Annotated in this window: 38 protein-coding genes, 1 pseudogene and 1 riboswitch; of the genes and pseudogenes, 15 read left to right on the plus strand and 24 right to left on the minus strand. The window is 69.2% G+C overall.

Annotated elements, in window-relative coordinates; translation table 11 throughout:
- Nucleotides 1-51: 51 nt before the first annotated feature.
- The 6 genes from K9U40_RS06470 to K9U40_RS06495 all read left to right on the plus strand — a co-directional run bounded on the left by K9U40_RS06470 (nucleotide 52) and on the right by K9U40_RS06495 (nucleotide 7591).
- Nucleotides 52-1281: an SAM-dependent methyltransferase gene (locus tag K9U40_RS06470; protein WP_282889390.1), complete on the plus strand. Its 1230-nt coding sequence runs from the start codon at nucleotides 52-54 to the stop codon at nucleotides 1279-1281.
- A 208-nt stretch (nucleotides 1282-1489) separates the two neighbouring features.
- Nucleotides 1490-3322 carry a methylmalonyl-CoA mutase subunit beta gene (locus K9U40_RS06475; protein ID WP_282889391.1) on the plus strand — a complete coding sequence of 611 codons (1833 nt, stop codon included), beginning with the start codon at nucleotides 1490-1492 and terminating at the stop codon, nucleotides 3320-3322.
- Between the two features lie 22 nt (nucleotides 3323-3344).
- Complete coding sequence (locus K9U40_RS06480) at nucleotides 3345-3716, plus strand: hypothetical protein (protein ID WP_282889392.1); 372 nt, start codon at nucleotides 3345-3347, stop codon at nucleotides 3714-3716.
- Nucleotides 3717-3761: 45 nt separating this feature from the next.
- On the plus strand, nucleotides 3762-5918 hold the full coding sequence (gene scpA / locus K9U40_RS06485; protein WP_282889393.1) for a methylmalonyl-CoA mutase: 2157 nt from the start codon (nucleotides 3762-3764) through the stop codon (nucleotides 5916-5918).
- 2 nt (nucleotides 5919-5920) lie between these two features.
- On the plus strand, nucleotides 5921-6853 hold the full coding sequence (locus K9U40_RS06490) for an MBL fold metallo-hydrolase (protein ID WP_282889394.1): 933 nt from the start codon (nucleotides 5921-5923) through the stop codon (nucleotides 6851-6853).
- 189 nt (nucleotides 6854-7042) lie between these two features.
- The gene (locus K9U40_RS06495) at nucleotides 7043-7591 is read left to right on the plus strand and encodes an alpha/beta hydrolase (protein WP_282889395.1); all 549 of its coding nucleotides are present in this window, start codon (nucleotides 7043-7045) and stop codon (nucleotides 7589-7591) included.
- 20 nt (nucleotides 7592-7611) lie between these two features.
- Here K9U40_RS06495 and dxs read toward each other — a convergent pair whose 3' ends face one another.
- The 4 genes from dxs to K9U40_RS06515 all read right to left on the minus strand — a co-directional run bounded on the left by dxs (nucleotide 7612) and on the right by K9U40_RS06515 (nucleotide 12071).
- Nucleotides 7612-9543, minus strand: a complete 1932-nt coding sequence (dxs, locus tag K9U40_RS06500; RefSeq protein ID WP_282889396.1) for a 1-deoxy-D-xylulose-5-phosphate synthase — start codon at nucleotides 9541-9543, stop codon at nucleotides 7612-7614.
- Between the two features lie 135 nt (nucleotides 9544-9678).
- Nucleotides 9679-10563, minus strand: a complete 885-nt coding sequence (locus tag K9U40_RS06505) for a glycosyltransferase family 2 protein (RefSeq protein ID WP_282889397.1) — start codon at nucleotides 10561-10563, stop codon at nucleotides 9679-9681.
- 93 nt (nucleotides 10564-10656) lie between these two features.
- The gene (locus tag K9U40_RS06510) at nucleotides 10657-11868 is read right to left on the minus strand and encodes a glycosyltransferase family 9 protein (protein WP_282889398.1); all 1212 of its coding nucleotides are present in this window, start codon (nucleotides 11866-11868) and stop codon (nucleotides 10657-10659) included.
- Nucleotides 11865-12071: a hypothetical protein gene (locus K9U40_RS06515; protein WP_282889399.1), complete on the minus strand. Its 207-nt coding sequence runs from the start codon at nucleotides 12069-12071 to the stop codon at nucleotides 11865-11867. The genes K9U40_RS06510 and K9U40_RS06515 overlap by 4 nt, the downstream gene beginning before the upstream one ends.
- 240 nt (nucleotides 12072-12311) lie before the next feature.
- Here K9U40_RS06515 and K9U40_RS06520 point away from each other — a divergent pair, with 240 nt between their 5' ends.
- Both K9U40_RS06520 and K9U40_RS06525 read left to right on the plus strand, forming a co-directional pair.
- Nucleotides 12312-13619, plus strand: coding sequence for a hypothetical protein (locus K9U40_RS06520; RefSeq protein ID WP_282889400.1), 1308 nt, complete (start codon nucleotides 12312-12314; stop codon nucleotides 13617-13619).
- Nucleotides 13616-14206, plus strand: coding sequence for a protein-S-isoprenylcysteine O-methyltransferase (locus tag K9U40_RS06525; protein WP_282889401.1), 591 nt, complete (start codon nucleotides 13616-13618; stop codon nucleotides 14204-14206). Before K9U40_RS06520 ends, K9U40_RS06525 begins: the two co-directional genes overlap by 4 nt.
- A gap of 120 nt (nucleotides 14207-14326) precedes the next feature.
- Here K9U40_RS06525 and K9U40_RS06530 read toward each other — a convergent pair whose 3' ends face one another.
- From K9U40_RS06530 to K9U40_RS06580, 11 genes and pseudogenes are all read right to left on the minus strand, one after another.
- Nucleotides 14327-14614, minus strand: a complete 288-nt coding sequence (locus K9U40_RS06530; RefSeq protein WP_282889402.1) for a YciI family protein — start codon at nucleotides 14612-14614, stop codon at nucleotides 14327-14329.
- 124 nt (nucleotides 14615-14738) lie between these two features.
- A complete protein-coding gene (locus tag K9U40_RS06535) occupies nucleotides 14739-15713 on the minus strand; it encodes a sugar ABC transporter substrate-binding protein (RefSeq protein WP_414114995.1) in 975 nt (324 codons plus the stop codon).
- A gap of 41 nt (nucleotides 15714-15754) precedes the next feature.
- A complete protein-coding gene (locus K9U40_RS06540; protein ID WP_282889404.1) occupies nucleotides 15755-16729 on the minus strand; it encodes an ABC transporter permease in 975 nt (324 codons plus the stop codon).
- Nucleotides 16726-17679, minus strand: coding sequence for an ABC transporter permease (locus K9U40_RS06545; RefSeq protein ID WP_282889405.1), 954 nt, complete (start codon nucleotides 17677-17679; stop codon nucleotides 16726-16728). Before K9U40_RS06545 ends, K9U40_RS06540 begins: the two co-directional genes overlap by 4 nt.
- Nucleotides 17672-19210: a sugar ABC transporter ATP-binding protein gene (locus K9U40_RS06550; protein ID WP_282889406.1), complete on the minus strand. Its 1539-nt coding sequence runs from the start codon at nucleotides 19208-19210 to the stop codon at nucleotides 17672-17674. The genes K9U40_RS06545 and K9U40_RS06550 overlap by 8 nt, the downstream gene beginning before the upstream one ends.
- Before the next feature lie 8 nt (nucleotides 19211-19218).
- Nucleotides 19219-20610 (minus strand): FAD-linked oxidase C-terminal domain-containing protein, encoded by a 1392-nt coding sequence (locus K9U40_RS06555; protein ID WP_282889428.1) that lies wholly within the window; start codon nucleotides 20608-20610, stop codon nucleotides 19219-19221.
- 184 nt (nucleotides 20611-20794) lie between these two features.
- Entirely contained in the window at nucleotides 20795-21694 is a 900-nt protein-coding gene (locus K9U40_RS06560; RefSeq protein WP_282889407.1) for an intradiol ring-cleavage dioxygenase, read from the minus strand.
- Complete coding sequence (locus K9U40_RS06565) at nucleotides 21691-22608, minus strand: NAD(P)-dependent oxidoreductase (RefSeq protein WP_282889408.1); 918 nt, start codon at nucleotides 22606-22608, stop codon at nucleotides 21691-21693. The genes K9U40_RS06560 and K9U40_RS06565 overlap by 4 nt, the downstream gene beginning before the upstream one ends.
- Nucleotides 22609-22621: 13 nt before the next feature.
- Nucleotides 22622-24031, minus strand: coding sequence for an amidohydrolase family protein (locus K9U40_RS06570; protein WP_282889409.1), 1410 nt, complete (start codon nucleotides 24029-24031; stop codon nucleotides 22622-22624).
- A 3-nt stretch (nucleotides 24032-24034) separates the two neighbouring features.
- Nucleotides 24035-25123 carry a maleylacetate reductase gene (locus K9U40_RS06575; protein ID WP_282889410.1) on the minus strand — a complete coding sequence of 363 codons (1089 nt, stop codon included), beginning with the start codon at nucleotides 25121-25123 and terminating at the stop codon, nucleotides 24035-24037.
- Nucleotides 25124-25305: 182 nt separating this feature from the next.
- Nucleotides 25306-25605: pseudogene (locus K9U40_RS06580) on the minus strand (Dabb family protein); the annotation flags it as partial.
- Between the two features lie 107 nt (nucleotides 25606-25712).
- On the opposite strand from K9U40_RS06580, the gene K9U40_RS06585 reads away from it, so the two are divergent.
- On the plus strand, nucleotides 25713-26627 hold the full coding sequence (locus K9U40_RS06585) for a LysR family transcriptional regulator (RefSeq protein WP_282889412.1): 915 nt from the start codon (nucleotides 25713-25715) through the stop codon (nucleotides 26625-26627).
- 48 nt (nucleotides 26628-26675) lie between these two features.
- Here K9U40_RS06585 and K9U40_RS06590 read toward each other — a convergent pair whose 3' ends face one another.
- Nucleotides 26676-26981 (minus strand): exodeoxyribonuclease VII small subunit, encoded by a 306-nt coding sequence (locus K9U40_RS06590; RefSeq protein WP_282889413.1) that lies wholly within the window; start codon nucleotides 26979-26981, stop codon nucleotides 26676-26678.
- Nucleotides 26982-27256: 275 nt separating this feature from the next.
- Here K9U40_RS06590 and K9U40_RS06595 point away from each other — a divergent pair, with 275 nt between their 5' ends.
- Together K9U40_RS06595 and hisG are read left to right on the plus strand one after the other, a co-directional pair.
- Nucleotides 27257-28435, plus strand: a complete 1179-nt coding sequence (locus K9U40_RS06595; RefSeq protein WP_282889414.1) for an ATP phosphoribosyltransferase regulatory subunit — start codon at nucleotides 27257-27259, stop codon at nucleotides 28433-28435.
- Nucleotides 28432-29406 carry an ATP phosphoribosyltransferase gene (gene hisG / locus K9U40_RS06600; protein WP_282889415.1) on the plus strand — a complete coding sequence of 325 codons (975 nt, stop codon included), beginning with the start codon at nucleotides 28432-28434 and terminating at the stop codon, nucleotides 29404-29406. Before K9U40_RS06595 ends, hisG begins: the two co-directional genes overlap by 4 nt.
- A gap of 45 nt (nucleotides 29407-29451) precedes the next feature.
- Here the strand turns inward: hisG and K9U40_RS06605 are convergent, their stop codons facing one another.
- The gene (locus tag K9U40_RS06605) at nucleotides 29452-29739 is read right to left on the minus strand and encodes a hypothetical protein (RefSeq protein WP_282889416.1); all 288 of its coding nucleotides are present in this window, start codon (nucleotides 29737-29739) and stop codon (nucleotides 29452-29454) included.
- A 385-nt stretch (nucleotides 29740-30124) separates the two neighbouring features.
- Here K9U40_RS06605 and pepN point away from each other — a divergent pair, with 385 nt between their 5' ends.
- Nucleotides 30125-32755, plus strand: coding sequence for an aminopeptidase N (pepN, locus tag K9U40_RS06610; RefSeq protein ID WP_282889417.1), 2631 nt, complete (start codon nucleotides 30125-30127; stop codon nucleotides 32753-32755).
- A 54-nt stretch (nucleotides 32756-32809) separates the two neighbouring features.
- Here the strand turns inward: pepN and K9U40_RS06615 are convergent, their stop codons facing one another.
- From K9U40_RS06615 to thiC, 5 genes are all read right to left on the minus strand, one after another.
- Nucleotides 32810-35779: a bifunctional [glutamine synthetase] adenylyltransferase/[glutamine synthetase]-adenylyl-L-tyrosine phosphorylase gene (locus K9U40_RS06615; RefSeq protein WP_282889418.1), complete on the minus strand. Its 2970-nt coding sequence runs from the start codon at nucleotides 35777-35779 to the stop codon at nucleotides 32810-32812.
- Nucleotides 35780-35932: 153 nt separating this feature from the next.
- Entirely contained in the window at nucleotides 35933-37321 is a 1389-nt protein-coding gene (locus K9U40_RS06620; protein ID WP_282889419.1) for an ATP-binding protein, read from the minus strand.
- A gap of 52 nt (nucleotides 37322-37373) precedes the next feature.
- A complete protein-coding gene (locus tag K9U40_RS06625) occupies nucleotides 37374-38090 on the minus strand; it encodes a winged helix-turn-helix domain-containing protein (RefSeq protein WP_282889420.1) in 717 nt (238 codons plus the stop codon).
- 237 nt (nucleotides 38091-38327) lie between these two features.
- Complete coding sequence (locus K9U40_RS06630; RefSeq protein WP_282889421.1) at nucleotides 38328-39902, minus strand: Do family serine endopeptidase; 1575 nt, start codon at nucleotides 39900-39902, stop codon at nucleotides 38328-38330.
- A gap of 196 nt (nucleotides 39903-40098) precedes the next feature.
- Nucleotides 40099-41967 carry a phosphomethylpyrimidine synthase ThiC gene (gene thiC / locus K9U40_RS06635; RefSeq protein WP_282889422.1) on the minus strand — a complete coding sequence of 623 codons (1869 nt, stop codon included), beginning with the start codon at nucleotides 41965-41967 and terminating at the stop codon, nucleotides 40099-40101.
- Nucleotides 41968-42049: 82 nt separating this feature from the next.
- Nucleotides 42050-42183, minus strand: a riboswitch (TPP riboswitch).
- A 171-nt stretch (nucleotides 42184-42354) separates the two neighbouring features.
- On the opposite strand from thiC, the gene K9U40_RS06640 reads away from it, so the two are divergent.
- The 3 genes from K9U40_RS06640 to K9U40_RS06650 all read left to right on the plus strand — a co-directional run bounded on the left by K9U40_RS06640 (nucleotide 42355) and on the right by K9U40_RS06650 (nucleotide 45443).
- A complete protein-coding gene (locus tag K9U40_RS06640) occupies nucleotides 42355-43149 on the plus strand; it encodes a thymidylate synthase (protein ID WP_282889423.1) in 795 nt (264 codons plus the stop codon).
- 181 nt (nucleotides 43150-43330) lie between these two features.
- Nucleotides 43331-44416, plus strand: a complete 1086-nt coding sequence (locus tag K9U40_RS06645; RefSeq protein ID WP_282889424.1) for a tellurite resistance TerB family protein — start codon at nucleotides 43331-43333, stop codon at nucleotides 44414-44416.
- A gap of 160 nt (nucleotides 44417-44576) precedes the next feature.
- Nucleotides 44577-45443, plus strand: coding sequence for a sulfite oxidase heme-binding subunit YedZ (locus K9U40_RS06650; protein WP_282889425.1), 867 nt, complete (start codon nucleotides 44577-44579; stop codon nucleotides 45441-45443).
- A gap of 64 nt (nucleotides 45444-45507) precedes the next feature.
- Here K9U40_RS06650 and K9U40_RS06655 read toward each other — a convergent pair whose 3' ends face one another.
- Both K9U40_RS06655 and K9U40_RS06660 read right to left on the minus strand, forming a co-directional pair.
- Entirely contained in the window at nucleotides 45508-46014 is a 507-nt protein-coding gene (locus K9U40_RS06655) for an acetone carboxylase subunit gamma (RefSeq protein ID WP_282889426.1), read from the minus strand.
- An 81-nt stretch (nucleotides 46015-46095) separates the two neighbouring features.
- Complete coding sequence (locus K9U40_RS06660; RefSeq protein ID WP_282889427.1) at nucleotides 46096-48426, minus strand: hydantoinase B/oxoprolinase family protein; 2331 nt, start codon at nucleotides 48424-48426, stop codon at nucleotides 46096-46098.
- Nucleotides 48427-48586 lie beyond the last annotated feature (160 nt).

Consider the following 48586-nt stretch of genomic DNA (forward strand, 5'->3'; position numbering starts at 1 on the left):
CTCCCCGTCCCTCCCCCGCAAGCGGGAGAGGGAGATCGTCGGAGCCCTTTGATGCGCCTCCTCTCCCACCTCCTGAGCCGCTTCGTGGAGAAGGGCCAGCTCACGGTCCTCACCGTGGACGGCCAGCGCCACGTCTTTGGCTCGGGGGTGGACGGGCCATCCGTCACCGTGCGCATGCATGACAGGAAGCTGGAGCGCGACCTGTTCTTCAATCCGGAGCTGGTGGCGGCGGAAGCCTATATGGACGGCCGCCTCTCCTTCGAGGACGGGGCCGGCGCGTTCGAGCTGCTGTCCCTGTTCTCGGTGAACCGCAAGGGGCTGGGCAGCCACCCGGTGCAGCAGGCGCTGCGCAAGGCGTGGCGCTCGGTGCGGCGGTTCCAGCAGGCCAACCCGGTCAACAAGGCGAAGGAGAACGTCTCCTCCCACTACGACCACCCGGCCGCCTTCTACCGGCTGTGGCTGGACGAGACCATGGCCTATAGCTGCGCCTACTTCCGCGATCCGGAAGAGCCGCTGGCGGAGGCGCAGCGCAACAAGTTCCGCCATATCGCCGCCAAGCTGAAGATCTCCCCCGGCATGCGGGTGGCGGAGATCGGCTCGGGCTGGGGCGGGCTTGCCATCTACATGGCGAAAGAATGCGGGGCGCAGGTCACCGCCATCAATGTCTCCCCGGAGCAGCTCGCCGAAAGCCGGCGGCTCGCGGAGGCGGCGGGCGTGGCCGGCTCCATCGACTTCCGCGAGGTGGATTATCGCAACTTGCAGGGCAAGTTCGACCGCGTGGTCTCTATCGGCATGATGGAGCATGTGGGCGTCTCGCACTTCGACGATTACTTCACCACCATCCGCAACCTCCTGGATGAGGGCGGTTTCGCGCTGGTGCACGCCATCGGCCGCATGTCGCCGCCCGGCACCACGGCGCCCTTCATCCGCAAGTATATCTTCCCCGGCGGCTATGTGCCGGCGCTGTCAGAAGTGTTCGCCTCCACCGAGCGCACCCATTTGTGGGTGGATGACTGCGAGGTACTGCGCCTGCACTATTACTGGACCATCCGCGCGTGGCGGCGAAACTTCATGGCGCGGCGCGCCGAGGTGGACGCCATGATGGGCGAGCGCTTCGGCCGCATGTGGGAATTCTACCTCGCCGCCGTTGAGCTGGGCTTCCTGCACGGCTCCAACATGGTGTTCCAGCTGCTGCTCTCCGAGAAGCGCGACGACGTGCCGGTGCTGCGCGACTACATGTTCGACGCCGAGCGCGCGCTCGCGGCGCGGGAGGGGCGGTGATGGCAGGCTTTCCACGGCGTGCCGAATGGTTCCAAGCCGCCGTCATGCCCGGCCTCGTGCCGGGCTTCCACGCCTATCCGCTCGCGAACCGCTCGATGCCTTGCACCCGGTCGCAGCCCGTGGATGGCCCGGAACTCAGGTGTTCCCGAGTTCCGCCCTTGGACACGGAAGCCACGCTCTCCACTCATTTCCTCCCGGAGGTCCCCTCATGACCGCCCTGCCCTTCGCGACCGACCTTGCCCCCGTCACCCGCGAGGACTGGCTGAAGCTGGTCGAGGGCGTGCTGAAGGGCGCGCCCTATGACAAGCGCCTCGTCACCCGCACCTATGAGGGCCTCGCCCTCGACGCCCTGCCGGCCCGCAAGCCGAACGCCCCCATCGTGGCGGGGCGGCCGGCCGGCGCGCCGTGGATCATCAGCGCGCGGGTGGACCAGCCGGACCTCGCCGCCGCCCACGCGCAGGCCCTGGAGGATCTGGACGGCGGCGCCTCGGGCCTCGCCCTGGTCTATGCCTCGTCGCCCTCGGCCTACGGCTTCGGCCTGCCGGACGGCGCCGACCTGAAGGTGGTGCTCAAGGACGTGCTGCTCGACCTCATCGAGACGCGCATCGAGAGCGGCGCCTTCCAGGGCCGGGGCGAAGACCTCGCCTTCGCCGATCACGCCGAGGCCACGGGCTTCGACCCCAAGGGCCTCGCCGTCTCCTTCGGCCTGAACCCGCTGGGCGACTTCGCCGCCGCCGGCACCCTCCCCATGGCATGGCCGCTGCTGGCCAAGCGCTTCGCCGAGACCTCCGCCATCCTCGCGGCGCGGGGCTTTGCCGGCCCGTTCGCGCGGGCGGACGGCGGCGTGTTCCATGCCGCCGGCGCCTCCGACGCGCAGGAGCTGGCGGCCGTGCTGGCCACCGCCGTAGCCTATCTCAAGGCCTATGGGGAGGCGGGCATCACCCTCTCGCAGGCGGCGGCGCGGATCGAGGTCGCCCTCGTGGCGGACCTGAACCAGACCGCCACCATCGCCAAGTTCCGCGCCATCCGCCTTTTGTGGGGCGCGGTGCTGCGCGAATGCGGCCTGCCGGAGACGGCGCTGAAGGTGCACGCCACCACCGCCTGGCGCTCCCTGACCCGACGCGATCCTTACGTGAACCTGCTGCGCACCACCATCGCGGCGTTCGCGGCCGGCGTCGGCGGGGCGGACAGCCTCACCGTGCTGCCCTTCACCCAGGCCCTGGGCCTGCCCGACGCCTTCGCCCGGCGCCTCGCCCGCAACACCCAGGTGATGCTGCTGGAGGAATCCAACGTCCACCGCGTCGCCGATCCCGGCGCGGGCGCCGGCGCGGTGGAGGCCCACACGGACGGGCTCGCCGAGAAGGCCTGGGACCTGTTCCGCACCATCGAGAAGCGCGGCGGCATGGCCGACGTGCTGGAGGATCGCTGGCTGAAGGCCGAGATCGCCGAGGTGAAGGCCAAGCGAGACAAGGATGTCGCCACCCGTAAGGCCCCCATCACCGGCACCTCGGAATTTCCCATCCTGGTGCAGGAGGCCCCCGAGGTGCTGGCGCCCCTGCCGGCCACGTTCGAGCCCGTGGCCGACGGCGCGCTGACGCCCCACCGCATCGCCGAGCCATTCGAGGCCCTGCGCGACAAGGCCGAAGCCGCCGCGAAGGCGCCGGCCGTCTTCCTCGCCACGCTCGGCCCCGTCGCCGCATTCACGGCGCGGGCCACCTTCGCCAAGAACTTCTTCGAGGCCGGCGGCATCGCCGCCCCCGTGCCGGACGGCTTCGCCGACCGTGACGCGCTGGTGGCGGCCTTCACGGCCGCAGGCACGCCCTTCGCCTGCCTGGTCTCCTCGGACGAGGTGTATAATGCAGAAGGTACAGCCACGGCCGAGGCGCTGAAAGCCGCGGGCGCCAGCGCCATCTGGCTCGCCGGCAAGCCGGCGGAGCTGGAAGCCGCGCTCAAGGCGGCCGGTGTCTCCGGCTTCCTTTTCGCCGGCTGCGACGCGCTGGAGACGCTGGCTGCCGCGCAGGCGGCGGCGGGACTGGACTGAACAGCAGGACGGGAGGCGAGCCATGTGGCACAAGATTGCGGGCCTCACCGCCCTTGCGCGCCTCACGGCGGCGATGGCAGTTACCCCCGCCCGCGCCGACACCGCCAAGCGCTCCGACGGGTACTGGGTGGTGCGCACCTCCGCCGAGGCAGGGAAGTGCAACAAGAATTTCAACTTCAAGCTTGCAGTGAAGAATGGCAAAGTCACCTGTGCGGGCTATTGGCCAGTGAAGGCGAGTGGTGGCATCAGCAAGCTTGGCCTGGTGCGGATGACCTTGGTCCATGGGCAACGCAAAGTCACCGCCACCGGGCTCGCCGAGGGCGACCAGGCATCGGACGACTGGTCCTCGCCCCTCCCGAATTGCACCGGCTCCTGGTTTGCCAGACGCGCCTGAGCCTTTCCGCCAAAGCCACCGCCGCCGATTTCGAGGGAACAGAAGATGAGCCGGATCCCCAACTTCGCCGACATCGACTGGCGCGCGCCTGAGCTGGTCGCCCCCTCCGCCGCGGCCGCCCCCTGGACCACGCCCGAGGGCATCCCGGTGAAGCCGCTCTACGGCCCGGCCGACATTGAGGGCCTCTCCTACATCGACACCTATCCCGGCATCGCGCCGTTCCTGCGCGGGCCCTATGCGCCCATGTACGCCACCCAGCCCTGGACCATCCGGCAATATGCCGGCTTCTCCACGGCCGAGGATTCCAACGCCTTCTACCGCCGCAACCTCGCCGCCGGCCAGAAGGGCCTGTCGGTTGCCTTCGACCTCGCCACCCATCGCGGCTATGACTCAGACCATCCCCGCGTCGCCGGCGACGTGGGCATGGCGGGGGTGGCCATCGACTCCATCTACGACATGCGCACCCTGTTCTCGGGCATCCCGCTCGACCAGATGAGCGTATCCATGACCATGAACGGCGCCGTGCTGCCGGTCCTGGCGCTCTATGTGGTGGCGGCGGAAGAACAGGGCGTGGCGCCGGCCAAGCTCTCCGGCACCATCCAGAACGATATTCTCAAAGAATTCATGGTGCGGAACACCTATATCTATCCGCCCGCCCCCTCCATGCGCATCATCTCGGACATCTTCGCCTACACGTCGAAGGAGATGCCGCGCTTCAACTCCATTTCCATTTCCGGCTACCACATGCAGGAGGCCGGCGCGACGCAGGACCTCGAACTCGCCTACACGCTGGCGGACGGCGTGGAATATGGCCGCGCCGGCGCCGCCGCGGGGCTTCCCATCGACGTGTTCGCGCCGCGCCTCAGCTTCTTCTGGGCCATCGGCATGAATTTCTTCATGGAGGTGGCGAAGCTCCGCGCCGCCCGCCTCCTGTGGACGCGCCTGATGACCGACCTCGGCGCCAAGAACCCCAAGTCCCTGCCCCTGCGCACCCATTCGCAGACCTCCGGCTGGTCGCTCACCGCGCAGGACGTGTTCAACAACGTCATGCGCACCGCCATCGAGGCCATGGCCGCGACCCAGGGCCAGACCCAGTCGCTGCACACCAATGCGCTGGACGAGGCGCTGGCCCTGCCCACGGACTTCTCCGCCCGCATCGCCCGCAACACCCAGATCCTGCTGCAGCAGGAGAGCGGCACCACCCGGCAGATCGACCTGTGGGGCGGCTCCTTCTTCGTGGAGAAGCTCACGGCGGATCTTGCCGCCAAGGCGTGGGCGCACATCCAGGAGGTGGAGGCGCTGGGCGGCATGGCCAAGGCCATCGAGGCCGGCATTCCCAAGCTGCGCATCGAGGAGGCCGCCGCCACCACCCAGGCCCGCATCGACGGTGGCGCGCAGACCGTGGTGGGCGTGAACAAGTTCAAGCCCGAGCGCGACCGCATGATCGACGTGCTGAAGGTGGAGAACGCCACCGTGCGCGCCGCCCAGATCGACAAGCTCAACCGCCTGCGCGCGGAGCGGAACCCCACCGAGGTGGCCGCCAAGCTGGAGGCGCTGACCAATGGTGCGGCCGGCAACGGCAACCTCCTGGCGCTGGCCATCGACGCAGCCCGGGCCAAGGCCACGGTGGGCGAGATTTCCGACGCGCTGGAGAAGGTGTTCGGCCGCCACCGCGCCGAGATCCGCGCCATCTCCGGCGTCTACAAGCGCGAGGCGACCGCCATGACGGACAAGGTGGGCAAGCTGCAGAAGCTGGTGGAAGCGTTCGAGCATGCGGAAGGCCGCCGGCCGCGCATCCTCGTCGCCAAGGTGGGCCAGGACGGCCACGACCGCGGCCAGAAGGTGATCGCCTCCGCCTTCGCCGACCTCGGCTTCGACGTGGACATCGGCCCGCTCTTCGCCACCCCCGAGGAAGCCGCCCGGCAGGCGGTGGAGAACGACGTGCACGTGGTGGGCATCTCCTCGCTGGCCGCCGGCCACCTCACCCTCGTGCCGGCGCTGAAGGCGGCGCTGGAGGCGGAGGGCCGGGGCGACATCATGGTGGTGGTGGGCGGCGTGGTGCCGCCGCAGGATTACGACGCCCTGAAGGCCGCCGGCGCCGAGGCCATCTTCCCGCCCGGCACGGTCATCGCCGATGCGGCGAAGGAGTTGCTCGCCACCCTCTCCCACCGCCTCGGCCACACCCTCGAAGCGGCGGAGTGAGCATGGCCGGCGGGCTGGCGCCGCTGGGCTCCACCCTGCGGGTGCTGGAGCCGGCGCCTCACGTGCTCGCCTTCTATGACGGGCGCGTGCCGGGGGAGCGGCTGCACGGTGCCCACGAGAACTGGCTGGACGACGGCGCCTATGCGCTGGGCATCGCCTCCTATGCGGTGCTGGATGGCGACGAGGCGCTGGTCTACGACACCCATATCTCACTGGCGCATGCCCGCATCATCCGGGAGACGCTGGAACGGCGGGGCGCCCGGCGCATCCGTGTGGTGCTGAGCCACTGGCATGACGACCATGTGGCCGGCAACGCCGTGTTCGCCGACTGCGAGATCATCGCCAACCGGGAAACCGCCGCCTTGCTCGCGCTCCACAGGGAGCGGCTGGAGGCGGGCGATCCGCCCATCCGCCCCCTGATCCTGCCGAATGTCCTGTTCGAGGAACGGCTTGAGCTGACCGTCGGTTCGGTTCCGGTGGCGCTTTTCCACATGGATATCCACAGCCGGGACGGCACGGTGGCCCTGCTGCCGGATGGGCTGCTCCTGGCCGGCGACACGCTGGAAGACCCCATCACCTATGTGGACGAGCCCGACCGTCTTGCCGCCCACCTCGCCGGGCTGGAGCGGCTGGCGGCACTGGAGGCGACGCGCATCCTGCCCAACCACGGCGCGCCGGAGGTGATCGCCGCCGGCGGCTACGGGCCGGCGCTCATTACAGCCACCCGGCTTTATGTGGAGCAGCTGCTGCGCCTGAAGGCAGAGCCGGCGCTGGCAGGGCCCGATCTGCGGACGTTCGCCAAGGAGGCCTTCGCGACGGGGGCGGTGACCTATTTCGAGCCCTATGAGGCGGTGCACCGGCGCAATGTGGATGCGGTGGCCGACGCTACCGAGGCTGCGCCCCCTGGCCATCACGCGCCGGAACGAGCGAGATAGCGTCTGCACTCGCATGAATTGCAGTTTGACCCTACCATGGGAGGGTCGATCGGAATGGGGGGTCGACCGATGGGCTTCCGGGGGCTTACTGTGCGCAACTCCAGCGGGCTTCAGCGAAGCCACAATTATCACCGCGTCCGTCTCCTTGCCTTCGGGCTGGCCGTAGGCGTCGGCGTTCCGGGAGCGGCCTTGGACCGCGCGGCAGCGCAGGCGGGAAAACCGCGCGCGACGGCCATCCTCGTCCCTGGCGCCGGCGGCGCCGTCCCTTCCGACTTCCTGATCCGCAACCGCGCCGCGCTCGAACAGCGCGGCATCGCGACCATCCTAGCGCAGGGCAATGTCGGGGCTGCGGTGGCGTCGGCCAGCCGGCCGGTGGTGGTTGTGGGCATGAGCCGAGGCACCCTGGCGGCGGCGGCAGGGAGCAGCCGCGCGAACGGGCTCGTCCTCGTGTCGGGGCCCCTGATGCCCGGACCGGCGCCGAACTCGGTCAAGGCGGTGGCAGGCTCGCCGTCGGCCTTGCCGACCACGCTGATCGTGCACAACCCCAACGACGCCTGCGCCAGCACGCCCGCGTCTGGGGTCGCGCCGTTTCAAGCCTGGAGCGGGAAAGCCCAGATTGCCTGGGTCAGTTCAGGACCAGGGCAGGGCAATCCGTGCGGCCCGTTCGCAGCCCATGGTTTTGCAGGCAATGACGACACTGCCGTTTCGGCCATCGCGAGCTTCATCCTCTCGCGATAGCCGGGGCCGCGCCCCTCCCCTCACCCCGCCTTGTGCAGGCTGACGCCGACCTTCGCCTTCCCCACCAGCCCCTCCACCTTCGCCACGATGGCGTCGGCGTCGAGGCCAGCCTCGGCCAGCTGGCGGGCCTGCGTCTCTTGGTCGATATAGATGTCGGGCAGGACCATGGCGCGCACCTTCACCGTGCCGCGGTCAAGCAGGCCCTCGTCGGTGAGAAGCTGGAGCACATGGCTGCCGAAGCCACCCACGGAGCCCTCCTCCACGGTCACCAGCGCGCCATGGCCGGCGGCGAGCTTCAGCACCAGATCCCGGTCGAGGGGCTTGGCGAAGCGGGCATCGGCCACGGTGAGGGTGAAGCCGGCCGCCTCCAGCCGCTCGGCGGCGTCAATGCAGGCGGCCAGCCGCGTGCCGAGGGAGAGGAGGGCGATGTCGCCCTCCCCGGTTCCGCGCACGATGCGGCCCTTGCCGATGGGCAGAGCCTCGCCCCGGTCGGGCCGCTCCACGCCCACGCCCTCGCCACGCGGGAAACGCACGGCGGTGGGGCCGTCGTCATAGGCGACCATGGTGGCCATCATGTGCACCAGCTCCGCCTCGTCGGCGGGGGCCATCACGGTCATGCCCGGCAGGCAGGCGAGGAAGGCGATGTCGAAGGCGCCCGCATGGGTCGCCCCGTCCGCCCCCACGAGGCCGGCGCGGTCGATGACGAAGCGCACGGGCAGGCCCTGCAGCGCCACGTCGTGCACCACCTGGTCGTAGGCCCGCTGGAGGAAGGTGGAATAGAGCGCGCAGAACGGCTTGAAGCCCTCCGCCGCGAGCCCGCCCGCGAACGTCACCGCGTGCTGCTCGGCGATGCCCACGTCAAAGGTGCGCTCGGGATGGACCTGCCCAAACAGGTCGAGCCCGGTGCCGGAGGGCATGGCTGCGGTGATGGCCACCACCTTGGGGTCGCGCCGGGCCTGCGAAATGAGGCTCTCGGCGAACACGCGGGTGTAGGACGGCGCGTTGGACTTCGCCTTCACCTGGGCGCCCGTCACCACGTCGAACTTGACCACGCCGTGATACTTGTCGGCGCTGGCCTCGGCGGGGGCGTAGCCCTTGCCCTTCTGCGTCACCACATGGACGAGGATGGGTCCGCTCTTGGCGTCCCGCACATTCTTGAGCACCGGCAGGAGGTGATCGAGATTGTGCCCGTCGATGGGGCCGACATAGTAGAAGCCCAGCTCCTCGAACAGGGTGCCCCCGGTCCAGAAGCCGCGGGCGAACTCCTCGGCCCGCGCGGCGCCGCGCTCCACGAACTTGGGCAGGTGGCCGGCGATCTGCTTGCCGATCTCGCGGAGCGAGCGGTAGGTCTGCCCCGAAATGAGCCGCGCCAGATAGGCCGACATGGCCCCCGTGGGCGGGGCGATGGACATGTCGTTGTCGTTGAGGATGACGATGAGCCGGCTATCCATGGCGCCGGCATTGTTCATGGCCTCATAGGCCATGCCGGCGGACATGGCGCCGTCGCCGATCACGCACACCACGTTGCGCTCTTCCCCCGAGAGGTCCCGCGCCACCGCCATGCCGAGGCCGGCGGAGATGGAGGTGGACGAGTGCGCCGCCCCGAACGGGTCGTATTCGCTCTCCGACCGCCGCGTGAAGCCCGAGAGGCCGCCGCCCTGGCGCAGGGTGCGGATGCGGTCACGCCGGCCGGTGAGGATCTTGTGGGGGTAGCACTGGTGGCCGACATCCCAGATCAGGCGGTCGTGGGGGGTGTTGAACACATGGTGGAGGGCCACCGTCAGCTCGACCACGCCGAGGCCGGCGCCCAGATGCCCGCCGGTCACGGAGACGGCATCAATGGTCTCCGCGCGCAGTTCAGCGGCGAGCTGGGCCAGCTTATCCTGGGGGAGGCGCCGCACGTCGGCGGCATCGCGGATGGTATCGAGCAGCGGGGTCTTCAGCAAAGTCACGGACAACTCCGTCCGGAACGAACCGGGAAAACGAGCCTTACACACGCGCGCGGCGGCATGCAACGGACAAGGCCGCGGGGAATGGGAACCGGGCCGGTCGCCCATGCCACAGGACCGCGGTCTCCCGCCTGTCCCTCATACGTGCGCCGGCGGCGTTCGGCGCACTTCATCGAAACATCCCGCCAATTTTCCGGCGCGGATGGCGAAGCGGTGCGGATCGAGGCACGCCAGCGCCAACGCGCAGCCCCCGGCCAGCTTGGCGATCTGCGCGAAGGTCGCGCGGGAGCGGCCGTATTTTTCAAGCACGTAGCGCTCCGATTGCATCTTGGCGCGGTTGACCCGGAAGGTCTGCTTGAGCGACGGCGCGCTGGAGCGCCCGCCCGCATGGGTCACCCGCGCCGCCGTCACCACGATGATGGGAATGCGCCGGGCGATGGCGCGCAGCGAGAGGTCGTCATCCTCGTGATAGAGGAAGATGGCCTCGTCGAAACCGCCGAGGGCGAAGAAGGCGTCCCACCCCATCATGAAGGCGGCGCCGTGGACGAAGCGGGTGCAGTAATCCCCCGCGATCTCCTCGGGCGACAGGCGCAGCCGGCGCGGCACCCTTTCCAGGATGGAGCCTTCCTTGCGCATCAGCCGGCCATTCTCGCCCATGATGGACGGCATCAGGATGGCCGGGTCGCCATAGCGGCCGGCGGCGGCGAGGAGCGCCGGCAGCGTATCGGCGTCCAGGACGGCGTCGGGATTGAGGAACAGGACGTAAGGGGTGGCCGCCCGCCGGGCGCCGGCATTGCAGGCGGTGCCGAAGCCCGCATTGGCCGGCATTTCGAGGACGTCCACCGGCCGCGACAGGCCGCCCCGCCATGAGGTGCCCTCGGGGCTTGCATTGTCCACGATGACCACCGGGCAGGCCGTCGGCACGCTCGCGACCGCCCGGCCGATCACCGCACCGCTGTTATACGTGACGAACACCACCGTGACGGCGGACAATGGGAAGCCGGTGGAGAGATCGGCGGACACGGGACCCTCGCTGGAGCCCGCGCCCATCGGATCGGCACACGCGGTCTCTTTCCTGAACGGCGGGCGATCGGCGCCCGCTTGGCTTTCCTGCCTTCAGGAGGCCGCGAACACAAGCTCCGGCTGCGGGGCCGCGCCAAGGCGCCTCAACTCGGGATGACGGGCAACGCCGGACATGGCGGAGAGCACCGCCTCGGGGTCGATCACGCTCATGCACCGGCGCTGATAGGGGCACTGGGTCTCGATCGACAGCCCGCACGGCGCGCAGCCGGCACCAGCGTGCAGCACCACCGTCGCCGGCCCCACGGGGGCCCAGACTCGGACATCGGCAAAGCCGGAGAAGAGGGCGACGGTGGGCACGCCCAGCGATGCCGCAAGGTGGGTGGTGCCGGTATCCACCCCGACGAAGGCGGCGGCGGCGTTCATCACCGCCGGGAGGTCGGCGAGCTCCACCTTGCCCACCAGATCGCGCAGCCGGCCGGGCGGAAGCGCCATGGCGATGCGCGCCGTCGTTTCCGCCTCCTCGCCGCGCCCGATGACGGCGATGTCGAGGCTGGTGCGTTCCACCATGGCGCGGGCGAGGCCGATCCAGCCCTCGGCCGTCCAGCCCTTGATGCCGAGCCGCGTTCCCGGCGCGAGGATGACGCAATCCTGCGTCTCCGCCACCGCAAGCGCGTCGGTCGCGAACGGCGCCGTCTCGCCTTGCATGTCGCGGGCATGCGCCAGCGCTTCCACCAGCAGCACCAGCCGGGTGGAGGAATGGGTCATGGCCGGCCACGGCTTGCGGCGCATGCACCGCTCCATCTCGGGCAGCGCGATGTCGAGGGGAAACGGGTTGGCCGGGTCGGCAAAGCCGGCACGGAATTTCGCGTCGAGGCCCCAGAGCAGCGCCCGGGCCTCGTCCTCCTGCCGCAGGTCGATGACGATGTCGTGGGGCGGCACGCCCAGTGCGCTCAGTTCGCTCACGTCGTCCGCATTGGCGAAACGTGGCGCCTGCATGCGGGCGCCGAAGAAATCGAAGCTGTAGACCGAAGCGAACAGGCCCGTGGAGCGGGCCAGCTCCACCACGAAGGGTGCGCACAGAAGGGAGATGGTCGAGGTGGGAAACGCCGCCCGCAACCGCTCCACGGCGGGCAACGCGGTGATGAAGTCGCCGATATGGTCGAGCTTCACCACAAGGATGGATGGCGATGGCCCCAGCGCCCGCAAGGCTTGGGACGGACTGGTCCAGACCTGCGCCACCGGCACGCCCAAAGGCGCGACGCTGGGTGTTCGCTTGCGTCGGCGGAAGAGGTCACGCAGCTTCATGATGGCAGGTCCGGCGTGAACATCGCAGATTGAGGCCAGCAAAGCGAAGCCGTCTTCGCCGACAATGCCAGCGCCCGGCCAATATGGCATTCTGCTGCGGTGTGCAAATGCCGTAACGCAACCAGACTGGTCTCCCGCATCCCGCCCATCGGTTCAACACCAAAGGCGCGTGCCAGTCGAACTGCGGGCAACACGGTCAGCATCACTGTCGCTTATTGAAGTCAAGCATCGACTTCCACTCCCGGCTGTTTCAACCTTGGCGCGCTTCCTTTTGGGAAGGATGGTGTCTCGGTTTGAAAGTCCTCTGCTGCGACCGGACACGCCCTGGAACCCTCTCCCGCAAGCGGCAGGGGAGTGGCGCCGGTGCCGCGTTTCAAACCGAGGCACGACCGGAGATCGGCAGCACTGGCCATCCTTCGGGGTTTTCGCTAGAAGGCGCCCCCATGCGGAAGGTGCCAGCAACGCGCGTCGGGCGGCGCCACGTTCTCTTCGTGGCCGGCTACGATCCGATGGCGGTGGAGGGCCACCATCGCATCTTCCTGCGCGAGCTGAAGCGCTTCGGCGCGGTGTGGCGGGCGGCGACAGCCTGCCGCGATGCCGCTCCGGTGCCGACCCCCACCGGCGCGCTCTGGCGGTGCGAGGCCCAAGGGCCGGGGTGGCATACCAACACCGCCTTCGAGATCCTGGCCTGGGACGACCTCGCCCGCGCCGACATGCAGCGGCCCGCATCGTCCCACCTCCGCGGCTCGCTGCGCGCGGTCCTCGACATGGTGACGAGCGGCACCATCGCCGCCTATTTCCGCTCCAGCCGGCGCTACGGCTTCTTCTTCCTCTTCACCTACCTGCTGCTGCTCGCCTTCTGGGGGGCTGCGGTGGCGGTGGGCTTCGGCGTCGCGCATCTGCTCGCGCCCCACTTGGGCGCGGTCGCGGCAGGGCTCGGCGGCGCAGCGGCGGCCCTCGCCGGCGGCCTGCTGCTGATGCGCTGGCCGGGGCGACGCTTCCGCCTGCGGCAATCCCTCGACCTTGCGGAATTCTCGGTGGACTTCGCCCATGGCCGCCACCCCGAAGTGGATGCCCGCGTCATGGCCTTCGCCGGGCGGCTGCGCGCCGTGGAGGCCGAAGCCGCGCGCGAGGGCGTGGAGGAGATCATCATCGCCGGGCACAGCCTCGGCGCCATGCATGCGGTCTCGACGGTGGCGGCGGCGCTCGATCAGGACCCGGCGTTCGGCACCCGGGTTCCGGTGCGCATCCTCACCCTCGGCAGCACCACGGCCAAGTTCGCGCTGCATCCTGCCGGCGCGCGGCTGCGGGCGGCGGCGCAGCGGGTGGCCGGCGCGCCGCAGGTCGGCTGGGTGGAGGTGCAGTCGCGGGACGACATCGTCTCCTTCTACAAGGTCAATCCGGTGACCCTCGACCGCGCCACTTTCGCCGAGCCGCAGCTGGCGGTGGGAGATTTCTCCCAGCGCCCGCTGCTGCGGCACGTGCCGGTACGCGACATGGTCTCCCGGCCGACCTACCGGCGCTTCTTCCTCGATGTCATGCGCCGCCACTGCCAGTGCTTCCTGGCAAGCGACATCCGCGCGCCCCACGATTTCTACGCCTATGTGTGCGGCCCGTTCGCGTTCGACGTGCTGGCCGCGCACATGGACGCCCTGTGTGCCTATATGGCGCCCGACGGCACCCCCCTGCCCGCCTCGCTCGACCCGGGCGGGCGTCTCATGCCCCATCCTGACCAAGCGAGCCCTGAATGAGCCTCGTCACCTTCGCCAAGATCGCCTGGGCGGTCGGCGTCGTCTCCTGGTACGTGCTGCGCATCCCCTTCGAGCGGAGGGCGAAGCGCCAGCAGGTGGCCGATGCGCGACATCGCACCGCCCGCGACATGACGCTGCTCACCATCTCCACCCTCGGCCTCGGGGTGCTGCCGGCCATCTACGCCATCACCTCCTTCCCGCGCTTTGCCTCCTACGCGCCGGTGCCGGCGCAGGTGGTGGCGGGAGTTCTGGTGTTCGTCGCGGCGCTGTGGCTGTTCTGGCGCACCCATCGCCAGCTCGGGCGCAACTGGTCGGTGACGCTGGAGATCAAGGACAAGCACAAGCTCATCACCTCCGGCGTCTATGAGCGGGTGCGCCACCCCATGTATTCCGCCTTCTTCCTGTGGGCGCTGGCGCAGGCGCTGCTGTTGCCCAATCTGATCGCCGGTCCGGCGGGCCTGGTGGGCTTCGGCACGCTGTTCTTCTTCCGGGTGGGGCGCGAGGAGAGGATGATGCGCGAGGCCTTCGGCGCCGAATACGAAGCCTATGAGAAGCGCACCAAGCGCGTCATTCCCGGCCTCTACTGAGGCGACGGAACGGAGCGCGAAAGGCGCACCGGCAGCGATTGGGTCCCGCGCCGTTCACCCCGCGTCCCCCGAGAAGGGCAGACACCTGTACCATTCCAGGTATTGGAAGGAGTGGGCCGCTCAGCCCTGCCGGCGGAGGAAGCCGGTGATGGTCACCCGCGCCCAGATGTCCGCCTTGTGGAACGGATCGGCGGCGTTGAAGCGCTCCGCCGCATCCCGGTCCGGCGCCTCGACGAGGAACAGGCTGCCGATCATGGTGGCGCCGTCATCGCTCACCAGCGGCCCGGACATGACGATGCGCACGCCGAAGGCCGAGGTATCGGCGAGAAACGCCTTGTGTGCCTCGTAATGGGCAAGGCGCGTGTCGAGCGCGCCCTCCCGGTCCACGGCGTGGATTGCAAAAAGCATGGGTGATGCTCCATCGGTGGCAAGGCGGGGCGGCTCCGCGACAGGCCGCGGCGCCGCCCCTTTTTGTTCCGCTCAGCCCCCTGAGATCAAGTGATCCTGACGGGCGCGGTCGGTCGCCGCGGGATCAGTTGGTCTTGGTGGACATGGCCGCGGCATCCGCCCAGGACGGGCAGGAGCGGCTTTCGAGCGGCACGTCGTAGGGCTGGTAGTTGGCGGCGTTGACCACGGTGGGCTTCAGCACCACCTCGCCGACGATGGGCTGGCCACGCAGGGCGCGGATGGCCACCATGGTGCCGATACAACCCTGCACGAAGCCGTTGTAGTCGCCGGAAGCCAGCAGCTTGCCGGCCTTGATGGCGTCCACCGCCTCCTTGGTGCCGTTGATGCCGATCACCCTGGCCTTGCGGTTGGCCCCGTCTAGGGCCTCGATGGCGCCGATGGCCATGGCGTCGTTGGCGGCCAGCACCCCATCGATCTGCGGGTGCGACTGCATCAAATTCTCCATCACCTGGAGCCCCTGCAGGCGCTGGTAATTGCCGGGCTGGCTGGCCAGCAGCTTCACGTCCTTGAATTCCTTGATGGCGTCGTTGAAGCCGCGCACCCGGTCGATGCTGGTCAGCGAGCCCTTGACGCCTTCGAGGATGACGACATTGCCCTTGCCGCCCATGGCCTTGAGCATGAAGCGGCCAGTCTCCAGGCCGAGGCTGTAGTCGTCGGCACCCACGAAGGCGAGGAACTTGCCGCCGGCGCTGCGGTCGGTGACGTTCACCACCGGGATCCCGGCGTCGTTGATCTGCTCCACGCCGGGCACCATGGCCTTGTAGTCCACCGGCACGAACACGATGGCGCTCGGCTTCTTCACGATCACGTCCTCGATCTGGCTCAGCTGCTCGGGGATCGAGTCCGGCTTGGTGGGAATATAGTGCACCACCTTCGCACCCATGGCCTTCGCCGCCGCCTCGGTGCCGACGCGGACGGTCTGGAAGTAGGGATTGGTCTGGTTCTTGGTGAAGACCGCGATGGTCTCGCCGTCAGCGAGCGCCGCCGAGGCGAGGAGGGTGACGGGCAGCGCCAGGACGGCGCGCTTGAGCTTCGACATCGACATTGGGGTTTCCTCCGGTTTTTTTGGTTGGCCTGCGGTCAGGTGCGCCGGCGGCCGCGCATGTCGAGCCACACGGCGAAGACGACGATCACACCCGTGACCAGGGGCTGCCAGCTCGCATTCACCGCGAGCAGGTTCATGCCGTTGAGAACGAGCGTGAGGATCAGGGCGCCGACGAAGGTGCCGAACACGCTGCCCACCCCGCCGAACAGGGAGGCGCCGCCGATGAGCACCGCCGCGATGGCGGGCAGCGTCATGGCCTCGCCGATATCGCCTTCCGCCGAGTTGAGGCGGGCCAGGAAGACGATGGAGGCGACCCCCGCCATGGCGCCGGAGAAGGCGTAGACCAGGATCAGCCGGCGATCGACGGGAATGCCGGTGAGCCGCGCCGCCACCGGATTGGCGCCGATGGCGTAGATCTGCTGCCCCCACACCGTGCGCTGGGCGAAGATGGTACCGGCGAGCAGGAACCCGATCATCAGGTAGACCGGGATCGGGATGCCGAGGAAATAGCCCGATCCGATCTGCCGGAAGCCCGGCGGGAAGCCGTGGATGGTCTCGCCCGCCATGTAATAATAGGTGATGCCGTGCAGCACCCAGAGCATGCCGTAGGTGGCGATGAAGGAGGGGATCCTCAGCTTCGCCACCATCAGGCCGTTGCAGATGCCCACGGCGCAGCCGGCCCCGAGGCCAGCAAGGGTGCCCAGCACCGGCGATCCCGTGACCTTGATCACCGTCGCCGCCAGGCACGCCGACAGGCCGATGTTCGCGCCCACCGAAAGGTCGAGCCCGCCGGTGAGGATCACCAGGGTGAGGCCCGCGGCGAGGAAGAACAGGAGGCTCGCCTGCCGGAGCACGTTGAGGATGTTGTTTGTGGTGAGGAAGGCATCCGTCATCACGCTGAGCGCGACGCACAGCAGTCCTGCGGCCAGCAGCCGGTAGAGCAGTTGCTCGACATCCTTCGACAGGTGGAAGCGGGGCGCGCTGGAGGAGATATCGCCGGCGATGCTCATGACTTGTGGCTCCTCATGCCGTCGAGGAAGAGGGCGAAGATGACGAGGGCGCCGATGCAGGCCACCTGCACCGACGAGGGGACGGCCATGAGATTCAGGCCGTTGCGCAGCACGCCCACGGTGATCACGCCGAGAAGGGTGCCGAAGATCCAGCCCTTGCCCTTCTCGAAGGAGGTGCCGCCCAGCGCCACCGCGGCGATGGCGTCGAACTCCATGCCGATGGCGGCGGTGGGATGGCCGGCATTCATGCGGGCGGTCATCAGCAGGGCCGCGACCCCGGCCATGGCCCCGCCCAGCATGTAGACGGCGACGAGCAGGCGGCGCCATTTCACGCCGGCCAGCGTCAGCGCGTCCCGGTTGCCGCCCAGCGCGCACACATAGGTGCCGAAGCGGGTGTGGTAGAGCAGCACGTGGAACAGGGCGTAGAAGCCGGCGCCGATGAGGATCGGCATGGGAAGGCCCGCCACCTCGCCGGAATAGACCTGCCGCACGAAGCGCGGAATGCCCACCACGCTCTGCCCGTCGCTGACGATCAGGGCGAGCCCCTGCGCCGCCCCGAGGGTGCCCAGGGTGGCGACGAAGGGCGGGATGGACAGCACCGACACCAGCCACCCGTTCACCAGCCCGAAGGCGAGGCCGACGCCCAGCGCGCCGGCAAGGCCGAGCGCCAGCGACTTTGTGGAGACCACGATCAGCGCCAGCACCAGCGAGGCGAGGGTGAGCACCGCGCCCATGGAGAGGTCGAGCCCCTCGGTCATGATGATCAGCGTCATCGGCAAGGCGAGGAGCAGCAGGATCACCGACTGCACCAGGATGTTGGAGAGGTTTCCGGCGGAGAGGAAGCCAGGGCTCGCCACCGAGAACAGCGCCGCCAGGAGGCCGAGGGCCACGGCGACGCCCGGCACCGCCGGGAGGCGCGGGGCGGGGGAGGAAAGGGTCTGGTCACTCATGGTGCATCCCCATTCGGACGATGTTCTCTTCGGAAAGGTCGGCGCGGGACAGTTCGCCGACGATGCGCTTGCCGCGCATGACGTAGGCGCGGTCGCAGACATGGACGATCTCCGCCTGCTCGGAGGAGATCATCAGCACCGCGGCACCCTCGGCCACGAGCTGGTCGATGAGGGCGAAGATCTCGGACTTGGCACCCACGTCTATGCCGCGCGTGGGCTCGTCGAAGATGAACAGGCGGGTGCCCGCGGCCAGCCACTTGCCGATCACCACCTTCTGCTGGTTGCCGCCGGAGAGCACGGCAACGCTCTGGTTCGGCGAAGGGGTGGCGATCCGCATCCGCGCGATCAGCTCCTCGGCGGTGCGGCGGGCACGGCCGGGCGAGAACAGCATGTTGGGGAACAGCCTGGGCAGGCCGGCAACGGCGAGGTTCTCGCCCACGGTGCGGATCAGGGCGAGGCCCTCGCTCTTGCGGCTTTCCGGGATGAGGCCGACGCCCGCGACGGCGGCGGCGTCCGGCCCGCCGGTCTGGCGCCGGCCGAAGATGCGCACCTCGCCGGCCGTCACCTCGTCGGCGCCGAAGATGGCGCGGGCCACCTCGGTGCGGCCCGACCCCACCAGCCCGCACAGGCCGACGATCTCGCCGGCGCGCACCTTGAGGTCGATGTCGCGGATGCCGTTCCGGGCGCTCATGCCCGTCACCTCCAGCACCACCGCGCCGGGCTCGGTGGCGAAGCGGCGCGGATAGGTCATGTCCACATTGCGGCCGACCATCATGCGCACCAGCTCGTCGGGCGAGGTCTCGCCGGGCAGGGCGCGGCCCACCAGCCTGCCGTCGCGCAGCACGGTGATGCGGTCGCCCAGCGCGAACACCTCCGCCATGCGGTGGGAGATGTAGACGATGGCCACGCCCTTGGCCTGAAGCTGGCGCATCACCTCGAACAGGCGCTCGGTCTCGCGGTCCGAGAGCGCGGCGGTGGGCTCGTCCATGACCAGGATGCGCGCCTCCTGGGACAGGGCCTTGGCGATCTCCACCATCTGCTGCTGGGCGACGCCGAGGCTGTGCACCTTGGTGCGCGGGTCCATGTCGAGCCCGACGAGGTCGAGCACGGCCTTCGCCTCGCGATAGAGGCGGCGGCGATCCACGAGGCCGGGGATCTTCGAGGCGAACTCCCGGCCGAGAAAGATGTTCTGGGCGATGTCCAGATGGGGGACGAGGGAGAATTCCTGGAAGATCACCGCGATGCCGAGGCGGCGCGCATCGGCCGGGGAGCGGATCTCCACCCGCTTGCCCTCGTGGACATATTCGCCCTGGTCCGCCTGGTAGGCCCCGCACAGGATCTTCATGAGCGAGGACTTGCCGGCGCCGTTCTCGCCGAGGAGCATGTGCACCTCGCCGGGCCAGACCGCGAACGACACGTCGTCCAGCGCCTTCACGCCGGGAAAGCTCTTCGAAATGCCCTTCAGCTCGAGGAGCGGCGCGCCCGAAGCGGGAAAGGGCGCCGCCAGTTCGAGGCGAGGCGTTCGCTCCATGACCGCCCTCATGGCTGTTCTCCGTCGCTGGATGGGGTGGGCCGGAAGATCTTGCCGGGGTTCATGAGCCCCAGGGGGTCGAGGGCACCCTTGACGGCGCGCATCACGTCCACCGCCTCGCCCAGCTCCAGGGCGAGGAAGTCCATCTTGCCGAGGCCGATGCCGTGCTCGCCGGTGCAGGTACCGTCGAGGGCCAGCGCCCGGAGCACCAGCCGATCGTTGAATGCCCTGGCGCGGGCCATTTCCTCGGGGCTCTCCGGATCCAGCAGAACCAGGAGATGGAAGTTGCCGTCGCCCACATGCCCCACCACCGGGGCGATCAGGCCGGTTTCGGCGATGTCCGCAGCGGTGGCGACGAGGCATTCGGCGAGGCGCGAGATCGGCACGCACACGTCGGTGATCAGAGCCCGCGCGCCGGGCCTCAGCGCGAGGCCGGCATAAAGCGTGTTGTCGCGGGCGTGCCACAGCCGGCTGCGCTCCTCCGTCGTCGTCGCCCACTGGAAGCCGAGGCCGCCGAATTCCCCGGCGAGCGCCTGCGCGGTCTCCGCCTGCTCGGCGGCATAGGCCCTGGAGCCGTGGAACTCGAAGAACAGATGCGGCATCTCCGGCAGGTCGAGCCTGGCATGCAGGTTGATGCCCTGGATCATCACCGCGTCGAGCAGCTCGATGCGCGCCACCGGCACGCCCGACTGGATGATCGCGATGGCCGTATCCACCGCCGCCTTGAGGTCCGGGAAGGCACACACGGCCGAGGAGATGGCGTCGGGCTGCGGATGCAGCTTCAGCGTCACCTCGGTGATGACGCCGAGGGTTCCTTCGGCGCCCACGAACAGGCGGGTGAGGTCGTAGCCGGCGGCGGACTTGCGCGCCCGCCGCGCGGTGCGGATGACGCGCCCGTCGGCGAGCACCACCTCGAGGGCGAGGACATTGTCCTTCATCGTCCCGTAGCGCACCGCCATGGTGCCCGAGGCGCGGGTGGAGGTCATGCCGCCGATGGAGGCGTCGGCGCCGGGGTCGATGGGGAAGAACAGGCCCGTATCCCGCAGCTGCGCGTTGAGCTGCTTGCGGGTGATGCCGGGCTGGACCCGCACGTCCATGTCCTCGGCATTGACGGCGAGCACGCGGTCCATGCGGCCCATGTCGAGGCAGACGCCGCCATGCGGCGCGGCGGTGTTGCCTTCGAGCGAGGTGCCCGCGCCGAACGGCACCAGGGGCAGGCGCAGGTCCCGGCACAGGGCGACGATGGCGGCCACCTCCTGCGTCGTCTCCGGGAAGACGACCAGATCCGGGGGCCGGGCGGCATGGTAGGCCTCGCTGCGGCCGTGGTCGGCGCGCACGCCGGCGGCGCCGGTGGCACGCGCGCCGACGATGTCGCAAAGCCGGGCCAGCACCCGCTCCATTGGGACTCGATCGACTGGCAGGTCGGCTCCGGGCACTCGGGCGCCGGGCACTTGAACGCTGGGCACCTGATCGATGCTCACGTGGTCGATTGCCGTTTGGGCAGACATGGTTTCCTCCCTCCGCGATCGGCCCGTTTGCCGGGCTCTCCGCGTGCGGTGACCTTGGCGACGTACTCGGTCCGGTTCAGGCCGCCCGCGAAGCCGTTTCCGAAACGGGGCTGAGGCGGAAGTCGTAGTTCAGGTGGCACCAGTCGCGGTCCACGGTCCGTCCGTCCGGCGCGGCGCCGGCGGGGTGCTCCACGAAGTCGCGAATGAGGGATTCCTTCACGCCGAAGACGGCGTCGGAATCGAGGTATGCGTCGCCGGCGGCGAAGACGTGGGTGACCAGGCGCTCGAAGCCCGGCGCCTCGATCATGAAGTGCACGTGGGCCGGTCGCCAGGGATGGCGTCCCTGCGCCTCCAGCATCCTGCCCACCGGCCCGTCATGGGGGATCGGATAGGCGGCAGGCTTGATGGACCAGAAGTGGAAGCGCCCCGCAGCATCGGTGCGCAGGCGCGCCCGCGCCACGAGACCGGCATGGCGGCCGGGCTGGTCGCCCGGATGCTGGACATCGTAATAGCCGTCCTCGTCGGAGTGCCACACATCCACGATGGCGTCGGCGAGCGGCGTGCCATCCGGCCGGCTCACCGAGCCCGACACGAACATGGGCTGGCCCGACAGCGCGCCGGAGATCCGGCCGCCGCACGGCACCTCCGGCGGTCCTTCCACATAGAAGGGTCCGAGCACGGTGCTCTCGGTGACCTCGCGCTGATGGTCATGGGTGATGGCGTCCACCAGCATGGAGACGCCGAGCGTGTCCGACAGCAGGATGAACTCCTGCCGGGTATCCGAGCACATGTGCCCGGTGTCGGTGAGGAAGGCGATGCCCCGCGCCCATTCCTCCTGGGTGGGGCGCACCTCGCGGATGAAATCATGGAGGTGGCGCACCAGCGCCGCGCTGATGTCCCGGACGCGCGGGTCGGGCGCGTTGGCGATCCGCTCGAGAACGGCCTCGGTGATGGTGAACTGGTCGAAGTTTCTCATGCGAGCCTCCCTTCGTTCTTGTCGAGATCCGGCTCGCCGAGCCCGGCGAGCCATTCGGCGAGGCGCACCGTGGAGATGAAGTCGGCCTCGCCTTCGCCGCGCCCGATGAGGGCGCCGTAGATCTCCCGCGTGAGCGTGGCGAGGGGCATCGCCATCTCGGTGGCGTGGCCGGCATCGACGATGAGGTCGAGGTCCTTGGCCATCTGCCGGCAGGAGAAGGTGGAGATGAAATCGCGCGTGGACAGGCTCGCCGCCTTGTAGTGGACCATGGGCGAGCCAACCGCGCTGTCCCTCAGCACGTCGAGGATGTCGGCCCAGCGCAGATTTCCCTTGCGGGCCAGCACGATGCTCTCGCCCATCATGGCGGCCGAGACCGCGATCATGAGATTGACGGCGAGCTTGGCGTAGCGCGCCTCCTCCTGCGTCCCGAGATATTTCTGGGCGCGGGTGAAATCCTGTGCCACCGGCAGCACCGCGTCGAAGGCGGCGCGCGGGCCGGAGACGAAGCAGGTGAGGTTGCCGGTATGGGCGATGGCCGCATTGCCCGAGACCGGGGCCCTCAGATAGGCGATGCCGCGCTGGCGGGCAGCCTCGGCCACCTGCGCCGAGATGCCGGGGCTGACGGTGGAGGTTTCCACCAGGATGGCGCCCTGCCGCATGGCCGACAGCAGCGGCCCGTCGAGGGCGGCCGCCCGCAGCGCCCTGTCGTCGGGCAGCGAGGTGAAGACGATGTCGCGACCGGCCGCGTCGGCAAGCGTCGCCGCCGGGGTCACGCCACCACCGGCGGCCGAAGCGATGCGTTCCTGGTCGCGATCATAGCCGGCGATGTCGCGTCCGGCCGCCGCGATGCGTGTGGAGATGGGAAGCCCCATCTTGCCGAGCCCGATCCATCCGAGGGTCTGCGTTGCGGTCATGTCGTCGTCTCCCTCACGCCGCCGACCTGGTGAGGCCGAGTTCCTCCACGATGCGCGCACCCGAGCGGGCGAGCGCGGCAAGCTGGCCGTCGAGCCCGGGTGCATCGAGCTTTCCGTCTTTCTTGGCGAAGCGTCCGGCGATCATCACCGCCTCCACATCGCCCCGGCCGGCCTGCATCACCACGGTGGCGACCGGGTCGTGCACCGGCTGGAGATGCAGCGCCCGCGCGTCGATCACCGCGATGTCGGCCTGCTTGCCGGGGGCGAGCGAACCGATGCGGTCATCGAGCCCCAGCATCCGCGCGCCCTCGATGGTGATCCACGACAAGGCCTGCCGCACCCGGACCGTGGAGGTGGACGGAATGGCGCCGGTCTCGCGCCGGCTCTGCGCATTGTCGAGGGCGCGCTGCATGCCGAGCGCGATGCGCGCGACGCCCATCATGTCCCCCGCGAGCACGGATTCCAGATCGACGCCGAGGGAGGGCGCCGCCCCCCGCTGCAGCAGGCGGCCGGTGACGGGGAAGCCGTGGCCCTGGGTCATCTCGTTCTCGGGCGTCACCGAGAAGGACACGCCGAGATCGACGAGACGCTCGAACAGCGCGTCGCCCAGATCATTGCCGTGCACCACGTTGATACCCGGGCCGACGAGAGCCTCCGCGATGAGTGTCTCCCATCCGCCCGGCGTCTTCGCCACGCCCCCGCCCTGGTGCATGGAGGCGACGAGGCCGAACTCGCGCGCCAGCCGGAAGTCGGCCCGCGCCACCTCCAGCGTGGAATAATGCGGGCCGAGGATGGCGAGGCCGAGGGTCATCAGCCCATCCGCGCCACCAAAGCGGCCGCGCCGCAGGCGCTCCACCTCCGCGCGGGGATGCGGCACCTCGGAAAAATGCGGCTCGCCGGGCTTGGGGTCCGGCTTGGGCGAGCCGTGGAAGAAGGCGGCGCGGATGCCGCTTTCCGCCAGCGCATCCACCGCCGCGTCGGTGTGGGCGGGGGTGGGATTGTTGTGGCACCAGTCCACGAGGGTGGTGGTGCCGGCATCGATCTGGCCGAGCGCGCCGACGAGGGTCGCGATGTGGATGTCCTCGGGCCGGAAGCGGGTGGCGAGGCCCGCATGGACCCAGCGGAAATATTCCAGCAGCGTCCAGTCGGCCGCGAGGCTCCGCAGGCCCGTTTGCCAGGTGTGCATGTGGGCATTGACGAAGCCCGGCACACAGATGCGACCGGTGCCGTCCACCACCGCCGCGTCGGCCGCTTCGATGCGCGGGGCGATGGCGGCGATGCGCTCGCCCTCCACCAGGATGTCCCCCGCCGGCAGGTCGCCGACGACGGGATCCATGGAGAGGATGGTCGCCCCCGAGATGAGGATGCGCCGGGCAGGAATGCTCTGGGCAGGAGTGCTCTGGCAACGAGTGCGCTGGACCATGGCTCAGGCCGCCTCCTCTGCGGAAACGCGCGCGCCCGGCCGCTCCCCGGCATAGGCGCGGGCGATCAGGTCGCGCACGCCGTCGCGGGTGACCGGGCGGGGGTTCCAGTAGGGATTTTCGGCCGCGAGGTCGGCCGCGGTCTCGATGCCCTCGGCGGGCATGCCGATGTCCTTCAGGGCGCGCGGCACGCCGAGGACACGGACCAGGTCGAACAGGCCCTGCGCCGCGTCGGGCGCGCCGATGGCGCGGGTGATGGCCGCCATGGCCTCGGGCGCCGCCGGGGCATTGTAGGCCACCGCATGGGGCAGCACGATGGTGTGCGTTTCAGCGTGGGGCAGGTCGAAGGTGCCGCCCAGGGTGTGGCAGAGCTTGTGGTGGAGCGCCATGCCCACCGCGCCGAGGCAGCAGCCGGCGAGCCATGCGCCATGGAGCGCCATGCCGCGGGCCTCCATGTTGTCCGGCTCGTGGACCAGGATCGGCAGCGCCGAGGACAGGGTGCGGATGGCGTCTTGCGCCATCAGCGAGATGACCGGGTTGCGGTCCTTCGCATAGAGCGCCTCCACCGCATGGGCGATGGCGTTGACGCCGGAGGTGGCCGACAGCGCCGGCGGCAGGCCCACCGTGAGGTCCACGTCGTAGATGACCGCCTCGGGCAGCACGTCGAGGGAGCGGATGGTGGTCTTTCGCCCGTCCCTGGTCTCGCCGAGGATCGGCGTCATCTCCGAGCCGGCATAGGTGGTGGGGATGCACAGCTGCCGGACCCCCGTGCGAAGCGCCAGCGCCTTGCCGAGGCCGGTGGTGGAACCGCCGCCGAGCGACACCACGCAGTCCGCGCCGGCCGCGTGCAGCGCCAGGATGGCCTCCTGCGTCACCGCGACCGGCGTGTGCATGGTGGCGCCGGAGAAGAGCCCGGCGAAGGCCGGGCCCAGGAGGCTGCCGAGCCGTTCCCCCTCCCCCGCCTGCTGCGGCGTGGTGAGGACGAGGGCGCGCGATGCGCCCAGCCGGGCCACTTCCGCACCGGCCTCGGCGATGGTGCCGCGGCCGAAGCGCACGCGGATCGGCAGGGCCTCATATGTGAAGGTCTCGATCATGGGCTCGTCCCGTCTGGAGCGTCTTTCGGCGACGCGGCTCGTCCCGCGCCTCGGCTTGCCCGCTCGGCTGAAACTCTCGGTCCCGCGGATCACTCTCCCGCGAGGACGCCGGCACGCGGCGCGCCGGCCCCGCTGAAATGCTCGGGGGCGGCCTCGGCCGCGCCTGCAGCGCAAGGCGCGACATAATCCACCTGGAACCGCGCGATCCGCAGGTCGGACAGTTCGCGCCGCACGCGCAGATGCTCGGGATGGTTGGCGTAGGCCTCGAGGTCGGCGCGGTTGGCGAACTCGGAGACGAGGACCACGTCGCAGGCATAGTCCACGTCGCTGACGTCCAGCCCGATCTCGATGTGGTTCAGGCCCTCGATGCGGCCCTTCAGGCCCTCGAACGCCGCCTTCACCTTCAGCCTGGCCGTGGCGCGCTCCTCGGGCGTGTCGCCGCGCACGCGCCACATCACGATATGGCGGATCGGGCCCATCATTGGCGTTTCCTCGACCTGTTTGGTCTTTCGTTGGGGGTCAGTTTTGACTTGCGCTATGCGGAAATAAACTCGAATTTTCGGAACGGTCTTTTACGCGGAACGGAAAGGTGGATCGCCTGACGCAGATCGAAGTGTTCCTGAAGACGGCCGAGCTGGGCAGCCTCTCACGCGCCGCCGAGGTGCTGGGCATGTCCAATGCCGCAGCGAGCCGCCACCTGAGCGCGCTGGAGGAGCGCCTTTCGGCCCGGCTGGTGGAGCGCAACACGCGCCGCCTGTGGCTGACCGAGGCGGGGCAGGACTTCTACCAGCGCAGCGGCGCGCTCCTGAGCGAGCTTGCCGAGGCCGAGGAGGCGGTGAACGAGCACACCCTCTCCCCGCAGGGCCTGCTGAGGGTGACGAGCTCGCTGTCGTTCGCGATGATCTATATTGCGCCCATGCTGCCGGAGTTCCGCAGGACCTATCCCAAGCTGAACGTGCACGTGGCGGTGGCGAACCGCTATCTCGACTTCATCGAGGCCGGGATCGACGTCGCCATCCGCACCCGCCTGCACGAGCCGGACACCAACATCGTGGTGCGGCGCCTCGGGCGCATGCGGCGGGTGCTGGCCGCCGCGCCGTCCTATCTCGCCGAGCACGGCTGGCCGAAGGAGCCGGCGGATCTCGCCCACCACCACATGCTGGTCTACAACCTCGCGGCCGACCCGTTCTCGCTGCGCCTCACCAAGGGCGATGTGGAACGCACCGTGCGCATCGGCGCGGCGCTCAACTGCAATGACGGGCAGGTCATCCGGCAGGCGGCGCTCGCCGGCCTCGGCATCCTGATCCAGCCGCTCTACATCGTGCACGGCGACATCGACGCCGGCCGTCTGGTGCCGGTCCTGATCGACTGGCAGCTGCCGACGCTGACCATGAACATCGCCTACCAGAACCGGGCGCGCCTGCCGGCCAAGATCCGGGTGTTCACCGATTTCCTCGTGAACCACGTGCGCAAGGCGTCGCATAGCGAGATCTGGACGGCGTGAGCGCTCCGGCCGAAGGCCTCCGCAAAGGTGCGCGACCGGGTGCGGGCTCTACCCGTCCGCGTCCAGCGGCGCGGTGCCGGCGGGGCGGCCATCGGCATCGCGGGTGATGGTCTCGACCCGCGCCTCGGCCGCCTTCAGCAGGGCATCGCAGCGCGCCTTCAACGCCTCGCCGCGCTCATACATGATGATGGATTCCTCAAGCGGGACGCTGCCCCTCTCGAGGTTGCCGACAATGGCCTCCAGTTCCGCCAGCGCCTGCTCGAAGCTGAGCTTGTCCACCCCCGCCGCCGGGCTGGCGGCCTGACTCGCGGTCTGGCCGGATCTGGCGCTTGTTGCCTTCGTCGCATCGGCCATGGCCGCCTCCGCTGATTCCCTCTTGATGCTACCTTATACCGATCCGGGACCGGCTCACCCATGCCCCGGCGATCCGCATCCGTTCCCCAGACGCGCCGCCTCCTCCCCCGCCGGCACGGACAGCGCAGGACGATGCGCCCCGCTCCGCGTGCAGGAGCGGGAGCGGCGCCGGTATCCCCTTTCAAGCCGAGAGCGGGGGCTGGAGCCGGCCGGGGTGGCCCCGGAGGCCGCCCTTTGCTAGAAGCCGGCCAGAAACCTCAGGATAACGATCTCCCATGTTGCCCGCGGCGTCCGCGCCCTTTCCGCCCCGCGATCCATCGAGCCTCGAAGACGCGCTGATCGCCTGCTTCGAGACCGCCGGCTTCTCGCGCCATGATCCGCCCATCCTCCAGCCGGCGGACGTGTTCCTCGATCTGTCGGGGGAATCCATCCGCCGCCGCATGTATCTGACGGCGGACGCGGATGGCCGCGAGCTGTGCCTGAGGCCGGACCTCACCATCCCGGTCGCCCGCGCCGTCATCGCCGAGCGCATGCCGTTGCCGGCGCGCGTGAGCTATCTCGGCCCGGTGTTCCGCTTCAGCGGCGAGGGATCGGGCGAGTTCCGGCAGGCCGGTGTGGAATCCTTCGGCCGCACCGACGGCGAGGCGGCGGACGCGGAGATGATCGCCCTCGGCCTCAATGCGTGCGCGCTCTATGGCCTGCCCCAGCCGGAGATCCGGCTGGGCGACGTGGGCCTGTTCGCGGCGCTGCTGGAGGCCCTGCCCCTCGCCCCGGCCCTGCGCCGGCGGCTGCTCAAGGATTTCGGCCAGAGCCGGCTCGACGCCGATCTCAGCCGCCTGAAGGAACGCCCGCAAGAAAGCGTCTCCGCCCATGCGGGCGTGCTCGCGGCCCTCGCCGGTGCCGATCCCGCGGCGGCGCGCGCCCTCATCACCGATCTCCTGTCCATCGCCGGCATCTCCACCGTCGGCGGGCGCTCGGTGTCCGAGATCGCCGCGCGCTTCCTGGAGCAGTCCTCGCTGGAGGCGGGCGCCGGCCTGTCCGGCGAGACGGGGGAAATCCTCTCCCGCTACCTCGCCATCTCCGGCACGCCCGACGAGGCCTCCGCCCGCCTGCGGGCGCTGGCAGCGGATGCCGGGATCGACATCTCTGCCGCCCTCGACACCTTCGACCGGCGCACGGGCTTCCTCACCGCCTTTGCGGTGAACCTTGCCGACGTGCGCTTCTCCAGCGCCTTCGGGCGGCCGCTGGACTATTACAGCGGCATGGTCTTCGAGCTGCACGACGCCTCCGGGCGCACCGACGGGCCGCTGGTGGCGGGCGGCCGCTACGACAAGCTGCTCGCGCGCCTCGGCGCCGAAGCCTGCGTGCCCGGCGTCGGCCTCGCCGTCTGGGTGGAGCGGCTCGCCGCCCTCGCCGCCGCCCCCTTCCCCGCTGCTTCGGAGGGTGCCCGATGACGAGCCCGCTCATTCTGGCCGTGCCCTCGAAGGGCCGGCTCCAGGAGAATGTCCACGCCTTCTTCGCCCGCGCCGGCATGCCGCTGACGCAGGCGCGCGGCGCCCGCGACTATCGCGGCGCCCTCGGCGGCGTGGAGAATGTGGAGGTGGCCTATCTCTCCGCCTCCGAGATCGCGGCGGCGCTGGCCACCGGCGCCGCCCATATCGGTGTGACGGGCGAGGACCTGGTGCGCGAGAACATCCTGGAGGCGGACAGCCGCGTCGCGCTCCTGGAAAAGCTCGGCTTCGGCCATGCCAACGTGGTCGTTGCCGTGCCGCAGGCCTGGATCGACGTGCGCACCATGGACGATCTCGACGACGTGGCGAGCCATTTCCACGGCCGCACCGGCCGCCGGATCCGGGTGGCGACGAAATATGTGAACCTGACCCGCGGCTATTTCGCCCGCCACGGCATCGTGGACTACCGCATCGTCGAGAGCGCGGGCGCCACCGAGGGCACCCCCGCCGCCGGCACTGCCGAGCTCATCGTGGACATCACCACCACCGGCGCGACGCTGTCAGCCAATGCCCTGAAGGTGGTGGATGACGGGATCATCCTGAAGTCGGAGGCCAATCTCGTGGCCTCGCTTACCGCCAACTGGAGCGGCAGCGCGCTTTTGGCGGCGCGGGCCATGTTCGACCGGCTGGGAGCGGAAAAGCGCGCGCGGACCATGCGCGAGGTGCGCACCCGCTTCGCGAGCTGCGACGCCTCCCTGGTGGACCAGGCGGTGGCGCGCTATCGCTGCGTTGCACCGTTCGGCGGTCCCACATCCTCCGGTATGCTCACCCTGCATTGCCCGCCGGACACGCTGCACGCCCTCGCCACCTTCCTCCGCGAGCAGGGGGCGAGCATGGTGACGGTTGGTCCCATCGAATATGTGTTCGCGGCGGACAATCCCCTCTATGAGGCTCTCGAAGCCCGGCTTGGCTGAAGCCGGGAGGCCGCCGGCACCCCGCTGGGCCGGCAATGGGAACCGCTACTCGTTGCCGATGCCGCGATCTCCCTGCTCGATGAACTGCTCGTCGATCCGCCGGGGGGCGGGCTCGACCACGATCACCCGCATCTGGGTGAATGGATCCTCTCGCAGCTGGACGCCCCGGTCATAGCCGAGTTCCCGGTACCGCATGTCTGGCGGCGTGTAATAGGCGCCCGCCGCGGCTTCCACGTCCGCTTGTGCTCGGGACTGCTCGTCGGCGGCCATGGCGGCACCGGCGACGAGGATGGTGGTGGTGAGAGCGATGGCTCCCAGGGTTTGATGGCGCATTTTCATCTCCATCGGTTCGATACGGGCGGGGTCCCGTTCCGATAGATGGTCACCTATTGATGCAACCACTTCTGAATAAGAGGCTTTTCCTGCAACAGTGTGGCCCGGTTTTCGGGTCAATCAGCGCCCCTGCCCGACCGATGAGGATGCCGGTACGGCGGATCGGGAGCCGGGTGCCGCCGCACGGTACCGGGAGGATCGCGCCCTTTTCGCGTCGGTATTCCGGGCCGGCGCCCCTCCACCGCCTTCCCTCGGGGGTCCAGGGGCTTTACTCTCCCCGGCCGATTGAATGCGCCCCTGCGCCGCATGGTCGAGCCGGGCCGCCCTGGACTGAAGAGTCCGGACGGGGAGGGCCGTCTGTGCGGCGTTGCCCGAGGAGTTCCCCATGCGTGATGCCGAGCCCAAAGCCATCCACCTCGCCGATTACCGCCCGCCGGAATGGCTGGTGGACAAGGTGGAGCTGGACTTCGCGCTCCATCCCTCCCAGTCCCGCGTCACCGCCCGCCTCGCGCTGCGCCGCAACCCGGAGGGAACCGCCGGCGCGCCGGTGGTGCTGGAGGGCGACGGCCTGACCCTGTTGCGCCTCGCCATCGACGGCAAGCCGCTGGCCGGTCCGAGCTTCGAGGCGAGCCCCGAGCGCCTCACCCTCGCCCATCCCCCGGCCGACGCCTTCGTGCTGGAGGTGGAGACGCTGGTGGACCCCACCGCCAACACCCAGCTCATGGGGCTCTACCGCACCTCCGGCAATTATTGCACCCAGTGCGAGCCCGAGGGTTTCCGCCGCATCACCTATTATCCCGACCGGCCGGACGTGCTCTCGGTCTTCACCACCCGCATCGAGGCGGACAAGGCCGAGGCGCCGATCCTGCTCGGCAACGGCAATCTCGTCGAAAGCGGCGACATTCCCGGCACCTCGCGCCATTTCGCCGTCTGGCACGACCCGTGGCCGAAGCCCTCCTACCTGTTCGCGCTGGTGGGCGGCAAGCTGGCGAAGGTGGCCGACAGCTTCACCACCGCCTCCGGCCGCAAGGTGGAGCTGGGCATCTATGTGGAGGAGGGCAAGGAGGCCCGCGCCGGCTACGCCATGGACGCGCTGAAGCGCTCCATGCGCTGGGACGAGGAGGCCTTCGGCCGCGAATACGACCTCGACGTGTTCAACATCGTGGCCGTCTCCGACTTCAACATGGGGGCCATGGAGAACAAGGGCCTCAACGTCTTCAACGACAAATACGTGCTGGCCACCCCCGAGACCGCCACCGACGCCGATTATTCCGGCATCGAGGGCGTCATCGCCCACGAATATTTCCACAACTGGACCGGCAACCGCATCACCTGCCGCGACTGGTTCCAGCTGTGCCTGAAGGAGGGCCTGACCGTCTTCCGCGACCAGGAATTCTCCTCCGACCAGCGCTCGCGGCCAGTGAAGCGCATCGCCGACGTGCGCATGCTCAAGGCGGCCCAGTTCACCGAGGATTCCGGCCCCCTCGCCCACCCGGTCCGGCCGCAAACCTATCGCGAGATCAACAACTTCTACACTGCGACCGTGTATGAGAAGGGCGCCGAGGTGGTGCGCATGCTCAAAACCCTCCTAGGCGAGGAGGGCTTCCGCAAGGGCATGGACCTCTATTTCGAGCGCCATGACGGGGCAGCCGCGACCATCGAGGATTTCGTCGCCGCCTTCGCCGACGCCACCGGCCGCGACCTCACCCAGTTCGCTTTGTGGTACGCGCAATCGGGCACACCGCTCCTCACCGTGAGCGGCAGCTACGACAAGGAGGCCGGTACCTTCCGCCTCGACGTGAAGCAATCGGTGCCCCCCACTCCGGGCCAGGCCGACAAGAAACCCATGCTGATCCCGCTCGCCCTCGGCCTCGTGGGCCCCGACGGGCGCGACATGCCGCTGACGCTGGGCAACACGCCGGTGGAGCATGGGGTGATCGAGGTGAAGGAGGCCGCCCAGAGCTTCCTGTTCACCGGTATCGAGACGCGGCCCGTGCCCTCGCTCAACCGGGGCTTTTCCGCGCCGGTGAACCTCGTCAGCGACCTCACCGAGGCTGACCGGGTCTTCCTCGCCGCCCATGACGGCGACCCCTTCAACCGCTTCGACGCGCTCCAGCGCATCGCCCTCGAGCTGCTCAAGACCGGCGCCCGCTCCGGCACCCTGCCGGCGCCGGACGCGCTGGTTACGGCGGCGGGCGGGGTGGTGGCCGATACGACGCTCGATGCCGCCTTCAAGGCGCAGGCCCTCGCGCTCCCCGGCGAGAGCGAGGTCGCGCGCGAGCTTGGCAGCGATGTCAATCCCGACGCCGTCTATGCCGCCCGCAAGGCGCTGCGGATCGCTGTCGGAACCGCCCTCGCCGCGGACTTCGCCCGCACCTACGACAGCGCCGCGGCCGGTGGCGCGTTCGCGCCGGACGCCGCCTCGGCCGGGCGGCGGGCGCTGCGCAACCTCGCCCTCGACTATCTCGCCGTGACCGGCACGGCCGAGGGCATCGCCCGCGCCAAAGCCCAGTTCGAGGCGGCGGACAACATGACCGACCGCTTCGCCGCCCTCGCCGTGCTGGCCCAGCACGACGTGCCGGAGCGCGAAGCGGCCCTCGATGCCTTCTACCGCCGCTTCGAGAGCGACGCGCTGGTCATCGACAAATGGTTCATCCTGCAAGCGCAGATTGCGTCCGAAGGGACCCTTGACCGGGTGAAAGGCCTGATGCTGCATCCGGCCTTCTCGCTCTCCAACCCCAACCGGGTGCGCTCCCTCATCGGCGCCTTCGCCGCCGCCAACTCCACTCAGTTCAACCGGGCGGACGGGGCCGGCCACGCCTTCGTGGCGGACGTGGTGCTGTCGCTGGACGGCAAGAACCCGCAGGTGGCGGCGCGGCTGCTGGCCTCCTTCAAGACCTTCCGCCAGCTGGAGCCGGTGCGGCGCGCCAGCGCCGAGCGCGCCCTGCGCAAGGTGGCCGAGACGCCCGGCCTGTCGGCGGACGTGTCCGACATCGCCACCCGCTCGCTGGGGTGAGTTGAGACAGTGAACCGGGCCGGGGGCCATGGCCCCGGCTCCCCTGCGTCGCCCTTACTCCGCCGCCCTCTCCAGCATGCGCTCGAAGATGGCGCGCACCTTGGCCTGGGTGTCGGCGAGGTCGGCATCCAGGGTGGCGAAGTCCGGCATCTCGCCGGCGCGGGCCAGTAGCGCCCTCAGCGCCGGGCTGGCATCCGCCGGCACCACATGGGCGTCCACCGCCAGCCGCAGCACCTGCGTGAGATTCTGGTAGAGCCGGCAGGCGCGCGAAAGCACGTGGGCATCCTCCGGCTCCAGCAATCCCAGCCGCTCGGCGGTGGCGAGCACGCGGGCGGTGGCCGTGTCCACGATCTCGGGATGGGCGCAAGCGTGGGCAAGCACGAGATACTGGGCGAGGAACTCCACATCCACCTGGCCGCCGGCGGCGTGCTTCAGGTTCCACTTGTCATCCTCGCCCTTCTCGGCGGCAATGGCGCGGCGCATGTCGAGGATGTCGCCCGCAAGCCGGCGCGGATCGCGAGGATGGCCCATGACGCCGCAGATGACCTCCCGCACCATGGCGCCGAACGCGGGCTCGGCCGCGATCACGCGGGCGCGGGTCAGCGCCATGTGCTCCCAGGTCCAGGCCTCCTCGCGCTGGTAGGTGGCGAAGGAGGTGAGCCGCGTCGCCACCGGGCCTGAACGCCCGGAAGGACGCAGGCGCAGGTCCACGTCATAGAGCTTGCCGGCATTGGTGAGCGAGGTGAGCGCGGTGACGAGCCGCTGGGTGAAGCGGGCGAAATACTGCGCGCCCGTGAGCGGCCGCGGGCCGTCCGAGGTGGGGTCGGCGTCGGCATCGAAATCGTAGAGCACGATGAGGTCGAGGTCGGACCCCGCCGTCATCTCCCGCCCGCCGAGCTTGCCCATGGCGAGCACCGCCGTCTGCGCCCCGGCGATGGTGCCGTGGGCTTCCCTGAAGCGCTGCCAGACACGCCGGTGCAAGGCGCGGATGATCACTTCGGCGAGCCGCGCATAGGCCTCGCCCGCCCGCGCCGCCGGCAGGGTGCCGGAGGCGATGCGCACGCCGATGAGCACGTGCTGCTCCTGCCTGAACCGGCGCGCGCGGTCGAGTTGCTCCTCGTCCGTGTCCGCGGTGTCGAGCAGGTGTTCGAGATGGGCGGTGAGGCCGGCTTCGTCCGGCAGCACGTCGAAGAAGGCCGGGTCGAGCAGGGCGTCGGTGAGCGAGGGCCGGCGCGCCAGCGTCTCGCCGAGGCGCGGGGCGGCCGTGAGGATGGTGGCCAGCAGCCGCACCAGGTCGGGGTGCCGGTCGAGCGCGGTGAGCAAGAGCGGGCCGGGCAACTCGGTGAGGAAGCGATCCGCTGCGGCCAGCGCTCCGTCGGGATCGCCGCCGCGCGCGAGCGCCTCCAGCATCAGTGGGACGATGCGCGAAAGGTGCGCCCGCGCCGCTTCAGTCTTCAGCGCGCGCGGACCGCCGGAAAGCCAGCGCCGCACCAGCCCGCTCGCCGCCGCCGGCTCGCGGAAGCCCAGACGCGCGAGAGCGGCGAGGGTCTGGCGGTCATTCTCACCGGGTGGGAAGACCAGGTCGGCGTCCAGCACGGCGGGGGGCGCGGTGTCCTCGAACAGGTTGGCGTAATGGGTCTGCACGGTCTGGAGGCGCGTCACCAGCGCGGCGGCGAAGGCGTCGCGGTCGGCATAGCCCATGAAGCGCGCGAAGGCCTCCATGGCGGCCCGGCTCTCGGGCAGGGAATGGGTCTGGGCGTCCGCCATCATCTGGATGCGATGCTCCACCCGGCGCAGGAACACATAGGCCTCGGCCAGATCGTCCCGCACCTTCGGCTCGATCCAGCGATGGGCGGTGAGCGCGTCGAGGGCATCGAGGCTGCGCGAGGTGCGCAGCAGCGGATCGCGGCCGCCGGCGATGAGCTGCTGGGTCTGGACGAAGAATTCCACCTCGCGGATGCCACCGCGCCCGAGCTTCACATTGTGGCCTTCCACCGCCACCACGTCATGCCCGCGGAAGGCGTGGATCTCCCGTTTCATCGCATGCACGTCGGCGATGGCCTGAAAATCCAGCACCCGTCGCCAGACGAAGGGCGCGAGATCGGCCAGGAACTGCCGACCCACCGCCCTGTCACCGGCCACCGGGCGGGCCTTGATGTAGGCGGCGCGCTCCCAGGTGGCGCCCTCGCGCTCGTAATAATCGAGGGCGGCGAGGGTGGAGAGGGCCACCGCCGTCGAGCCGGGATCGGGCCGCAGGCGAAGGTCCACGCGCAGCACATAGCCGTCAGCCGTGCGCTCCTGAAGGAGGCGTACGAGGCCTTGGGTGATCTTCACGAAGAAGGGGGAGGCGGACACCTCCTCGGCGAGGGGCGCCTTCTCCCGATCGAACACCACCACGAGGTCGATGTCGCTGGAATAATTGAGCTCGCGCGCGCCGTGCTTGCCCATGGCGATCACGGCGAGGCCGCAGCCGAAGGCCGGATCCGAGGGATCGGACGGCAGGAGCCGGCCCGCGCGCGCCGCCTCACCGAGCAGGAAGGCGAGAGCCGCGCGCACCGCGGCGTCCGCCACCTCGGTCAGCGCGGCCGTCACCTCGATCAGGTCGAACGCCCCGCCCATGTCCGCGAGCGCGATGAGGAGCGCCGCCTCGCTGCGCATGCGGCGCAGCCCGCGCATCACCTCCGCCTCCCCGCCCGTGGCGGCGGTGGCGGCGCAATCGGCGATGAGCGCGGCAAGGTGCGCATGGGGATCGCGCGACAGCACGCGCACCAGCCGCCCCGGCTCCGCCCGCACCAGATCGGTGAGGAAGGGCGAGCCCTCCGCCATGCCGAGGCAGACCGCCCGCGCCATGGGCGCGCGCGAAAACAGGCCGTCGAGGGCCGCCCGCTCCGCTTCGGGCAGACCTTCGATGGCCTGGAAAAGCTTGATCTTTGCCGTCTCCCCATCGCCGAGGACGGGTGCTTCCCTCATCAGGAGGGCAAGAGATGGCCGGTCGGCCGATTCCGGTTCGAGGGGCCCGCGCATGGCTTCATCAAAAGCATCAGGCCCTTGCGTTAGGCAAGCCCTCTTCGTCAATTGCAACGCCCGGGAGCAGCCGAAGGCAGCACGGTAAACAGATAATTCTCACCCGCGGGAAGACCGGGAGACCGCCGCAGCGCCGGGCCGTGCATCAGGGCGTCACCTGGACGGCAGGCGCAGCGTGGCGACGAGGCCGGGACCGGCATCGGCGAAACTCAGGCTGCCGCCATGCAGGCGCGCCACCGCCCCCACCAGCGCGAGGCCGAGCCCGGAGCCGGGCCGTGTACGGCTCGCCTCCAGCCGCACGAAGCGCTCCACCACCCGCTCGCGATCCGCCGCCGGGATGCCGGGCCCCGTATCGGCCACGGTGAGGACGGCCTCCGCGCCCTGCCGCGCGAGGGTGACGGCGATGCGCCCCCTGCCCCCGTCGGGCGGGCGGCCATACTTGATGGCGTTGTCGATGAGGTTGGACAGGGCCTGCGCCAGCAGCTCCTTAACCCCGTGGATGGTCACCGGCGCCACCGTGACCACGAGGTCGAGGCCCTGCTCGTCCGCCAGCGGCTCGTAAAGCTCGGAGACGTTCTCCGCAATCTCGGCGAGGTCGAGGTCGGCCATGATGGCGCGGGCCTGCCCGGCCTCGGCGCGGGCGATCATGAGCAAAGCGTCGAAGGTGCGGATGAGGCCGTCGCTCTCCTCGATGGTATCTTCCAGGGCCGCCCGCCAGTCCGCCTCCGTGCGCGCCGTGCGCAGCGCCTCCTCGGAGCGGTTGCGCAGGCGGGTGAGCGGGGTCTTCAGGTCGTGGGCGATATTGTCGGAGACCTCTTTCAGGCCCTGCATCAGGCCCTCGATGCGGTCGAGCATGGCGTTCAGCGAGTGGGCCAGCCGGTCGAACTCGTCCTGCGTGCCGGTCATGGCGAGGCGGCCGGAGAGGTTGCCGGCCATGATGGTCTCGGCGGTGGCAGTCATGGAATCGATGCGCTTGAGCACCCGCCGCGTCACGAACACGCCGCCGGCGAGGCCCAGCACCACGATGAGCAGCACCGCCCATTGCGCCGGCCGGGCCACGAGGTCGCGCAGGGTGTCGCGCTCCTCGATGTCGCGGCCGACCAGCATGCGGTAGCCGCCGGGCAGGATCAGGGTCTGCACGAACGCCACATGGCTCTTGAAGCCGGGGTCGTCCGGACGGTTGTAGGTGGTGAAGCGCGTGCCGTCCTTGTCGAGGAGGCCGATGGGCAGGTCCGAGACGTTGGCGGCCAGCACCTCGCCCTGGAAATTGGTGACCATGTAGATGGAGGAGCCCGGCCGCCGGGTCCTGCGGTCGATCACATAGACGAGGCGCTGGATGCCGCCGATGCGGTATTGGTCGGCGAGGAAGCGCACCTCCCGGTCGAGATCGTCCGCCACCTGCCCCTGGATCAGCTCGCGCGTGTGCCACGCCGTGTAGACGATGACCGACACCGCGAACACCGCGAACACCAGCAGATAGGCCGCCAGCAGCTTGAATGCGGTGGTGCGGACCAGCCGCGCGAGATGGGCAAGGAATGTCATGGGAACACGCCAGATCGCGCGGCCAACGGCGAGCGGTCCTCGCAACCCAGGCTCACGCCGCACCCGCCCGCACCATGTAGCCGGCGCCGCGCACGGTGTGGATGAGGGGCACGTCGAAGCCCTTGTCGATCTTGGAGCGCAGGCGGGAGACGTGCACGTCGATGACGTTGGTCTGCGGGTCGAAATGGTAGTCCCACACGTTTTCCAGCAGCATGGTGCGTGTCACCACCTGCCCGGCATGGCGCATGAGATATTCGAGCAGCCGGAACTCCCGCGGCTGGAGCGCGATTTCCCTGCCGGAGCGGGCGACGCGGTGGGCGAGGCGGTCCAGCTCCAGATCCGCGACCTTGTAGACCGTCTCCGCCGCCTGCGAGACGCCGCGACGCGACAGGGCCTCCACCCGTGCCAGAAGCTCGGTGAAGGCGTAGGGCTTGGGCAAATAGTCGTCGCCGCCGGCCCTGAGGCCCTGCACCCGGTCGTCCACCTGGCCGAGGGCGGAGAGGATGAGCACCGGCGTGGTATGCCCGCGCCCGCGCAGCTCGGTCACGAGGGAGAGCCCGTCGCGCACGGGCAGCATGCGGTCCACCACCATCACGTCGTACTTACCGTCCAGGGCGAGGGCGAGCCCCTCCTCCCCATCGGCAGCAAGGTCCACCACGTGTCCGGCCTCGCGGAAGGCCTTGCGCAGATATTCGGCGGCGTCGCGGTCGTCCTCGACAAGGAGGAGGCGCATGGCAGAACGGGGATCCGGATCGAGATTCGCTGTCATCACAATAGCTCACCTTGCCGGCAGGTCCATGCGGGGCGTCGGGCTTGCACGCCGGCCCGCCCCTCCCGCCGGGGAAAGGGAAAGCGTCGGGGCATCCTGGAAAAAGACATGGCGCGGGAAGCCCTTCCGAGCGTCCCGCGCCGTTGGAGCCGAAGCGGCATCAGGGGGCGATGGCGAACATCCGCCTCGGTTCCGAAACGACGGGGTCCGGCGGGCGTCGCCGCCGGACCCTGAGGCTCAGCCCTTGGCCTTGGTGTCGAGGGTAATGGCGACGAAGCGCACGCCCTGCTCGCTCTTCACCTGGATCAGCACCGCCTTGCGGTTCTCGGCCTTGGCGGCGGCGAGGCCGTCGCGCACATCCTTGGGGGTGGCGACGGCCTTGTCGCCCACCTTCAGGATCACGTCGCCGGTCTTGAAGCCGCGCTGGGCGGCGACACCGTTGGGATCGACGCCGGTCACCACCACGCCCTCGCCGCCGGCGCCCTGCACGCTCTTGGAGGGAGCGAGCTGGAGGCCGAGACGCGGCAGGTCCTTGTTGCCGCCGGTCGCGTCATCCTCGCTCTGCGGGGTGCCGGAACGCGCGGCCATCTGCTGGTCGGTGGGCAGCTGGTCGAGGGTCAGCGACAGGGTCATCGGCTTGGTGTCGCGGATGAGCGCGAGCTGGATCTCGGTGCCCGGCTTCATCATGCCCACCTTGCGGGTGAGGTCGCGGGCGTCCTTGATGGCTTCGTTGTTCACCTTCACGATCACGTCGCCGGCCTTCAGCCCAGCCTTGGCGCCGGGGGTGTTCGGCTGCACCTGGGCCACGAGGGCGCCCTCGGTCTCCTTGATGCCGAGGCCGGAGGCGAGGTCCTCGGTCACCGGCTGGATCTGGACACCGATATAGCCGCGGGCCACCGAGCCCTTCTCGCGCAGCTGGGTCACCACCGTCTTCACGGTCTCGGAGGGAATGGCGAAGGCGATGCCCACATTGCCGCCCGAGGGGGAGACAATGGCGGTGTTCATGCCGATCACCTCGCCGTTCAGCGAGAAGGTCGGGCCGCCCGAATTGCCCCGGTTGATGGGGGCGTCGATCTGGATGAAGTCGTCATAGGGGCCGGAGCCGATGTCGCGACCGCGGGCCGAGACGATGCCGGCGGTCACCGTGCCGCCGAGGCCGAACGGGTTGCCCACCGCGATCACCCAGTCGCCGACGCGCGGGGCGCTGTCCGCGAGCTTCACCCACGGCAGGTTGGTGACGTTCTCGATCTTCAGCAGGGCCACGTCGGTACGCGGATCGGTGCCGATGACCTTGGCCTGGTATTCCTTGCCGTCGGTGGTGGTCACGTCCACCTCGTCGGCGCCGTCCACCACGTGATTGTTGGTCACCACATAGCCGTCGGCCGAGATGATGAAGCCGGAGCCCTGGCCCACCACCGGGCGCTCGCCCTTGGGGCCATGGCCGCCGCGCGGACCCATGCCGGGACCACCGGGACCCATCGGACCCTGGCCGTCACCGAAGCCGAAGCGCTTCAGGAACTGCTCGATCTGGGGAGGAACATTGCCGCCGAGGTCGCCACTCATGGCCATCCGATCACCGGCGTCCTTCTTCACCTTCACCGAGACGACGGCGGGCGAGACCTTCTCGACGATGTCGGCGAAGGAGAAGGTGCCGGCCGGCTGGCTGGTGGTGATCTGCGCGGCGGCGGGAGCATTCAGCGGCGGCATGAACTGGCCGGCCACGACGCCGGCGAGCGCGAGACCGACGACGCCGGCCAGGAGAGCCTTGCGGTGGCGCTTCGTCACGGAGGGAGTGTTGTCGGAGCGGGTCATGTGCGTTCGCGTCTCTCTGTTGTCTGCCCTGACCGGCAGGTTCGAGAGGCAAGCTAAGGCGCGGACCGTTACGGCAGTCTGGCTGCGGAATTAACGATCCGTAATGTGGATAACGCATGCGTGACGCCGGTCGGAGCCGCCCCAAACACAAAGGGCGGCCCGAAGGCCGCCCCTGTGTCATCCACCTTTATCGCGCTCACTCCGCCGGCGGCGGCTCGGCCACCTCGGGCGCCGGCGTATAGATGAGGCCGCCGCCCTCGCGGAACTTCTTCGCCATCTCCGCCATGCCGGCCGAGGCGAGATTGTCCGCCTGGGCGCGGGCGATGTCGCCGGCCTCCAGTTTCAGTTCCTGCGAGATCTTCATGGAGCAGAATTTCGGCCCGCACATGGAGCAGAAATGCGCCACCTTGGCGCCCTCGGCGGGGAGCGTCTCGTCGTGGAAGCGCTCGGCCGTCTCCGGGTCGAGCGAGAGCGCGAACTGGTCGCGCCAGCGGAAGGTGAAGCGCGCCCGCGACAGCGCATCGTCGCGGATGCGCGCCGCCGGATGCCCCTTGGCAAGGTCAGCCGCATGGGCCGCGATCTTGTAGGAGATGACGCCGGCCTTCACGTCGTCGCGGTCGGGCAGGCCGAGATGCTCCTTCGGCGTCACGTAGCAGAGCATGGCGGTGCCGAACCAGCCGATCATCGCCGCGCCGATGGCGGAGGAGATGTGGTCGTAGCCGGGGGAGATGTCGGTCACCAGCGGGCCGAGGGTGTAGAACGGCGCCTCATGGCAGACCTTCAGCTGCTTCTCCACATTCTCGCGGATGAGGTGGAGCGGCACGTGGCCGGGGCCCTCGATCATCACCTGGCAATCGTACTTCCAGGCGATCTCGGTGAGCTCGCCCAGGGTCTCCAGCTCGGCGAACTGGGCGGCGTCGTTGGCGTCGGCGATGGAGCCGGGACGCAGGCCGTCACCGAGGGAGAAGGCCACGTCATACTGGGCGAGGATCTCGCACAGCTCCTCGAAATTCTCGTAGAGGAAGCTCTCCTTGTGGTGGGCAAGGCACCACTTGGCCATGATGGAGCCGCCGCGGGAGACGATGCCCGTCACCCGGTTGGCGGTGAGCGGCACATAAGGCAGGCGCACGCCGGCATGCACCGTCATGTAGTCCACGCCTTGCTCGGCCTGCTCGATCACCGTGTCGCGGAAGATCTCCCAGGTCAGGTCCTCGGCGACGCCGTTCACCTTCTCCAGCGCCTGGTACATGGGCACGGTGCCGATGGGCACCGGCGAGTTGCGCATGATCCATTCGCGGATGGTGTGGATGTTCTTGCCGGTCGACAGGTCCATCACCGTGTCGGCCCCCCAGCGGGTGGCCCACACCAGCTTGTCCACCTCTTCCGCGACACCGGAGGTGACGGCGGAATTGCCGATATTGGCGTTGATCTTCACCAGGAAGTTCCGGCCGATGGCCATCGGCTCGGTTTCGGGGTGGTTGATGTTGTTGGGGATGATGGCGCGGCCACGCGCCACTTCCTGCCGCACGAATTCCGGCGTGATGTCGGAGGGGATCACCGCGCCGAGGCCCATGGCCTGGTGATGGGGATGGGCGCCGCCATTGGCCTTCGCGAGGTTCTCGCGCGCGGCGACATATTCCATCTCGGGCGTGATGATGCCGGCCCGCGCATAGGCCATCTGGGTCGGGCGCTTGCCCGCCTTGGCGCGCAGCGGCCGGCGGCCGGAAAGGTCGAACTGGGGCAGGCTGGAGGACTGGCCGTCCTTGAGGCCATCGTCCTCGGGCTTGACCTGGCGGCCCTCCACCTCCTCCACGTCGCCGCGCTCGCGGATCCACTGCGCACGCAGCTGCGGCAGGCCCTTGGTGAGGTCGATGACGGCCTCCGGGTCAGTATAGGGACCGGAGGTGTCGTAGACCCGGACCGGCCTCTCGGCGGGATCGGAAAGAGAAATCTCGCGCATGGCGACGCGCACGTCCGGCCGTGTGGCGGAGACGAACACCTTGCGGGAATGGGGCAGGGCCCCGGTGGTGACCTTCAGGGAGGACGTCGAGGCTTCGTCCAGCATGTGCGGTTCTCCGTTCAGCTTGCGCTTTCAACGAGAGCCGGGGGTAGAGCTAGGAGACGGGTACGCTACGGACGTGACGTGCCGCGCGCACAGGTTCCGATCCCTTCGCCGGTATGACCCGGATCAGGTTCGAAGGGTCATCGCGGTGCCTCTGGCCATCGCAGCCAGTGAACTTGCGAAATCTCAGCCCCTTCCGGGGCCCCCCTTGGAACGATCCGAGTGTGTGTATACGAAAGCCCAATGTCAACGCTGCGGCGCAGCATGGGGCATGGCCATCCATTCTGGGGACATCCATGCCTTGTGATTTGCGCGGCTGTTTGAGAGCGGTGCCGTCCTGCCCTACATAAGGGGGCGAAGGGCGCCCGGCGGCGCCCCGGGACGGGCGGCATGCACCAGTATCACGACCTTCTCCGCCGCATCCTCGACGAAGGCGTCCGCAAGGACGACCGCACCGGAACCGGCACGCTGTCGGTCTTCGGCGCCCAGATGCGCTTTGCGCTGGGAGAGGGCTTTCCCCTCGTGACCACCAAGAAGCTGCACCTGAAATCCATCGTCCACGAGCTTCTGTGGTTCCTCGCCGGCGACACCAACATCCGCTACCTCAAGGACAACGGCGTCACCATCTGGGACGAGTGGGCCGACGCGAAGGGCGACCTCGGTCCGGTCTACGGCCATCAGTGGCGCTCCTGGCCGACGCCTGAAGGCGGCGTCATCGACCAGATCGCGCAGGTGGTCTCGGACATCCGCCGCAATCCCGATTCACGCCGCCTCATCGTCACCGCCTGGAACCCGGCGGATGTATCGAAGATGGCGCTACCGCCCTGCCACTGCCTGTTCCAGTTCTACGTGCTGGAAGGCAAGCTCTCCTGCCAGCTCTACCAGCGCTCGGCGGACGTGTTCCTGGGCGTGCCCTTCAACATCGCCTCCTACGCGCTGCTCACCCACATGGTGGCGCAGGTGACCGGGCTGGGCGTGGGCGATTTCGTGCACACGCTGGGCGACGCGCACCTCTACGTGAACCATCTGGAGCAGGCCCGCGCGCAGCTTCAGCGCACGCCCCGCGCGCTGCCGCGCCTCAAGCTGAACCCGGCCGTCACCGACCTCTTCGCCTTCCGTTACGAGGATGTGGAAATTGTGGGCTATGATCCGCACCCGGCCATCAAGGCGCCGGTGGCGGTCTGAATCCGGGCGCGGACGCACGTCCTCGTTCCGTCCACTTTTTCGGCTCGTGCCTACCGCTCGTTCCACAGGATCCGGCCCGGTTGGGACAACCTGACCGGGGTCGCCGTCTCCAAACTCAAGGAAAAGCCCGTTCGACCCCTTGCGGAGCAAGCGGATCGCGCCGGGCTTCAGGGAGGGTCTCATGGCGGATGCAGGAAGTCTTCTGGGGCAGCTCATCGGAGCCGCGCTCAGCAACGGCAGCGTGCGTGGCGGCAGCGGCGCAAGCGCCGGCGGCCTCGACCAGATCCTCAAGAGCGTCCTTGAGGGACAAGGCGCCGGACAGGCCCCCTCGGGCCAAAGCAGCGCCGGCGGCCTCGGCGACATCCTCGGCCAGGTGCTGGGCGGCGGCGCGGGCGGCGGCCGCACCCAGGGTGGTCAGAGCGGCCTGCCAGGCGGGCTCGGTGACATTCTCGGCCAGATCCTGGGCGGCGGCGCGGGCCAGCGTCCGGGTGGCGGCAGCGACGGCGGCGGCGCCCCATCCGGACTTCCCGGTGGCCTCGGCGACATTCTCGGCCAGATCCTGGGCGGCGGCGCGCCTGCCGGAAGCGGCGGCCCCTCCGGCGGCGTGACCGGGGGAGCCGCTTCGGGCGGCCTCGGCGACATCGCCCAGGACGCGCTCGGCGGTCCGGGAACCTCGTCCGCACCAAGCCCCTTCCCGACACCCTCCCCGCAGGCGCCGGCGCCCTCGCCGGCTCCAGTCCCCTCGCCTGCCCCGCAGTCCGGCACCGGCGACCTCGTGAAATATGGCGGCCTCGCCGTCATCGGCATGTTGGCGTGGAACGCCTTCCGCAAGTGGCAGGCCCAGTCGGGAGGCCGCTCGGCTTTCAGCTCCGGCTCGCCGGAGGCTGCCGGCTTCGCGCCCACCCAGGCGCCGGGCGGAGCGGAAGCCTTCTCGGGCGTGCTACTCTCCGCCATGGCCGCGGCGGCGCAGGCCGACGGCGCCATCGATCAGGACGAGCTGGAGCGCATCAGCGGCGGCCTCGCCCGGCTGGGAGCGGCATCGCCGGAACGCGATGCGCTGATTGCCTTCCTCACCACGCCCGTGGACCCGCGGCAGGTGATGGATGCGGCCACCAGCCCCGAGGCCGCGCTGGAGATCTACGCCGCCTCGGCCATGGCGATCCGTCCCGACAGCGCGGCGGAAAAGCAGTATCTCGCCAGCCTCGCCACGGCGCTGGGCATAGATCCGGGCCTCAAGGCGCAGGTGGACGCCGACCTGAACGCCTGAGGCGGGCCATGCTCACGCCATCGTGCGCGGCGGGGCCGTAACAACGCCCCGCTGCCCTGCGTAATGGAGACGGAATGGCCAGCGACATGGCCTTGCCGTTCGGGACGGGGAGCCCATGCTCCACCCACCATGCGCAGCCAAGGACGCGAGCGAACGCCCCATGCCCCTCTTCCACGAACGATCCGGCAGGTTCAGCCCCGAGAAGACGCTGTTCCTCGTCGCCACGATGCTGCCGGCGGTCTGGCTCGCGGGCCTTGCCGCCAACGGCATGCTTGGCGCGCGGCCCTGGACCGAGGCCATCCACTTCACCGGGCTGTGGGCCATCCGCTTCCTCGCCGTGACCCTCGCCATCACGCCGCTGCGCCGGCTTTTGTCTTATCCCAAGCTCTATTTCGGGCGCCGCACCTTCGGCCTCGCGGCGCTGTTCTACGCCGCCTTCCACCTGCTGCTGTTCGTCGTGGACCAGGGCGCCGGGCGGGCGCTGAGCGAGATCGTGATGCGCATCTATCTCACCATCGGCGCGGTGGCGCTGGCGCTGCTCATCGCGCTGGGCTCCACCTCGTTCGACGGTGCCATCCGCCGGCTCGGAACGGAGCGGTGGAACCGGCTGCACATGGCAGTCTACGCCATCGCCATGCTGGGAGCGGTGCACTTTTTCCTGCAATCGAAGCTCGACGTGACCGAGCCGGTGCTGATGGCCGGCCTGTTCGTATTCCTGTTCGCCTATCGCGTCGCCTTCCGCCTCGCCGGCGACGTGCCGCCGCTAGGCGTCGCCGGCCTCGCCGTGCTGTCCGCCGTGCTGACGGCGGGGGTGGAAGTGCTGTGGTATGGCCTCGCCACGCGGGTGGATCCGTGGCTGGTGGCGCAGGCGAACCTCTCCTTCGATCTCGGCCCGCGCCCGGCCTGGTGGGTGCTGGGGGCGGGGCTCGCCCTGGCCGTGCTCGCCGCCCAGCGGCGGGAGGAGGCCCCCGCGCGCGGCCGTCGCCGGACCGCTCCGGCGACACAGACGAAGATCGAAGCCTCCTGAGCGGCCGTGCCGCACGAAAAAGGGGGCGGTCGCCCGCCCCCGTCTGCGCTTTAGTTCGATCGGATCAGGCGTCGGCCCGCTCCGGCACCGGCAGGCCGAGCCACTCCTGGTAGAAGCCTTCGATATCCGGCGAGAAATCGTGGATCACCGGATACCAGGGGGTGGGCGCCTCCACATCATGAAGGGTGCCGCACTCGGGGCAGAAATATTCCCGGATCACCTGCCAGGACGGCGTCGGCGCCATGAGGCGGGGATAGATCTCCTCCATCTTCTGCGGCGTGTCGCGCACATGGACGCGGGCGCTGAGCTTCCAATTGTCCTTGAAGTCGCAGAAATCGTGGCCGCATTCGCAGCGCACGGTCCATTTTTTGGAGACCTTCTGCTGCACGATGAAGAGTTTCGGGCCAAGGGGCAGGATGATCCTGTCGTCCCACGGCACACGCTCCTGCAGGATCTCCACATAGGTCACGAACCGCTCGGGGTCCTTGGGGGTGGAGAGCATCTGGTGGAGCGTATCGGGATCAATCTTGCCTTCGACGAGATCGACGATCTTCGAGCGGGTATAGGCCATGGGTGTTCCTCCAATTGATATTTGATTTCCCGGAAAAAAACGGGCGGCAGCGACGGGCGTCGCCGCCGCCCAGTGGAGGGATCATTCCTCCACGAACTGCACGGTGTGCACGTCGGGCAGTTCGGAGATGTCCATGGAGTAGCGCGAGCCGTAGGTGGGCACGCCGATCTCCTCCTCCGGCAGGGTCCAGCTGTCGGGCAGGCTCCAGAAGGCGCGGAAGTCCTTCTCGAACTTCGGTCCCAGCTTGAAGGAGGCGGCGAACATCTGCCGCACCTGCGTGCCCGCATCCTTGGCCAGGATCTTCTCCCGCTCGCCCTTCATCCACTCGGCGACCGGCACGGACTTGGCGATGCGGTCCTTGCGGATCTGCGCGCGGGCAGCAGCGGTGGCGGCCTCGTCCACCACATATTGCCCGTCCGCCCCCTTCCTCACCACGACGCCATAGACATCGCCGGCGAAGCGCTCCAGCACGTAGCCGCCATTGATGTCGTCGGCCACCGCCTGCGGCTCGCGATCCAGCGGATCGCCGAAGCCGGGGCCGCCGCGCATGTAGTTGAGGTAGAGGTCGTAGTCGGAGAACATCTCCTCGGTGGTGATGGCCTGCTTGTCGCGCTTGATCAGGGCGTCGGGCAGCATGGCGTCCCAGGTGGGGTTCTCCGGATCGGTGTCGCCGCCGAGCGGGATCTCGGCGCCGGACGCGATCAGCTCCTTCAGGTTGGTCTTGTGGGCGGCGAAGCGATAGCCGGAGGCCGCCGGATAGCCGCCCATCAGCCCCCAGTCGGACGAGATGTGGCCGTTGCCCATGAAGAACATGGTCCAGTCCTTGGCGTTCCAGACCATGCGCAGGCTCTCGAAGCCGCAGCCGCCGCGATACTTGCCGGAGCCGCCCGAGGACGCCTTGATCTGCCGGCCGAGATAGACCAGCGGCTCCGCCAGTTCCCAGATCTCCATGTCGCCCATGTCGCCTTCCGGATTCCAGATGGCGGCGGCGTGCGACAGGCCGTCCTGCACCGCGGTGGCCCCGGTGCCGTTGGCGGCGCACTCGAACGAGTTCACGGCGTGGATCTCGTCGTACTGGTTGAAGCCGCCACCCTGCAGCCAGTTGGAGGTGTTGGCGTTGCCGGCATTGACCTCCTCCAGATAGCCGCGCCCGAAATAGGAGCGCGACAGGCCCCGCCACAGGGCCGTCCAGGCGGACACGAGGAAGTGCCAGCTATAGGAGAAGGCGACGCGGCGGTCGTCCGGGTTCATCCAGGTGCCCTTGGGCAGGCGGAACTCGGTGCCGTAGGCGGCGCCGTCGTTGATCATCTCGGACGGGATGAGGGTCTGGGTCATCATCACCCAGATGCCCGAGGTGAAGCTGACCTGGTGGGCGTTGTAAGTGTGCCAGCCCCAGCGGCTCGATCCCTCGAAATCGAGGCGCCAGGTGCCGTCCCGGCGGATGGTCATCTCGCAGGGGGCGTGCATGATGGTGTCGAGCTTGGCGAAATCGGAGGGCACCCGCACGTCCTCATGGGCGTAGGGCACGTCCACGAAGCCCACCTGCCGGTAGGTGCCGGGGATGGTCATGGCCTTGATGCGGGCCTGAAGGCCGAGCCGGCCGTGCTCCACCGCCTCGTAGGCGAACTTCCAGTAGGCCTCGATGCCCTCTTCCGCGACCACCTCTTCCACCAGCTTGCGGATCATGTGACAGCCGGCGATGCGGGTGCGCTCGTCCAGCATCCAGTAGCGGGTGGTGCGCACCATGCGCTGGCTCTCGTGCAGCCAGTCGCGGAACAATTCATCGTTGGCGCCCACCTTGCGGCAGGTGATGGAATAGCCGTCGCCGAAGCGCTGCACCTGCCCCGTGGCCATGGAGCCCGGCCCCACCGCGCCGGTGTCGATGACGTGGGTGACGCCACCCACCCAGCCGATCAGCTCACCCTCCCAGAAGATGGGAACGATGGTGTGGATGTCGCACGGGTGCACGTTTCCGATGAGGCTGTCGTTGTTGCAGAAGATGTCCTTGTCATGGACGCCGGGATTGGCCTCCCAATTGTTCTCGATCATGTATTTGATGGCGGCACCCATGGTTCCCACATGGATGATGATGCCGGTGGAGGTGAGAAGGCTGTCGCCCGCGGCGTTGTAGAGGGTGAAGCAAAGCTCGCCCTCCTGCTCCACGATGGGCGAGGCGGCGATCTTCTTGGCGGTCTCGCGGGCATCCACCACGCCGGCCCGCAGGCGCGAGAACAGCTTGTTGTAGAGGATGGGCTCGCTCTCGCGCAGCTCCAGTTTCTTCAGGCCGGCATACCGGCCGGTGGCCTTGGTGGCGGCCATGAGGCGGTCGCGATGCTCCTTCAGCGTCTCGCCGCCGCGCACGATGCCGCGCGTCGCACCCTCGAGGGTGCTCTGGTTCACAGTCACGTTCATGGGGTCGTTTCCTTTGAGTTCTTTTGAGTTGGCGTCCTTGGAAGTCGGATCTTGCGAGGCGCGATTTTGAAAGCCGGCGGTTGTCGGCCGTCGCCGCTCAAAGCCCTCTCCCGCTTGCGGGAGAGGGTTGGGAGGGGGGAATGGGGCGTTGCCACGACGA

Source organism: Xanthobacter autotrophicus (assembly GCF_030015065.1).
GTDB lineage: Bacteria > Pseudomonadota > Alphaproteobacteria > Rhizobiales > Xanthobacteraceae > Xanthobacter > Xanthobacter autotrophicus_D.

Bases quoted from the DNA above. Each gene is read 5' to 3' on its own strand.
- K9U40_RS06640 (WP_282889423.1), top strand. From the start codon at position 42,355: ATGCACCAGTATCACGACCTTCTCCGCCGCATCCTCGACGAAGGCGTC.
- K9U40_RS06510 (WP_282889398.1), bottom strand. From the start codon at position 11,868: ATGAAGCTGCGTGACCTCTTCCGCCGACGCAAGCGAACACCCAGCGTC.
- K9U40_RS06655 (WP_282889426.1), bottom strand. From the start codon at position 46,014: ATGGCCTATACCCGCTCGAAGATCGTCGATCTCGTCGAAGGCAAGATT.
- K9U40_RS06535 (WP_414114995.1), bottom strand. From the start codon at position 15,713: ATGTCGAAGCTCAAGCGCGCCGTCCTGGCGCTGCCCGTCACCCTCCTC.
- K9U40_RS06605 (WP_282889416.1), bottom strand. From the start codon at position 29,739: ATGCGCCATCAAACCCTGGGAGCCATCGCTCTCACCACCACCATCCTC.
- K9U40_RS06515 (WP_282889399.1), bottom strand. From the start codon at position 12,071: ATGCTGACCGTGTTGCCCGCAGTTCGACTGGCACGCGCCTTTGGTGTT.
- K9U40_RS06555 (WP_282889428.1), bottom strand. From the start codon at position 20,610: ATGGAGCGGGTGCTGGCCCGGCTTTGCGACATCGTCGGCGCGCGTGCC.
- K9U40_RS06530 (WP_282889402.1), bottom strand. From the start codon at position 14,614: ATGCTTTTTGCAATCCACGCCGTGGACCGGGAGGGCGCGCTCGACACG.
- thiC (WP_282889422.1), bottom strand. From the start codon at position 41,967: ATGCTGGACGAAGCCTCGACGTCCTCCCTGAAGGTCACCACCGGGGCC.
- K9U40_RS06480 (WP_282889392.1), top strand. From the start codon at position 3,345: ATGTGGCACAAGATTGCGGGCCTCACCGCCCTTGCGCGCCTCACGGCG.
- K9U40_RS06625 (WP_282889420.1), bottom strand. From the start codon at position 38,090: ATGACAGCGAATCTCGATCCGGATCCCCGTTCTGCCATGCGCCTCCTC.
- K9U40_RS06620 (WP_282889419.1), bottom strand. From the start codon at position 37,321: ATGACATTCCTTGCCCATCTCGCGCGGCTGGTCCGCACCACCGCATTC.
- K9U40_RS06575 (WP_282889410.1), bottom strand. From the start codon at position 25,123: ATGATCGAGACCTTCACATATGAGGCCCTGCCGATCCGCGTGCGCTTC.
- K9U40_RS06660 (WP_282889427.1), bottom strand. From the start codon at position 48,426: ATGAACGTGACTGTGAACCAGAGCACCCTCGAGGGTGCGACGCGCGGC.
- K9U40_RS06540 (WP_282889404.1), bottom strand. From the start codon at position 16,729: ATGAGCATCGCCGGCGATATCTCCTCCAGCGCGCCCCGCTTCCACCTG.
- K9U40_RS06560 (WP_282889407.1), bottom strand. From the start codon at position 21,694: ATGAGAAACTTCGACCAGTTCACCATCACCGAGGCCGTTCTCGAGCGG.
- K9U40_RS06630 (WP_282889421.1), bottom strand. From the start codon at position 39,902: ATGACCCGCTCCGACAACACTCCCTCCGTGACGAAGCGCCACCGCAAG.
- K9U40_RS06650 (WP_282889425.1), top strand. From the start codon at position 44,577: ATGCCCCTCTTCCACGAACGATCCGGCAGGTTCAGCCCCGAGAAGACG.
- K9U40_RS06545 (WP_282889405.1), bottom strand. From the start codon at position 17,679: ATGAGTGACCAGACCCTTTCCTCCCCCGCCCCGCGCCTCCCGGCGGTG.
- K9U40_RS06570 (WP_282889409.1), bottom strand. From the start codon at position 24,031: ATGGTCCAGCGCACTCGTTGCCAGAGCACTCCTGCCCAGAGCATTCCT.
- K9U40_RS06615 (WP_282889418.1), bottom strand. From the start codon at position 35,779: ATGCGCGGGCCCCTCGAACCGGAATCGGCCGACCGGCCATCTCTTGCC.
- K9U40_RS06520 (WP_282889400.1), top strand. From the start codon at position 12,312: ATGCGGAAGGTGCCAGCAACGCGCGTCGGGCGGCGCCACGTTCTCTTC.
- K9U40_RS06565 (WP_282889408.1), bottom strand. From the start codon at position 22,608: ATGACCGCAACGCAGACCCTCGGATGGATCGGGCTCGGCAAGATGGGG.
- K9U40_RS06490 (WP_282889394.1), top strand. From the start codon at position 5,921: ATGGCCGGCGGGCTGGCGCCGCTGGGCTCCACCCTGCGGGTGCTGGAG.
- K9U40_RS06470 (WP_282889390.1), top strand. From the start codon at position 52: ATGCGCCTCCTCTCCCACCTCCTGAGCCGCTTCGTGGAGAAGGGCCAG.
- K9U40_RS06645 (WP_282889424.1), top strand. From the start codon at position 43,331: ATGGCGGATGCAGGAAGTCTTCTGGGGCAGCTCATCGGAGCCGCGCTC.
- K9U40_RS06590 (WP_282889413.1), bottom strand. From the start codon at position 26,981: ATGGCCGATGCGACGAAGGCAACAAGCGCCAGATCCGGCCAGACCGCG.
- hisG (WP_282889415.1), top strand. From the start codon at position 28,432: ATGACGAGCCCGCTCATTCTGGCCGTGCCCTCGAAGGGCCGGCTCCAG.
- K9U40_RS06550 (WP_282889406.1), bottom strand. From the start codon at position 19,210: ATGGAGCGAACGCCTCGCCTCGAACTGGCGGCGCCCTTTCCCGCTTCG.
- K9U40_RS06525 (WP_282889401.1), top strand. From the start codon at position 13,616: ATGAGCCTCGTCACCTTCGCCAAGATCGCCTGGGCGGTCGGCGTCGTC.
- pepN (WP_282889417.1), top strand. From the start codon at position 30,125: ATGCGTGATGCCGAGCCCAAAGCCATCCACCTCGCCGATTACCGCCCG.
- K9U40_RS06475 (WP_282889391.1), top strand. From the start codon at position 1,490: ATGACCGCCCTGCCCTTCGCGACCGACCTTGCCCCCGTCACCCGCGAG.
- K9U40_RS06595 (WP_282889414.1), top strand. From the start codon at position 27,257: ATGTTGCCCGCGGCGTCCGCGCCCTTTCCGCCCCGCGATCCATCGAGC.
- scpA (WP_282889393.1), top strand. From the start codon at position 3,762: ATGAGCCGGATCCCCAACTTCGCCGACATCGACTGGCGCGCGCCTGAG.